The organism is Mycobacterium dioxanotrophicus (genome assembly GCF_002157835.1).
GTDB classification, from domain to species: Bacteria; Actinomycetota; Actinomycetes; order Mycobacteriales; family Mycobacteriaceae; genus Mycobacterium; species Mycobacterium dioxanotrophicus.
In genome coordinates this window covers 5,473,689-5,530,553 of record NZ_CP020809.1, presented here as the reverse complement: position 1 = coordinate 5,530,553, position 56,865 = coordinate 5,473,689, and the positions used below count along the sequence as shown (strand labels likewise).

Annotated in this window: 53 protein-coding genes (2 of these 53 running past the window's edge); 22 read left to right on the top strand and 31 right to left on the bottom strand. The window is 66.8% G+C overall.

Annotated elements, in window-relative coordinates:
* Positions 1-141, bottom strand: partial view of a phospho-sugar mutase gene (locus BTO20_RS26940; protein WP_087079047.1) — the 5' end (the start) only. The gene continues 1,506 nt to the left of window position 1, outside the view; 141 of the gene's 1,647 nt are visible here — the first part of the coding sequence; its start codon is at positions 139-141; the stop codon falls past the left edge of the window.
* A complete protein-coding gene (locus BTO20_RS26935; protein ID WP_087079046.1) occupies positions 138-593 on the bottom strand; it encodes a MarR family winged helix-turn-helix transcriptional regulator in 456 nt (151 codons plus the stop codon). Before BTO20_RS26935 ends, BTO20_RS26940 begins: the two co-directional genes overlap by 4 nt.
* Before the next feature lie 104 nt (positions 594-697).
* On the opposite strand from BTO20_RS26935, the gene BTO20_RS26930 reads away from it, so the two are divergent.
* Positions 698-1,798 (top strand): AbrB family transcriptional regulator, encoded by a 1,101-nt coding sequence (locus tag BTO20_RS26930; RefSeq protein WP_087079045.1) that lies wholly within the window; start codon positions 698-700, stop codon positions 1,796-1,798.
* On the opposite strand, the gene BTO20_RS26925 is transcribed toward BTO20_RS26930, so the two are convergent.
* The gene (locus BTO20_RS26925; protein ID WP_087082748.1) at positions 1,744-2,520 is read right to left on the bottom strand and encodes a purine-nucleoside phosphorylase; all 777 of its coding nucleotides are present in this window, start codon (positions 2,518-2,520) and stop codon (positions 1,744-1,746) included. The two genes, BTO20_RS26930 and BTO20_RS26925, sit on opposite strands and share 55 nt — an antisense overlap.
* Positions 2,521-2,603: 83 nt before the next feature.
* Between BTO20_RS26925 and BTO20_RS26920 the strand changes: the two genes are divergently transcribed.
* From BTO20_RS26920 to BTO20_RS26910, 3 genes are all read left to right on the top strand, one after another.
* Complete coding sequence (locus tag BTO20_RS26920; protein WP_087082746.1) at positions 2,604-3,788, top strand: M20 family metallopeptidase; 1,185 nt, start codon at positions 2,604-2,606, stop codon at positions 3,786-3,788.
* A gap of 5 nt (positions 3,789-3,793) precedes the next feature.
* A complete protein-coding gene (locus BTO20_RS26915; RefSeq protein ID WP_198344575.1) occupies positions 3,794-4,960 on the top strand; it encodes a M20 family metallopeptidase in 1,167 nt (388 codons plus the stop codon).
* Between the two features lie 98 nt (positions 4,961-5,058).
* Entirely contained in the window at positions 5,059-6,000 is a 942-nt protein-coding gene (locus BTO20_RS26910; RefSeq protein ID WP_087079043.1) for a hypothetical protein, read from the top strand.
* Between the two features lie 14 nt (positions 6,001-6,014).
* Here BTO20_RS26910 and BTO20_RS26905 read toward each other — a convergent pair whose 3' ends face one another.
* Entirely contained in the window at positions 6,015-7,475 is a 1,461-nt protein-coding gene (locus BTO20_RS26905) for a purine-cytosine permease family protein (protein ID WP_157680332.1), read from the bottom strand.
* Between the two features lie 260 nt (positions 7,476-7,735).
* On the opposite strand from BTO20_RS26905, the gene BTO20_RS26900 reads away from it, so the two are divergent.
* The 3 genes from BTO20_RS26900 (at position 7,736) to BTO20_RS26890 (ending at position 10,168) form a co-directional block, all read left to right on the top strand.
* On the top strand, positions 7,736-8,434 hold the full coding sequence (locus BTO20_RS26900) for a hypothetical protein (RefSeq protein WP_087079041.1): 699 nt from the start codon (positions 7,736-7,738) through the stop codon (positions 8,432-8,434).
* A gap of 73 nt (positions 8,435-8,507) precedes the next feature.
* Positions 8,508-9,422 (top strand): PDR/VanB family oxidoreductase, encoded by a 915-nt coding sequence (locus BTO20_RS26895; RefSeq protein WP_232490865.1) that lies wholly within the window; start codon positions 8,508-8,510, stop codon positions 9,420-9,422.
* 89 nt (positions 9,423-9,511) lie between these two features.
* A complete protein-coding gene (locus BTO20_RS26890) occupies positions 9,512-10,168 on the top strand; it encodes a GntR family transcriptional regulator (RefSeq protein WP_198344079.1) in 657 nt (218 codons plus the stop codon).
* 6 nt (positions 10,169-10,174) lie between these two features.
* On the opposite strand, the gene npdG is transcribed toward BTO20_RS26890, so the two are convergent.
* Entirely contained in the window at positions 10,175-10,861 is a 687-nt protein-coding gene (gene npdG / locus BTO20_RS26885) for an NADPH-dependent F420 reductase (protein ID WP_198344078.1), read from the bottom strand.
* Positions 10,862-11,051: 190 nt separating this feature from the next.
* Between npdG and BTO20_RS26880 the strand changes: the two genes are divergently transcribed.
* Entirely contained in the window at positions 11,052-12,710 is a 1,659-nt protein-coding gene (locus tag BTO20_RS26880; RefSeq protein ID WP_198344077.1) for a PucR family transcriptional regulator, read from the top strand.
* Here the strand turns inward: BTO20_RS26880 and BTO20_RS26875 are convergent.
* From BTO20_RS26875 to BTO20_RS26820, 12 genes are all read right to left on the bottom strand, one after another.
* Positions 12,670-13,851, bottom strand: a complete 1,182-nt coding sequence (locus BTO20_RS26875; protein WP_087079037.1) for an XdhC family protein — start codon at positions 13,849-13,851, stop codon at positions 12,670-12,672. The genes BTO20_RS26880 and BTO20_RS26875 overlap by 41 nt on opposite strands.
* A 15-nt stretch (positions 13,852-13,866) precedes the next feature.
* Complete coding sequence (locus BTO20_RS26870; RefSeq protein WP_087079036.1) at positions 13,867-14,493, bottom strand: SRPBCC family protein; 627 nt, start codon at positions 14,491-14,493, stop codon at positions 13,867-13,869.
* A complete protein-coding gene (locus BTO20_RS26865; protein WP_087079035.1) occupies positions 14,490-16,877 on the bottom strand; it encodes a xanthine dehydrogenase family protein molybdopterin-binding subunit in 2,388 nt (795 codons plus the stop codon). Before BTO20_RS26865 ends, BTO20_RS26870 begins: the two co-directional genes overlap by 4 nt.
* Positions 16,874-17,377 carry a (2Fe-2S)-binding protein gene (locus BTO20_RS26860; RefSeq protein WP_087079034.1) on the bottom strand — a complete coding sequence of 168 codons (504 nt, stop codon included), beginning with the start codon at positions 17,375-17,377 and terminating at the stop codon, positions 16,874-16,876. The genes BTO20_RS26865 and BTO20_RS26860 overlap by 4 nt, the downstream gene beginning before the upstream one ends.
* Positions 17,374-18,267, bottom strand: coding sequence for an FAD binding domain-containing protein (locus tag BTO20_RS26855; RefSeq protein WP_087079033.1), 894 nt, complete (start codon positions 18,265-18,267; stop codon positions 17,374-17,376). Before BTO20_RS26855 ends, BTO20_RS26860 begins: the two co-directional genes overlap by 4 nt.
* Positions 18,264-19,091, bottom strand: coding sequence for a CoA-transferase subunit beta (locus BTO20_RS26850; protein WP_198344076.1), 828 nt, complete (start codon positions 19,089-19,091; stop codon positions 18,264-18,266). The genes BTO20_RS26855 and BTO20_RS26850 overlap by 4 nt, the downstream gene beginning before the upstream one ends.
* Entirely contained in the window at positions 19,088-20,053 is a 966-nt protein-coding gene (locus tag BTO20_RS26845) for a CoA transferase subunit A (RefSeq protein WP_087079032.1), read from the bottom strand. Before BTO20_RS26845 ends, BTO20_RS26850 begins: the two co-directional genes overlap by 4 nt.
* Positions 20,050-21,003, bottom strand: coding sequence for an LLM class flavin-dependent oxidoreductase (locus tag BTO20_RS26840; RefSeq protein WP_087079031.1), 954 nt, complete (start codon positions 21,001-21,003; stop codon positions 20,050-20,052). Before BTO20_RS26840 ends, BTO20_RS26845 begins: the two co-directional genes overlap by 4 nt.
* 118 nt (positions 21,004-21,121) lie before the next feature.
* Complete coding sequence (locus BTO20_RS26835) at positions 21,122-22,003, bottom strand: 5-oxoprolinase subunit C family protein (protein ID WP_087079030.1); 882 nt, start codon at positions 22,001-22,003, stop codon at positions 21,122-21,124.
* Complete coding sequence (locus BTO20_RS26830) at positions 22,000-22,629, bottom strand: 5-oxoprolinase subunit B family protein (RefSeq protein ID WP_232490864.1); 630 nt, start codon at positions 22,627-22,629, stop codon at positions 22,000-22,002. The genes BTO20_RS26835 and BTO20_RS26830 overlap by 4 nt, the downstream gene beginning before the upstream one ends.
* Positions 22,626-23,387 carry a LamB/YcsF family protein gene (locus tag BTO20_RS26825; RefSeq protein WP_087079028.1) on the bottom strand — a complete coding sequence of 254 codons (762 nt, stop codon included), beginning with the start codon at positions 23,385-23,387 and terminating at the stop codon, positions 22,626-22,628. The genes BTO20_RS26830 and BTO20_RS26825 overlap by 4 nt, the downstream gene beginning before the upstream one ends.
* Positions 23,388-23,458: 71 nt before the next feature.
* A complete protein-coding gene (locus BTO20_RS26820; RefSeq protein WP_087079027.1) occupies positions 23,459-24,394 on the bottom strand; it encodes a LysR family transcriptional regulator in 936 nt (311 codons plus the stop codon).
* Positions 24,395-24,479: 85 nt separating this feature from the next.
* On the opposite strand from BTO20_RS26820, the gene BTO20_RS26815 reads away from it, so the two are divergent.
* Positions 24,480-25,535 carry a diaminopropionate ammonia-lyase gene (locus BTO20_RS26815; protein WP_232490863.1) on the top strand — a complete coding sequence of 352 codons (1,056 nt, stop codon included), beginning with the start codon at positions 24,480-24,482 and terminating at the stop codon, positions 25,533-25,535.
* A 34-nt stretch (positions 25,536-25,569) separates the two neighbouring features.
* Here the strand turns inward: BTO20_RS26815 and BTO20_RS26810 are convergent, their stop codons facing one another.
* Positions 25,570-26,625, bottom strand: coding sequence for an IS110 family RNA-guided transposase (locus tag BTO20_RS26810; protein ID WP_087079026.1), 1,056 nt, complete (start codon positions 26,623-26,625; stop codon positions 25,570-25,572).
* A gap of 322 nt (positions 26,626-26,947) precedes the next feature.
* Here BTO20_RS26810 and BTO20_RS26805 point away from each other — a divergent pair, with 322 nt between their 5' ends.
* Entirely contained in the window at positions 26,948-27,889 is a 942-nt protein-coding gene (locus BTO20_RS26805; RefSeq protein ID WP_087079025.1) for a hypothetical protein, read from the top strand.
* Positions 27,890-28,047: 158 nt separating this feature from the next.
* On the top strand, positions 28,048-28,935 hold the full coding sequence (locus tag BTO20_RS26800; RefSeq protein ID WP_087079024.1) for a hypothetical protein: 888 nt from the start codon (positions 28,048-28,050) through the stop codon (positions 28,933-28,935).
* A gap of 104 nt (positions 28,936-29,039) precedes the next feature.
* On the opposite strand, the gene BTO20_RS26795 is transcribed toward BTO20_RS26800, so the two are convergent.
* Positions 29,040-29,507: a gamma-glutamylcyclotransferase gene (locus tag BTO20_RS26795; RefSeq protein WP_029371029.1), complete on the bottom strand. Its 468-nt coding sequence runs from the start codon at positions 29,505-29,507 to the stop codon at positions 29,040-29,042.
* A gap of 41 nt (positions 29,508-29,548) precedes the next feature.
* Between BTO20_RS26795 and BTO20_RS26790 the strand changes: the two genes are divergently transcribed.
* From BTO20_RS26790 to BTO20_RS26780, 3 genes are all read left to right on the top strand, one after another.
* Positions 29,549-30,964, top strand: coding sequence for an NAD(P)H-quinone dehydrogenase (locus BTO20_RS26790; protein WP_087079023.1), 1,416 nt, complete (start codon positions 29,549-29,551; stop codon positions 30,962-30,964).
* Between the two features lie 75 nt (positions 30,965-31,039).
* Positions 31,040-32,785 carry a glycerol-3-phosphate dehydrogenase/oxidase gene (locus tag BTO20_RS26785; RefSeq protein WP_087079022.1) on the top strand — a complete coding sequence of 582 codons (1,746 nt, stop codon included), beginning with the start codon at positions 31,040-31,042 and terminating at the stop codon, positions 32,783-32,785.
* Positions 32,782-33,633, top strand: a complete 852-nt coding sequence (locus BTO20_RS26780) for a pseudouridine synthase (protein ID WP_087079021.1) — start codon at positions 32,782-32,784, stop codon at positions 33,631-33,633. Before BTO20_RS26785 ends, BTO20_RS26780 begins: the two co-directional genes overlap by 4 nt.
* A gap of 6 nt (positions 33,634-33,639) precedes the next feature.
* Here the strand turns inward: BTO20_RS26780 and BTO20_RS26775 are convergent, their stop codons facing one another.
* Positions 33,640-35,526, bottom strand: coding sequence for a glycoside hydrolase family 2 protein (locus tag BTO20_RS26775; RefSeq protein WP_087079020.1), 1,887 nt, complete (start codon positions 35,524-35,526; stop codon positions 33,640-33,642).
* A gap of 353 nt (positions 35,527-35,879) precedes the next feature.
* Here BTO20_RS26775 and BTO20_RS26770 point away from each other — a divergent pair, with 353 nt between their 5' ends.
* Both BTO20_RS26770 and BTO20_RS26765 read left to right on the top strand, forming a co-directional pair.
* Positions 35,880-36,650 (top strand): SDR family NAD(P)-dependent oxidoreductase, encoded by a 771-nt coding sequence (locus BTO20_RS26770; protein WP_087079019.1) that lies wholly within the window; start codon positions 35,880-35,882, stop codon positions 36,648-36,650.
* Positions 36,647-37,249, top strand: a complete 603-nt coding sequence (locus BTO20_RS26765) for a hypothetical protein (RefSeq protein WP_087079018.1) — start codon at positions 36,647-36,649, stop codon at positions 37,247-37,249. The genes BTO20_RS26770 and BTO20_RS26765 overlap by 4 nt, the downstream gene beginning before the upstream one ends.
* Positions 37,250-37,281: 32 nt before the next feature.
* Here BTO20_RS26765 and BTO20_RS26760 read toward each other — a convergent pair whose 3' ends face one another.
* Positions 37,282-37,971: a TetR family transcriptional regulator gene (locus tag BTO20_RS26760; protein WP_087082738.1), complete on the bottom strand. Its 690-nt coding sequence runs from the start codon at positions 37,969-37,971 to the stop codon at positions 37,282-37,284.
* A gap of 72 nt (positions 37,972-38,043) precedes the next feature.
* On the opposite strand from BTO20_RS26760, the gene BTO20_RS26755 reads away from it, so the two are divergent.
* Positions 38,044-39,114, top strand: coding sequence for a ferredoxin reductase (locus tag BTO20_RS26755; RefSeq protein ID WP_087079017.1), 1,071 nt, complete (start codon positions 38,044-38,046; stop codon positions 39,112-39,114).
* Between the two features lie 33 nt (positions 39,115-39,147).
* Complete coding sequence (locus tag BTO20_RS26750) at positions 39,148-40,350, top strand: fatty acid desaturase family protein (RefSeq protein ID WP_087079016.1); 1,203 nt, start codon at positions 39,148-39,150, stop codon at positions 40,348-40,350.
* 205 nt (positions 40,351-40,555) lie between these two features.
* Here the strand turns inward: BTO20_RS26750 and BTO20_RS26745 are convergent, their stop codons facing one another.
* Positions 40,556-42,304: an HNH endonuclease signature motif containing protein gene (locus BTO20_RS26745; protein ID WP_087079015.1), complete on the bottom strand. Its 1,749-nt coding sequence runs from the start codon at positions 42,302-42,304 to the stop codon at positions 40,556-40,558.
* 150 nt (positions 42,305-42,454) lie between these two features.
* Positions 42,455-43,210 (bottom strand): endonuclease VIII Nei2, encoded by a 756-nt coding sequence (gene nei2, locus BTO20_RS26740; RefSeq protein ID WP_087082736.1) that lies wholly within the window; start codon positions 43,208-43,210, stop codon positions 42,455-42,457.
* 64 nt (positions 43,211-43,274) lie between these two features.
* On the opposite strand from nei2, the gene BTO20_RS26735 reads away from it, so the two are divergent.
* On the top strand, positions 43,275-44,162 hold the full coding sequence (locus BTO20_RS26735; protein WP_232490862.1) for an alpha/beta fold hydrolase: 888 nt from the start codon (positions 43,275-43,277) through the stop codon (positions 44,160-44,162).
* Here BTO20_RS26735 and BTO20_RS26730 read toward each other — a convergent pair.
* From BTO20_RS26730 to BTO20_RS26720, 3 genes are all read right to left on the bottom strand, one after another.
* Positions 44,128-48,642, bottom strand: coding sequence for an ATP-dependent helicase (locus BTO20_RS26730; protein ID WP_087079014.1), 4,515 nt, complete (start codon positions 48,640-48,642; stop codon positions 44,128-44,130). The genes BTO20_RS26735 and BTO20_RS26730 overlap by 35 nt on opposite strands.
* 57 nt (positions 48,643-48,699) lie before the next feature.
* Positions 48,700-49,353, bottom strand: a complete 654-nt coding sequence (locus BTO20_RS26725) for a TetR/AcrR family transcriptional regulator (protein ID WP_087079013.1) — start codon at positions 49,351-49,353, stop codon at positions 48,700-48,702.
* Between the two features lie 798 nt (positions 49,354-50,151).
* Entirely contained in the window at positions 50,152-50,574 is a 423-nt protein-coding gene (locus tag BTO20_RS26720) for an Hsp20/alpha crystallin family protein (protein ID WP_269770300.1), read from the bottom strand.
* A gap of 275 nt (positions 50,575-50,849) precedes the next feature.
* On the opposite strand from BTO20_RS26720, the gene BTO20_RS26715 reads away from it, so the two are divergent.
* Positions 50,850-51,263 (top strand): heat shock protein transcriptional repressor HspR, encoded by a 414-nt coding sequence (locus BTO20_RS26715; RefSeq protein WP_087079012.1) that lies wholly within the window; start codon positions 50,850-50,852, stop codon positions 51,261-51,263.
* A gap of 146 nt (positions 51,264-51,409) precedes the next feature.
* Positions 51,410-52,846, top strand: a complete 1,437-nt coding sequence (locus tag BTO20_RS26710) for a lipase maturation factor family protein (RefSeq protein WP_087079011.1) — start codon at positions 51,410-51,412, stop codon at positions 52,844-52,846.
* Between the two features lie 20 nt (positions 52,847-52,866).
* Here the strand turns inward: BTO20_RS26710 and BTO20_RS26705 are convergent, their stop codons facing one another.
* From BTO20_RS26705 to BTO20_RS26685, 5 genes are all read right to left on the bottom strand, one after another.
* Positions 52,867-53,337, bottom strand: coding sequence for a DUF1942 domain-containing protein (locus BTO20_RS26705; RefSeq protein ID WP_087079010.1), 471 nt, complete (start codon positions 53,335-53,337; stop codon positions 52,867-52,869).
* Positions 53,338-53,418: 81 nt separating this feature from the next.
* Positions 53,419-54,243, bottom strand: a complete 825-nt coding sequence (locus tag BTO20_RS26700) for an SDR family oxidoreductase (RefSeq protein ID WP_087079009.1) — start codon at positions 54,241-54,243, stop codon at positions 53,419-53,421.
* A gap of 9 nt (positions 54,244-54,252) precedes the next feature.
* A complete protein-coding gene (locus BTO20_RS26695) occupies positions 54,253-54,672 on the bottom strand; it encodes a hypothetical protein (protein ID WP_087079008.1) in 420 nt (139 codons plus the stop codon).
* A complete protein-coding gene (locus BTO20_RS26690; RefSeq protein ID WP_087079007.1) occupies positions 54,669-55,610 on the bottom strand; it encodes a metallophosphoesterase family protein in 942 nt (313 codons plus the stop codon). The genes BTO20_RS26695 and BTO20_RS26690 overlap by 4 nt, the downstream gene beginning before the upstream one ends.
* Entirely contained in the window at positions 55,607-56,098 is a 492-nt protein-coding gene (locus BTO20_RS26685; protein WP_232490861.1) for a cupredoxin domain-containing protein, read from the bottom strand. The genes BTO20_RS26690 and BTO20_RS26685 overlap by 4 nt, the downstream gene beginning before the upstream one ends.
* Before the next feature lie 248 nt (positions 56,099-56,346).
* On the opposite strand from BTO20_RS26685, the gene BTO20_RS26680 reads away from it, so the two are divergent.
* Positions 56,347-56,865 carry the 5' portion of an RNA polymerase sigma factor gene (locus tag BTO20_RS26680; protein WP_087079006.1) on the top strand. Its footprint extends 18 nt past the window's final position, so 519 of the gene's 537 nt are visible here — the first part of the coding sequence; the start codon lies at positions 56,347-56,349; the stop codon falls past the right edge of the window.

Genomic DNA, 56,865 nt, shown 5'->3' with positions numbered 1-56,865 from the left:
GGCTGTGCCGAACGTCAACGGGTTGTTGAACCGCCGCGCGAGCTCATCTGGGTCACATGCGGACAGCTCTGCCGCGGTGTCCGGATCGGGGTCGTGGGTGATCCACGTCTGAGCCACCGCCGAAATCGCCGATTGGGTCATGGGTCAAGTGTGCCTGCTTTTGCATCGGCGTACGCCAGCTTGCGGAGCACCGGGGCGACGAGCGTCAGCAGGCCGAGTTCCAGATCGGTGAGGTGGTCGCGCATCGCGGTATGCAGCCAGGCATCGCGCTCGGCTCGGTCGCTCTGCAGTAGCTCGGCGCCTTGTGCGGTCAGCTCGATGAGTTGGCGCCGGCGGTCGTGTTCGTCGGGACGGCGGATGATCAGCTCACGGTTCACCAGCTCGTTGATGCCGTCGGTCAGGGACTGCACCCGCACGTGCAGCCTGGCGCCCAGCTCGGCGGGGGTGGTGGTCCCGGCGCGGCTGATCTCGCCCAGTAGTTCGAGTTGGCTGAGTGTCAGGCCGTGATCGGGACGGTGCCTGCGCATCTGCCGAGCGACCGCCATCATCGACTCCCGCAGTTCGGTGGCGGTGCTGACCTGTGTTCTGGCCATAACCAAGTTATACCTTGGAAGTTGTCACATGTCATCGGGAATTAGCCAGGTTGCGACCAAGTATTAACAAGTTAATACTTGGTATTATCGGAATCGGAGGTGGCATGCGACGGATGCTGAGCTGGGTCGTTCTCGTGACGCTGACCGTCGCCGTGACCGTTGCCCTCACCGCCATCGGTGTTCCGTCTGCCGGATTGTTCGCCGCGCTGGTGGTAGGGGTCGCGCTGGCGTTGGCCGCGCTGGCCCCGGCCCGATTGCCGCCGCACACCGGCCTGGCAGCGCAGGGTGTGCTCGGCGTCTACATCGGCACCATGGTTCGGCCGGAGGCCGTCGACGCGCTTCGGCCCGACTGGTTGATCGTGTTGGCCATCGCGGTGGCCACGTTGCTGCTCAGCGTCGTCGCAGGCGCGCTGCTGGGCCTGCATCGCGACGTCAGCCCGCTGACCGGTGCGCTGGCACTGGTTGCAGGCGGTGCCTCCGGGCTGGTGGCCATCGCCCGCGAACTCGGCGGCGACGACCGGGTGGTATCGGTGGTGCAGTATCTGCGGGTGGCCCTGGTCACCGCAACGATTCCGGTGATGGTCACCGTGGTCTATCACGCCGATCGGTCGCACCCCGGCTCATCGCCGACGCAAACCCATTCGGCTCCTTGGTATTTGAGCCTGGCCATGCTGGCAGCACTCGTCGTGGTCGGTGCCGCGGGCGGTCGGCTGATCCGCCTGCCTGGCGCGGGTCTGCTCGGGCCGCTGGCGCTGACGATCACGCTTCAGCTCACTGGCCTGTCGTTCGGCCTCACCGTCCCGATGGTGCTGGTGCAGGCCGCCTACATGCTCATCGGCTGGCAGGCCGGGTTGTCCTTCACCCTGGCTTCGGTGCGGGCGATCGGCCGCATCCTGCCGCTGGCGCTCGGGCTGATCGTGATGCTGGGAGCGGCGACCGCAGGCCTTGGCATCGTGCTCGCGAAAGTCACCGGCATCACCGAACTGGAGGGCTACCTCGCGACCAGCCCGGGCGGCGTCTACGCCGTGCTGGCGACCGCCGTGGAGACGGGTTCGAACGTCACCTTCATCATCGCGGTCCAGGTGGTCCGCATGCTGCTCATGCTGTTCGCGGCGCCGCTGATGGCCCGGGCATTGGCCCGGTTCAGCGCTCAGAGACGCGCGATCACAGCGGCCAGCAGGGAGCCCATCCGGGCCGCGGACTGACGGCCGGCCTCCAACACTTCCGCGTGGCTGAGCGGCTGGCCCGTCATACCCGCCGCCAGATTCGTCACCAGCGACACGCCCAGCACCTGAGCGCCTGCGGCCCGGGCGGCGATGGTCTCGTGCACCGTCGACATGCCGACCAGGTCGGCGCCCAGCGTGCGCAGCATCCGGATCTCGGCCGGGGTCTCGTAGTGCGGGCCGGGTAGCGCCGCGTAGACCCCCTCGGCCAGGGTCGGGTCGATCTCGCGGGCAATGTCGCGCAGCCGCGGCGAATAGGCATCGACCAGGTCGACGAACTGCGCCCCGACCAGAGGCGACCGCGCCGTCAAGTTGAGGTGATCGCTGATCAGCACCGGCTGGCCGACCTGGTAGTCCGCGCGCAGACCGCCTGCGGCGTTGGTCAGCACCACGGTGTGCGCCCCGGTCGCCGCAGCGGTGCGTACCGGGTGCACGACGTGCTGCAGGTCGTGCCCCTCATAGGCGTGGATCCGTCCGACGAGCACGAGGACCCGGTGTGCGCCGATGCGTACCGACAGCACCTGCCCGCCGTGCCCGGCCGCGCTGGGCGGAGTGAATCCGGGCAACTCGGCCATAGGCACCACCGCGACCGGGTCACCCAGCTCGGCGACGGCCGGAGCCCACCCGGAACCCAGCACCACCGCGACGTCGTGGCGGTCGACGCCGGTGCGCTCGGCGATGGCTTCTGCGGACGCGAGGAGCAGTTTGGCTTGTGCGGACGCGAGCTCTCCAACGGTCACGGTGGCCGAGCTTAACCGGCGCAAACAGGCAATGCGATACTGCGATGATGCCCACCGCCGCCGCCTCGCTGAGCGTCGAAGACGCCGTCAACCGGCGCCGTGGCGACCTCATCGAGCTGTCCCACTCCATCCACGCGGAGCCTGAGCTGGCGTTCGCCGAGCATCGCAGCTGCGCCAAAACCCAGGCACTGGTGGCCGAGTACGGCTTCGAGATGACCGCCGCGCCCGGTGGCCTCGACACCGCATTCCGGGCGTCTTACGGCAGTGGCCCGCTCGTGGTGGGGATCTGCGCCGAGTACGACGCCCTGCCCGAGATCGGGCATGCGTGTGGGCACAACATCATCGCGGCCTCCGCGGTCGGCACCGCGCTGGCGCTCGCCGAGGTGGCCGACCAGCTCGGCCTCACAGTGGTGCTGCTCGGCACGCCGGCCGAAGAGCTCGGCGGGGGAAAGGTGTTGATGCTGGGCGCCGGAACCTTCGACGACATCGCCGCCACGGTGATGCTGCACCCCGGTCCGGTGGACATCGCCGCGGCCCGCTCGCTGGCGCTCTCAGAGGTGACGGTCGACTACACCGGCCGGGAATCGCACGCCGCGGTGGCGCCGTACATGGGGGTCAACGCCGGTGACGCGGTCACGGTCGCACAGGTGGCGATCGGGCTGCTGCGGCAACAGCTGCTGCCGGGGCAGATGGTGCACGGCATCGTGACCAACGGCGGCCAGGCCACCAACATCATCCCGGGCCATGCCGAACTGCGCTACACCATGCGCGCGACCGACATGACCGCGCTGCACGAGTTGGAAGGCCGGATGGCCGGCTGTTTCTCGGCCGGGTCGATCGCGACCGGCTGCACGCATCAGGTCAGCGAGACCGCACCCGCCTACGCCGAGCTGTTGCCCGACCCGTGGCTTTCGGAGACCGTCCGCGCGGAGATGGTGAGTCTCGGACGTGAGCCGCTGCCGGCCAGCGTGGAAGCCAGTGTGCCGATGGGCAGTACCGACATGGGCAACGTCACCCACGTGATGCCGGGTATACATCCGGTCATCGGCATCGACTCCGGAGGGGCGGCCATCCACCAGCCCGCGTTCACCGCGGCGGCCGCCGGTCCGAGCGCTGACAAGGCCGTGGTGGAGGGGGCAATCATGTTGGCCCGCACCGTGGTTCGGCTGGCCGAGACTCCCGCCGAACGGGATCGGGTGTTGCAGGCCCAGGAAAGGCGGACGGCATCATGACTGCGGTGAACCTCGCCGAGATCGCCGAGGCCTGGCTGGCTGCCCACTATGACGATCTGGTGGCCTGGCGCAGGCATCTGCACGCCCATCCTGAATTGGGCCGCCAGGAGTTCGCCACCACCGAGTTCGTCGCCAAGCACCTCGCCGAGGCCGGGCTCAACCCGAAAGTTCTGCCTGGCGGGACCGGGCTGACCTGTGACTTCGGCCCCGACGACGGTTTGCGGGTCGCGTTGCGCGCCGACATGGACGCGCTGCCGATGGCTGATCGCACCGGGGCGCCGTACGCGTCGACCGTGCCGAACGTCGCGCACGCCTGCGGACACGACGCGCACACGTCGGTGTTGCTGGGCACCGCCCTGGCACTGGCCTCGGCCCCGGAGCTTCCGGTCGGGGTCCGGCTGATCTTCCAGGCCGCAGAGGAACTGATGCCCGGCGGAGCCATCGACGCCGTCTCCGCCGGGGTGCTCAACGGGGTGTCCCGGATCTACGCGTTGCACTGCGACCCGCGGCTGGCGGTGGGCCGCGTCGCCACCAAGCCCGGGCCGATCACCTCGGCGGCGGATTCCATCGAGATCACCCTGCACTCACCGGGTGGGCACACGTCGCGGCCGCACCTGACCGGCGACCTGGTGTACGGCCTGGGCACGCTCATCACCGGGCTGCCCGGAGTGTTGTCGCGCCGCATCGATCCGCGGCACAACACCGTGATGGTCTGGGGTGCGGTCAACGCAGGCGTCGCCGCCAACGCCATACCGCAGATCGGAACGCTGGCCGGCACCATCCGCACCGCGAGCCGCGATACCTGGCTGACGCTGGAATCGATTGTCGAGGAAGTCGTTTCGACCTTGCTCGCGCCGCTCAACATCGACCACAGCCTCAATTACCGGCGCGGCGTGCCGCCGGTGGTCAACGAGGAAATCTCGACGCGCATCCTCACCCACGCGATCGAGGCCGTCGGCCCCGACGTCCTTGCCGACACCCACCAGTCCGGCGGCGGCGAGGACTTCTCCTGGTATCTGGAGGAAGTGCCCGGCGCGATGGGACGGCTCGGCGTGTGGAGCGGGCAAGGACCCCAACTCGACCTGCACCAACCGACCTTCGATCTCGACGAGCGGGCGCTCGGGGTCGGCGTGCGCACCCTGGTCAACATCGTCGCTGCCTCATCCTGCTGACTTGCACCGCGAGCGTGCGTGTCTGTTGCCCGACACGCCGTATGGCGTCAGCACTTTTGCCGCGCTCGCGGTCGCGTCAGCGCTCCTAAGCTGCTGAGGTGACCGATACTCCCGACGAGCTGCTCACCGCGGCGACCGCAGCATTGCGTGAGGCCGCCTCCTTGCGGCAGCGGTTGGCGACGGCACACAGCAAGGCCGAAGCCTCTGCAACGGCAGCCGAAGTGGCCAGGCAACACATCGCCGAAGAGGCCCGCGACGTCCGGAAGCTGAAATCGCTGTCGCTGACCAAGATCCTGGCGCACCTGAATGGTTCGTACGACGACGCTCTCGCCCGAGAAACCGCTCAGCAGCAGGCCGCCGAGTACACATATGCTGCCCGGCAGGCCGCGGCCGACGCAGACCGGAGCGTCGTCGACGCCCTGCAGCGTCAGCTCGCCGCACTCGGTGACGTCGACGAGGCCTACCACCGGGCGCTGGCGGTCAAGGAGAACTGGTTGCAGCGCAACGGCGGCGCAACGTCATTCAAATTGCTCGAATTCGCCCAGCAGCGTGGCCGATTGATCGCCGAACTCAAGGAGATCAGCGAAGCCCAGGCCGCCGGTGAGGCGGCGCTGCGTGAATTGCACGGTGCCGCCGAGCTGCTGAACGACGCGCGATATCTGTCGTCCTACGACAAGGTGGCCAACGGAGAGTTCCTCGGCGCTGCGATCAAGTGGCAGATGCTCGACGATGCGGCGGACCAACTGCGAGCGGCGGACCTCGCACTCAAGACGTTCACCACGGAGCTGGCCGACATCAGGGCCGACGGTCTGCGGCTGGCTGAATTGGACGATTTCACCACGTATTTCGACACCTGGCTCGGCACCATCTTCTCCGATCGGGCTGTGCGTGAACGCATCAGCGAGGCGCATGCCACCGTCGTGTCGACCATCGATGCCACCAACGGTGTCTGGGTCAACCTCGAGGAACGCAGGCTGCGCCTCGCCAACGAGTTCGCACAGCTCAAGGCTCAGCGCGACGCTTTCGTGCTGCGCGCGTGACAAACGCCCGCAGCCTAATTCGTCTTCTCCAGCCGCGACGCCTCCGCGTGGCCGGGAAGCTGCGTTGCCCCGGCATGCGGCGCGAACCAGCGGCGGGCGACGAGGTACACAACGGCTGCCACGATCGCGGACACGAAGTAACTCAGGTCGGCGCCGCCGAGGCTGACACCGATCGGACCGGTGTAGAACTCGTTGGCCATGAACGGCACTGAGACGACGACACCGATGACCAGTGCGGCCAGGCCCGCGACGTTGAACCGCCCGAACGCCCCGGCAGGAGTGTAGAAGTTCGCGAACGGCAACACATTTCGCCCGCCGCGCTGCACCACGTAGTAGTCGACCAGAAGGATCGCAACCCACGGTGTGATGTAGTACGACAGAACATGCAGGAAGAGCAGGAAATTCGCCTGGAACTGGTCCCCACCGAACACCAACGCAATGACGAGACCGACAAGACCGGCGATTGTCACGGTCACCCACTGCGGCAGCTTCACATCACACGTCAGGGTGTTCATGGCGCCGCTGTAGAGGTTCACGGAGTTGTGCGGGATTGCAGACAGTCCGAGCGTGAGAAGCACGACATAGCGCAGCCAGCCCGGTAGCGCGACGCCGAACGCGTCTATCACGTCGCCTCCGGGCATCAGGGTGATGAGCCCCGCCCCGAGGCACATCATCCAGGTGGTGGAGGCGAACAGGCCGGTGGAGGCTGCGGCGAAAATTGATGAGGGCTTGCTGTTTTCGGGCAGATAGCGGGAGTAGTCCGACGCATACGGGGCCCAACTCGCGGTGTAGCCGAACACCGCGGTGAACAGAACCGACCATGCCAGCCAGTAGTCGACACCGGTGACCGTGGCGGTGGTGCCCGGACCACCGCCGTGGACGATGAGGACTATCGAGACCACGGTGAGTACCACGATGCTCACGTTGGTGATGATCTTGCCCAGCGCATGCAGGATCTTGTAACCGAAAATGCCGATCAGAATGCTCACCGCCGCAACGACAACAACGGTCGGGGCATACGGCGCATTCAGGAGGCTGGCCAGGGATTTGGCACCGAGCACCGTACCGACGCTGTAGTAGCCAATGCACATCAGAAGCGTCAGGAACGCGGGAAGAAAGTTTCCGAAGTAGCCGAACGGAGCCCGACCCATCGGTAGCTGGGGCATGCCGAGCCGGGGCCCCATGACCGCGCACAAACCCGTGACGATCGAACCCAGGATGTTGGCGAGAACGATCGCGGAGATGCTGCCGGTCAGGCCGAGGCCCAGTGGGCCGCCGCTGGCGCCCAGATAGATGCCGGCAAGGTAGATCACCGGCGCGAACCGCACTGTGAACTGGTTTCGTGGGTGGCCATAACGCTGGCTTGTCGGGATATGGGCGATGCCGCGCCGTTCGAGCGTCAACGCGCTGTCAGACGTTTCCGTGCGAGGCGGTTGTCCAACGGGTGGAACCGCTTGCGCGTCGCTGTCTTTCATGCAAGTCCTCATTTCGTGGACAGGAAGACTGTGAGGTCCATCACGCTAGGGACGGGGGCGTCCGAAGCACACATGACCAGGAGCCAATCTTCACAGGAGTTGTTTGGCGGAAGGTGCCAACCCCCGCGGGGCGGGTGGTGACGTCGTCGTTTGCGCGCCTGAAGTCGACGAGGGGAGGCGCCGAGCGACCTTGACTGTGACGCGGCTCTCACCATATTATCGATTATCGATAATGAACCCGCGTTGGGAAGGTGTGGCACATGGTCAATGTCAGGAACGTACGGGGTGGGGCGGGCTTGGAACCCATCAAAGAGGAGGTCGACGAGATCCTCGATTCGATCTTTGCCAATGCGAAGCGCACCAGCGAAGAGTTCTTCGAGTCCTTCGCGTTGGACCCTCAGCCGATCATTCTTGCCGAGTGGCTGGCCACCCGGGCATGGCGCGAGATCGACTACGTCTTCCTGCTCAACGAGGAGATCCGTCGGTACGGGTTGGGTTTCGAACGAAAGCACATCACCCTGTTGGCGAAGCAGGCCTTCCAGGAAGCCGAACACTACGAGGCAGTGAGTGGTGCTGTCGAATCACTCGGTGGCACAGCGCCTACGACTGTTCCCGCGGATTCTCAGGCCTGGAGCGAATTCCTTTGGGAGTGCCTCGACCGCCATCCGCTGGCGGCTGTCGCAGCATGGAATGCCTCGGAGACCTCGGCAACCGGAAGCCTTGAACCGACTTTCCTTGCCGGAGAACGCCATGGCTTCGACGAAGTGGTCCGAGTGCACCGCAAGATCGAGATCGACGAGAAATTCCATGTCGGACTCGGACGGCAGATTCTCTCGCGGTACGCGGAAACCGACGACGATCGGAACGAGATTCTGCGTGCGATGCGCGGCATGCGTGACATCGCCGCAAACATGTTCTCGCCAGACTCGGCGACGCGACTGCTCACAAGCCGGCGATAGGTCATCCGCGGCAGCGAGGTTGGTAATGCCATCACAGTCATCGAATATGGCGGCACGCTTAAAGGTTTCGTCGGTGCGACGAGAAGCAGAAGGCGTTCTGGTCCTCGAACTACGAGCAATGGACGGGTCGTCACTTCCGACGTGGACTCCCGGAGCGCACATCGACGTTGAGTTGGCAGCAGGAATCGTCCGCCAGTACTCGTTGTGCGGCGCCGCTGACGACACTGACACCTGGCGGATCGCCGTCCTACGGGAGCCCGCGAGTCGCGGTGGATCGAAGTTCGTCCACGACAGAATCGAACCCGGAGACCTCGTGTCCGTCCGAGGGCCCCGCAACAACTTCACGCTGGTCGATGCGGATCGATACCTGTTCGTGGCGGGGGGAATCGGCATCACGCCCATCCTGCCGATGGTTCGACAGGTCGCGCGCAGTGACAAGCCGTGGACGCTTGTCTACGGCGGCCGAACAGTCAGGTCCATGGCATTCATCGACGAGCTGAGGGACATACCTGCCGGCGATGTGCGCGTGATCCCTGAAGATGAATATGGCCTACTCGATCTCGACTATTTCCTGGGCACGCCTCGATCGGACACTGCCGTCTATTGTTGTGGTCCGGGCTCCCTGATCGACGCAGTCGAAACCCGCTGCGCCACATGGCAGCCTGGCGCGCTACATCTGGAACGCTTCTCGCCGAAGGCGCCGCCGGACGTAACCGACGATGACGGGTTCGATGTGCAACTCGCCCGGTCGGGGAAGCGTCTGCGGGTGCCCGGAGGTCAGACGCTTCTGGAGGTACTCGAAGCAGCCGGCTACGAGATCGACAACTCCTGCCGCGCAGGCATATGTGGCACGTGCGAGTTGGCCGTTGCCGACGGCGTCCCAGAACACCACGACGACGTTCTCAGCGACGCCGAGCGGGAATCGAATCGAGTCATACTGCCGTGTGTTTCCCGGTCGAAGAGTGCCGTGCTGGTCATCGACCTCTGACCGGAACGCCGTCGGTTCGCCGCGCAGGGTTGTCGGCTGACTATCGTCAGGTGCGTGTCTACTCGGCAATGAGTCCGTATCTTCAGATCATGCCCGCGCACGACCAGACGGATGTTCGCCAGACGCTCAGTCACCGGATCCGCGACACCCTGGTACGCCAAATCGTGTCAGGTGAACTGGAGCCCGGTGAGCGGCTGGTGGAGACCAGGGTTGCGGCGACGTTCGGTACCAGCCAGGCCCCGGTCCGGGAAGCGTTGCGCGAGCTGGAGACGTTCGGGCTTGTCGAGATCAAACCGAGGCGTGGAACCTTCGTGCGCTCGTTCATTCGCGAGACTTTGCGCGAAAGCTACGTTCTTCGTGCCGCGCTTGAGGAGACCGCCACTCGGCTTGTGCTCATGGCGGGCAACGTTCCTTTCGATCAGCTGAAGGATGACGTCAAGAGAATGCATGATGCCGCACGGGAGAACGACACCGAAGCGGTCGGCATGGAAAGCGTGACATTCCATCGACATATTCTCGAAGCCGCAGGCAACGACCTCATCAAACGCTCGTGGGAGAACCTGCACATCGAGGCCCGGACTTCAGTGACCATCATGGCCCGCACGCCGGATCTCGCCGGGATAGCCCGTGACCACGAGGCACTCCTGGATTCCCTGTCTGCCGGTGACGTGGAGGCTGCTTGCGCGCTCGCGCGGCAGCATCAGTGGGATTACGCCGAACTCCCGGACAGCACGCCTTCCGATTGATCAGATTCACGCCAGGGCCGCCCGCTGTTCTGCCCGCGCCTGCAGGTGCGTGACCTGAATACCGGCATGAGTCTTGTGCCGGATGTTGATCCCGATCAGTACCGGGGTGAGCCCTTCGAGAAGTCGGCTCATCTCAAGTGATCCCGCGTCGACGACCCGCAGACCCCGGACGCGTTCCAGCGCCGCGGTCACCGCGACCTTGGCGCGGGAGTCGCCGCAGATCAGAGTGTCCTGATCGAGCGGATGCGTGAGGTCGCGCAGGGCCGCCGCACTGATGGTGTGCAGCCCGGAGGCGAGGCCGATCTCGTCGCCGATCGCCGAACGTGCTTGCTGCGCAGCCGATCCGTGCCACGGCTCGACCAGATGTGTGGGGCGCCCACCGATCGCGGTGGCTAGCGGAACGGTGGTGTCGAGCAGTACCTGACCTGCTCGCCAGTGTGGGGCGACACTCTTCAATGTCGCGACGTGACTCGCGAAGGGGACGGCGATGATCACCAGTTGATCTGCCCGGGTGACGGCTTCGCCGTTGAGGCAGCCGACGAAGGTGCCGTCGTCGACGAGTTCACGAGCCTGCGCCGCGGCGTGGTCGGCCCGGTGCGCGTCGCGCGAGCCGACGCAGACGGCGTATCCCGCTTCGCCGAGTCGTAGGGCAAGGCCGAAGCCCAAACTGCCCGTACCTCCCAGGATGGACACCGTCTCCTTCGCGTCGCATTCAGCAACACGGGATTTCCCACGTCGTGTCACGGTGTTCCTCCTCATCGGGTCGACCGGGCGCTGATGTCCGGGGTGTAGCAACCATACGAAGATGGCCATCGCGCAACCCATGGCTATTTCTGCCAAAGAACCCGGCGGTCGTTGTCGATCAACGCTAAGCTTGCCGCCGATGAACACGCCAGATCCGGCGGGTGCCAGTTCGAGCCAAACTCTCACTCTCCGAGAGTTACTCGACGATGAGGTGCTGGCCGGCGCTGAGTTGATCGCGGGCGGTGCCGGGTTGGACCGGGCCATCAGCGCCGTGAACGTGATGACGGTTCCCGATATCGGCAAATGGGTTCGGCAGGACGAGTTTCTGCTCGCCACCGGGTACCCGTTGCCCCGTGCCGACGCCGATCAAGGGCAGTTGCTGACGGACCTGCACCGGCTGGGCCTGGCGGGGATCGGCATCAAACTCGACCGGTACATGCCCGAGCTCGGGCAGGAGATGATCGACGTCGCCGAACGTCTCGGGCTGCCGCTGGTCGTCATACCCGAACGTATCCGCTTCGACGACATCCTCAGCAGGGCGTTCGCCATCATCGTCAATCGCCAGGCGTCGGCGTTGGCCAAGGCCCAGGAGATTCATCACTCGTTTCTCGCGATCACGTTGTCCGGTGGCGGGCTCAACGAACTGGCGGGCAGCCTCTCGGGTCTGCTCGGAGACGCCAGCGTCGTGATCACCGATCCGCAGGGCACCGTGCTCGGGCTTGCCGGCGACGAAGCTCCGCTGATCGACCTGAATTTCATGAAGGCGGAGTCCGCGGACTTGTTGCGGCTGGGCATCACGGGCCTGCACACCGACAAACGCACCGGCAGGCGGTGGGCGTCCCGGGAGATCCGGGCGGGTCGCCTGCACCACGGTTTCGTCGTCGCGGTCGAAGCCGAAAGGCCCTTCGGCGAATTCAGTCTTGTCGCCGTCGGCCAAGCGGCAATCGTTGCGGCACTGGAGGTTACCCGGGACCTCGCAGTGGGTGCCGTGGAACGCCGGTTCTCCTCCAATGCTCTGTTCGAGCTGATTTCGGGTAGTGAGTTCGAAGCCGCCGAATACGCATCGTTGGGTTCGGGATTCGGGTGGGACCTGGAGCGCGACATCGTCGTGCTGGTCGGCCGCCGGGAGGGCACCGCCGACGACACCCACGACACCCGGCGGCGGTCTCGACTGGCCGATGACCGCGCCATCGAATTCTGGGCGTCCGCGGTCCGCAGCAGGGACCGATTGGCAGCCGCAGCCGGCCTGGGTTCCGAACTGGTCGCGGTCGTCGGAGCCGACCAGGATGTTCTCGCCGTCGCCCGCGCGGTGCAGGACGAGGTGGCGCACTTCACGCACGCTCAATACGCCATCGGAGTAAGCCGCAATTACCCTGGGCCGGCGGGAGTTTCAACGGCCTATCAGGAGGCCCGCACCGCGCTGCGACTCGGGCCGCGGGTGTCCGGCAGCGGCGCGGTAACCGCCTATGGCGACTTGGGTCTGTTTCGGTTGCTCGCGCAGGTCAGTGACGAGGACCTGCGGGCCTTCGCCGAGGAGAAACTCGGGCCGGTGCTGCGTATGAGCGAGCCCGAACGGTCGGAGATGTTCCAGACGTTGGAGACACTGATCGAACACAACATGAACATGGCCGAGGCGGCACGGCATCTGCACTACCACTACAACACGCTGCGGTACCGCCTCGCCAAACTGGAGCGCCTCCTCGGGCCGTTCAGCACCAGCACGCCCGTGGCCATCCAGATCGGGGTGGCGTTGCAGATCAACGAGATGCAGAAGATTCTTGCGACCCGGCCGACATGACCTGGGGGACAAGCGTTCCCTCGTGAATCGACCCGAAGGTGTCCGTCAGACGCCGGCCGCTGCCGCCCCAGCGTTTCGCGATGATCTCGGCGGCAATCGAGACCGCGGTCTCTTCAGGCGTGCGGGCACCGAGGTCAAGGCCGATCGGGCTGCACAGCCGTCCCAGTTCGGCCTCGGTCAATCCGTTGTCGCGCAACTGTTCCAGCCGCTGTCGATGTGTGCGGCGTGAACCCATGGCGCCGACATAGGCGATCTCGGGGATGCGCAGCGCGGTCTGCAGCAGTGGAACGTCGAACTTCGGGTCGTGCGTCAACACCGTGACGACTGTTCGGGAATCGATGCGGCCCGCGCGGTATTCACCGTCCAGGTAGCGGTGCGGCCAGTCGACCACCACGTCGTCGGCGTCGGGAAACCTGCTGCGGGTTGCGAACACCGGCCGCGCGTCGCACACGGTCACGTGATAGCCCAGAAACGTACCCATCCGAGCCACCGCTGCGGCGAAGTCGATGGCCCCGAAGACCAGAAGCCGTGGTTTGGGCGCGAATGCCCATACGAAGACCCGCATGCCCTCGCCACGCCGTTGGCCGTCGGCGCCGTAGGTCAATGTGGCGCTCGTGCCCGTGGCCAGCAGGCCGAGCGCATCGTCGCGGACGGCGTCGTCGGCCCGGGTAGATCCGAGAGTGCCCTGTACAGCGCGGTCTTCGTCGGGACGGATCACCAGGCGCCGACCGACCCAAGCTCGATTGGGATGTTCGACGACGGTGGCCACCGCGACAGGCCGGCCCGCATCGACATCATCGGCGATCTGACCCAACTCGGGAAACGTTGTCCGGTCGACCTTCTCGACATAGACATCCAGAATGCCGCCGCAGGTCAGCCCGACAGCGAACGCGTCGTCGTCGGACACCCCGTAACGCTGCAGCACCGGTCGGCCCGATGCGGTCACCGACTGCGCCAGTTCGTAGACCGCGCCCTCGACGCAACCGCCCGAGACCGATCCGACGGCGCACCCGTCGGGACCGACCATCATCGCCGCCCCAGGGGCACGCGGCGCGGAGCGGAACGTCGCGACGACCGTACCGAGACCGACGCTGTCGCCGCCCTGCCAGCACTTGACCAGCTCGCCCAGCACGTCACGCACGACCGACCTCCAGGCTCAGTTCGGGCGGATCTTGGTGCTCAGGCGCTCCAGGAAGTTGGCGAGACGCTCCCGCGTCACGGCCCAGATCAGTGGCAGCACTTTGATTTCCCCGCCGGTGCTCTTCGTGGGCGGCTCGAGCAATGTCACTGGTGCAGCGGGCGCCGCGGTTTGCGCGGTTGGCGCGGCGGCGGGCCGACCGGGATGTTCGATGCGGTTGCCGAGTTCGCCGGCGAACGAGACGAACATCTGGTTGGATACGTCGCGGATCCCGCGGCCCAGTGACGCGATGCGGCCCGTGAGGTCGATGTCGGAGACCACGTCGATACGACTGCCCGACTCGATGGGCTCGACGCGCAACGCGACATGGGCGACGACTGAACCGGATCCGCGCTTGTCACGGCCGGTGGCGTCCAACACGATCCGCCGCGATGCCGCATCACGCTCGACGACCGACGCCCTTCCCGCGTAGTTCATCTTCAGCGGTCCGATCGCGACGCGCAGCACGCCCTCGTAGCGGTCGTCACCGAGGTCATCGACGAGTTCAGCACCGGGCATGCATTCCACCACGCCTGCGGTGTCCTGCAGGAACTCCCATACGTCGTCGGGGCGGGCCTCGACGACGGTCTGATGCTGAAGCTTCATGCACTCTTTCCCTTCTCGGACTCGCGTTGATCGAGCAGTGCCAGCACCCGTTCGGCGGTGATGGGCAGTTGGGTGGGCCTGACGCCGATGGCGGCCTCCACGGCGCTCGCGAGCGTCGCCGCGGGCGGCCCGATCGGCGGTTCACCGATGCCGCGCGCGTTGAGCGGGCCACGGCCCTCGCCACTTTCGACGACCGAAACCTGAATGTCGGGCAGGTCCATCGCCGTTGGGATGAGGTAGTCGGCGAACAAGGATGACAACGGATGGCCTGCGTCGGTGACGCAGTCTTCGGTCAGCGCATAACCGATTCCCTGGGCGGCGCCGCCGATGATCTGCCCGCGCACGCGGGTCGGGTTGATCGCCCGGCCGACGTCATGGCACGCGGCGTACTTGAGCAGCCGCACCTCGCCGGTTTCGACATCGACCTCGACCTCGGCGGCGTGGGTGCCGAACGTGTAGTCCGGGTAGGTGTGGCCCTGGCCCTTCTGCGGGTCGAACCCGCCCGAGCGGGCGCGCCAGGTGTTGAGCACGGAGGTGTCCACGCGGGCTTCGTTGGCCGCGCGGACCAGCTCGGGCAAACTCAGTCCGGTGCCACCTGATTCGGTGCGCACCATCCCGTCGACCCACACCAGAGCGTCTTCGGGGACCCCGAGTTCTTTCGCGGCGACGGGCGTCAGCTGGTCGCGCAGCTTGCGCGCCGCGCGCAGGATCGCATTGCCGGACATGTAGAGCTGACGGGTGGCGTAGGTGCCGCCGGCAGGGGGAGTGAGCGCGGTGTCGCCGATGTAGACGCTGATGTCCGACAGGGCGACACCCAGGATCTCAGAGGCGATCTGGCACAGGCTCGCCGCCTGTCCGGCTCCCAGATCGGTGACGCCGCTGCGGATGAGCAATGTCCCGTCGGCCTGCAGCGTGACCCACGCGGCGGCGTGGTCGCGGAACCAGATGGAGCGGCCGTACGGCTGCATGCCACACGCGAAGCCCTGGCCGACGACTTTGCCCGGGCCGCTGGGTTGGCTTGGCGCACCGAGCATGTCGAGCGCGGCGCGCCGGGTTTCCCGAACCGCGACGGCTGTCGTGAGCGGCTCGCCGCCGGCCAGCAGATCGCCCTTCTCGATGTAGTTGCGGTCCCTGACCTCTTCGCGGGTGAGGCCCAGTTCCGCTGCGAGCGCGTCCATCTGGGACTCGTATCCCAGGGTCACCTGCATGGCGCCGAACCCGCGGAACGCGCTCGTGGGCACGTTGTTGGTGAACACGGCTCGAGAACGGATCCGCACGACGGGCACCTTGTACGGGCCCGGCGACAGTGCCGCACCCGCGAACAGGACTCGCGCGCTCAGGCACGGGTAGGCGCCCGCATCGCCGATGATGTCGGCGTCGAGGGCGAGGATCTTGCCGTCCCTGGTGGCCGCGGTGCGGTAGTGCATGGTGAACGGGTGGCGTTTGGTGCTCGCCAGGATCGACTCCTGCCGCGACCAGATCATCCGCACGGGCCGTCGGGTCCGCCAGACCAGCAGCGCGATGTAGGGCTCGACGGTCATGTCTTCCTTACCGCCGAAGCCGCCGCCCATATAGGACGCGATCACGCGGACCTGACTCTGCGGCAACCCGAGGATGGCGGCGATCTCGACGGCGTGTTCGATCACCTGGGTCGAGATGCGCAGGGTGACAACGTCGTTCTCGATCCACCCGACTCCGGCCTCGGTTTCGAGGTAGGCGTGCTCGGCATGCTGGCTGCGGTAGGTCCGGTCGATGACAACGTCGGCCTGCTCGAATGCGGCGTCTATGTCACCGCGGTCGAGGTGCCAGTTGACCAGCACGTTGCCCTCGTCGTGCACGAGTGGCGCGCCGTCGGCCAGGGCGTCTTCCGGGCGGTACACACCCGGCAGTGGCTCGTATTCGACCTCGACGAGATCGGCTGCCTCCGCGGCGGTTTCGGGATCGACGGCGGCCACCACCGCGACCGGCTCACCGACATAGCGCACCCGGTCGCGCGCGAGCACCGGTTGCTCGACGGTCAGTTCACCCAGCCCACCACTGGCGTGCTCGATGATCGCGTTGTGCGGCACGTCGGCCGCGGTGAGCACGGCCACCACACCTTCGAGCCGCTCGGCGGCCGAGGTGTCGATCCGGACGATCTTCGCCGGGGCCATGTCCGACCGGACGACTTTCCCGTGGATCATGCCAGGCAGGTTCCAGTCGGCGGCGTACAGCAGGGTGCCGCGGACCTTGTTGACGAAGTCGTGGTGGGCGGGCGACTGCCCGACCACCCGGAAATTGCGTTCGCGCTCCTCGGGGCCCGAATCCGCGTCCGGATCGAATTCTGCTGGGGCGCTGGGTGGTTCCGTGGTGTCCGGAGTGGTCCCCGGTTCGACGGTCGTCATCGGGCACCTCCCATCTCGACGTGCGGGGTGGCCGGCGCGTGCAGGTAGTCCTCGACCGCGTCGACGATGGCCTGGTATCCCGTGCAGCGACACAGGTTTCCGACCAGTTCATGGCGGATCTCTTCGCGCGAGGCGGCCGGGTTGCGTTCGGCCAGTGTCGCCGCGGTGAGCAACATCCCGGGTGTGCAGAAGCCGCACTGGGATGCGCCGCGTTCCAGAAAGCACTTCTGCAGCGGATGCGCGTCCTCCTGCGGATCCGACCACCCGCGCAGCGTGACGATCTCATGCCCCTCGGCCTGAACCGCGTAGATGCAGCAGGCGCTCACCGGGTCGCCGTCCAGCAGAACCGTGCAGGTGCCGCAGACACCTTCGGCGCAGCCGTACCGAACGTCGGGCATCCCGAGGTCGTCGTGCAGGACATCGAGCAGCGTGCGGTCGTTGCGTACCCACACTTCGTGGTCACGGTCGTTGACGCGAAGCAGCACCTGAGTCCGAATCATGCTGTGCCTTCCTCGGTGAGAACCTGCTGCAGTAGCCGGCGGGTGTGCACGGCGACGAGTCGCCGTCGGTAGTCAGCGGTCCCGTGCAGATCGCTGTCCGGGTCGAGCGACGCCGCGATCGCCTGCGCGCTCTCGCGGACCCGGTCCGGGTTACCCGGGTCGGACAGTGCGGGTGCCAGCAGATCCTGATCGACCAGCAGCGGGCGCACGGCCACCCCGCCGAGCACGACGCGAACATCGTGGGCTGCCCGCGCCATGACGGCCACGCTGACCGTCGCGAAATCCGAATAGCGGCGCACGACTTCGTGGAAAGCCCAACGACCACCGCCCCCGACCGGGATGCGGCCACCGATGATCACCTCGTTGGGTTCCATGGCCGTCGTGAGGTAGGTGATGAAGAAGTCCTCGGCGGGGATGGTACGGATGCCGGTCGGGCCCTGCACGATGATCTCGCCGCCCATCGCCATGGTCACGGCAGCGATCTCGCCGGTCGGGTCGGCGTGGGCGAGGGTCCCTCCGAACGTGCCGCGGTTACGCACCCGCACGTTGCCGACGAACTGCACGGCGTGCGCCAACAACGGTGCGTGGGTGCGTATCACCTCGGACGTGGTCAGCGTCCGGTGGCGCGTGTTGGCGTCGACGACGATGTGCCCGCTCTCGATACGTGGCGCAGCGGCGGGGATGGGGTTGATGTCGATCAGGGCGGCCGGCGCGGCCAGGCGCAGGTTCAGCATGGGAATCAGGCTTTGCCCGCCGGCGAGTATCTTGGCTTCGCCGTCCCACAATTCGAGGAGTTCGACTGCGTCGGACCAGGTTTCGGCGCGCTGGTATTCGAAGGACGTCGCCGGCGTGCGTCCCGCGGGCGTCGGCACGGTCTCCTGCACTGTCATGCCATCTCCTCCTCGCCGCGGCCGACGAGACGGCGCAGCAGCGCGAGCTCTGCGGCGTCCACCGGCGGCAGCACGTCGATCTCATCGTGCACAAGCAACTCGAATGCGGTTGCGGCCCTTACCTGGTCGAGGGTAACGCCGGCCTGCAGTGCGCGCACCCGCATCCGGTGGGATTCCGGATGAAAGTCGAGCAAGGCCAGATCGGTGACGACCCACCGCGGTCCGCCGAACAGCAACCCGCTGTCGCGCCGGCTCGTGCCTCCGGTCAAAAACCCTGGGCTCGTGACGAAGTCGACGCGCTCGACGAACCGGCGCGGCTCGTGTTGCGTCACGACCACCACCTGATTGCACATCGAGGCGATGTCGTTGGCGCCGCCCGGGCCGGGCAGCCGCACCGACGGTTTCGCGGGGTCACCGACGACGCTGGTGTTGACGTTGCCATACTGGTCCACCTGGGCGACGCCGATGAACCCGTAATCGAAGAACCCGCGCTGGGCCATCAGAAAGATATCGGTTGCCGTGGTGAGCATTTGGGCACCGACGGCGGCGCGCACCTCATTGGTCGACGCAGGCAGTTCACCGGGTAGCAGCTCGATGCCGATCATGCCGCCTTCCAAGAGCACGGTCAGCGAAGGGGCTTGGCGACGCTTGGCGATCGCCGCGGCCACCAGGGGCTGGCCGATCCCGGCGAACAGCACCTTGCCGTCTTCGAGCAGCCGGCTGGCGGCGATGGTCATGATCTCGTCGGGCTTGGCGGCGCGTACGTGAGGAGCAGAATTGCCAGGGTGCTGGATGCCACGCTCTCGTGTCATGGACTCTGTCATCGGGGAAGCATCTCCTGTGCGGTGCGTCGTACGGCTGCCAGCCGGGTCGGATCGATCGAGGCGAGGTACGCGTCGTGGTCGGGGTGTGCGGTCAGCGCAGCGACGTATGACCGGGCGCCGTCGATGCCATCGCTCTTCACGGCCTGCATGTACGCGGTGAACTCATCGAGGTCGGCTTCGTAGTGCCCGTAGCACTCGTGCGGGTAGGCGCCCATCGGCTGGTGCACGACCGCGTCGACCGCGAATCCCGGGATCGCCGTACGTCCGGGGTCCAGACGGAGTTGGTCGGTGGCGACGATCTCCTCGGCGGTGACGATGACGCGGCGGGCGGCCAGCGCCAGATCGGCGTCCATCAGTTGGTAGCCGTCGATCTGGGCGTTGCCGAGCGCATCGGCACGTTGCACGTGAAGCAGTGCCACGTCGGGGTTGAGGCTGGGGACGGCGTTGAGGAGTTGACCCGTGTAGGGGCAGGTCACCTTCGCCAGTCCCAACTGTGCGTCGATGTCGGAGCCGAGCATGCTCAGCGTGGGCAGGTAGGGCACGCCCATGGCTCCGGCCTTGTAGCGCAAGCCGATTCCGAGATGGCTCCACTCTTCGAAGACCGGACGGCCCTCCTCGACCAGCTTGCGCACCACCGGGGCGAGACCCCAGCCGTGCCCGATGCCGATCCAGCTGGTCATGATGCGTTCAGCGGTACCGGTGGCCAGCATGAGTTCGGCCTCGAAACATGACAGCGGCCGCGTCATCGTCAGCCCGGTGCGGCCCTGGCGCAGAATCTCGATCAGCAGAGCCATGGGGGTGCGGGCGTGGTTGGTGCCACCGACTCCGATCACGGCGTCGTTGCCCACCAGCCGCCGCACCGCTTCGGCTGCAGTGGTGACCTTGTCGCCGCTGTTGCGGTCGTGTCCTTCGAGTTCCCGGCGCGCCGTGGTGACGTCAGCGGTCGTCAACCGGCCGCTCATGCCACCGCCACCAAGCTGCCCAGCAACGGGCGGACCTCCGCGGCGAACCGTTCCACCTGCTCGGGGTCGTAGGCGTGGGGGACCAGGCAGATCTCCTGGACACCGGCGTCGAGGTGTGCGGCGATCTGCTCGGCGCAGTCCTCGGGGGTCCCGCAGATCGCGCTCTCGGGGGTGGCGTTGCTCCATTCCGGCGTATCGAAGTACGACGCCAGCCATGGACCTGTCAGCGCCTGTGCCTGCTCCCGCGACGAGCCGATGCAGATCGGCAGTTGGTTGAGGGAGTGCAGCTGATCGGGGTCGCGGCCGGCCTCCTCGGCGTATCTTCTGATCTTCGACCAGGATTCGGTGAAGGCATCCGCGGTGTAGAAGTACGTCAGCCAGCCGTCGCCCAGGGTCGCAACGCGTTTGAGCACCCGGTCGACGTATCCGCCGATGAGAACCTGCGGCCGTGGCTGCGGCAGGGGGAGCATCCTGACGCGCCGAAACGACAGATCGTCCCAGGTGCCGGTCACGTCGTCCTGAGTCCAGAGGTTCATGCAGATGTCGAGGTTACGCTCGAAGATGCGTCCGCGCCCCTTGAATGGTGTTCCGGTGGCGTCGAATTCGCGTTCATACCAGCCTGCGGCCACGCCGAGGCGCAGGCGCCCGTTCGAGATCGACTGAATGGTCGCGGCGGTCTTGGCGAGCAGCGCGGGGTCGCGGATCGGCAGAACCAGTACCCCGGTCCCGAGTTCGATGGTGGAGGTGTGGCTGGCCAGCACCGCCAACGTGGTGAGCACTTCCAGTTGTGGGAAGGGCTGACGACTGCCGAGGAACAGGTGATCCCACGCCCACAACGAGGAGAACCCGAGCTCTTCGGCTCGACGCGCGGTGCTGAGCAACTCGTCGATCCGCGGTGTCTTCTGAGCTGAGGTGAAATTCTCCACGGCTAACCCGAAAGTTGCGGGCATGGCGGCCGTCCTCTCTGTTACGTGCAGCAGTTACGTCTGAGGGGTGGTCTGCGTCACGTTATGCCACGCAGCCGAGCCCTTCCATGTCAGCACCAGCCAACTCAGAGGCTGCTGTTTGTCACTGATTGACATTCAGCTGCGGGCGCCGCAACGCGAAGCGGATGCGGGTGCCTGGGACAGCCTGGGCCGCCGCGTTCACACCGGGCCCGGGTACGACGCCGACGACGGGATAGCCGCCGGTCACCGGCCGGTCAGCGAGAAACAGCGTCGGTCGTCCCTTGGTCGGCACTTGCAGCGCGCCCAGCACCACGCCTTCGCTGGGGAGCTCACCGTTGCGCCGGCGGGGAAGCTCCGGTCCGTCGAGTCGGATACCGACGCGGTCGGCGTCGGAGGTGACTGTGAACTCGTGGCGGCTCAGCCGGGCCAGTGCCTCGTCGGTGAACCAGTCGTCGCGCGGGCCGAGCGTCAGCGGCAGGGTCATGGAGTTGCGTGGCGGTTCGGCCATCGGTGCGAAATCTGTTGCGGGCCAGTTGGTCACCAGCTCGCCGATCTGCAGCACGTGCCCAGCGCGCAGGGGTGGTGTGCCCAACTGGGCCATGGTGTCCCATGACATCGACCCGAGTACGCACTCGCCGAGCACGCCGCCGCGCACCGCGACGTAGGTCCGGAGTCCGTGAGCGGGCACGCCCAGGGTGATGCGATCTCCGGCGTCCACCGCAAACGCGGCATTGAGGCCCGGCGAGCGCCCACGACAGGACACGGTGACCGACGCGCCGGTGACGGCGATCAGCGCGGGCGCGTCGACGCTGAATGTCATGCGGCCCAACGTCACTTCGATGCACGGCGCCCCGGGCCGATTGCCGACGAGACGGTTGGCCAGGTCGTAGGACGCGCGATCGGCCGCGCCGGACTGCCCTACCCCGAGGTGACCGAGCCCGCGCCTGCCCCGATCCTGCAGCAGCGCAAGCACTCCGACCGACTCGACGGTGAGGTGTTTCATCGGCCCACGTCACGGAACTGAACGACCGCACCCGGGCGCAACACCGCAGGCGGATCGGCCGAGGAATCCCACAGCGGCGCATCGGTATGACCCAACAGTTGCCAACCGCCGGGGGAGACGCGCGGGTAGATCGACGAGAACTGGCCTGCGATGGCGACCGCCCCGGCAGGCACCCGGATGCGGGATTCGTCGCGCCGCGGTACCTGTAACCGAGGGTCGCCGCCGGTCAGGTAGGAGAACCCGGGAGCGAATCCGCAGAACGCGACCCGCCACGGCGTGCCGGTATGGGCGGTGACCACCTCGTCGACGGTCAGTCCGGTCAGCTGTGCCACGTCGGCGAGATCCGCACCGTCGTAACGCACGTCGACGACGTGGTGTTCGTGGTCAAGGACGTCATCAGCGTCCGGAGCGAGTCTTTCCAGGGCGCTGCGCAGCCGGCCTGCGCTCGTCACCTCCGGATCCACGGTGACCAGCAGTGTCGTCAGGCCCGGGACCACCTCCTGCACGCCGGGCAGATCGGCGTCCCGCACGGCCGCCGCCCAACGGTGCACCGATCGGTTGTCGCCGACGTCCAGCAGCCACGCGTTCTCGCCGCACGCCCGCACCGACACAGGGTCGACCGTCACCGAATGGGAAAGAGCTCGACCCCCGCAGCCTCGAGTGCGGCACGGGTCTTGCGTGCGATGTCGACGGCGCCGGGCGTATCGCAGTGCACGAGAAGTGCTTCGGCGGTGACATCGACCTCGCTGCCGTCGTTGGCGGTCAAGTGTCCTTCGGTGACCATCTGCACGGCCCGCGCCGCGGCCGCATCCGCATCGGTCAGCAGCGCGTTGGGCTCGCTGCGCGACTGCAAAAGCCCTTCGGGGGTGTAGGCCCTGTCCACGAACGCCTCGGCGACCATGCGCAGCCCGGCCTCCTTGCCGAGCCGCCACACCTCCGTACCCACGGCCGCGAGAAGCGGGATGTCCCCGCCGAATTCGACCGCCGCGTCGACGAGGGCCTGGGCGTGTTCGGTGTCCTTCGTCGCGACGTTCCAGAGCGCACCGTGGGCACGCACGAAATCGACCTTGCCACCGGCCAACCGCGCGAAGACCTCAAGCGCGCCCATCTGGTAGAGCAGATCGTCCCGCAACTCGGAACCAGGGATCGCGATGTAGCGCCGACCGAAGCCGTGCAAGTCGCGGTAGCTGACCTGAGCGCCGATCGCCACATTGTTCTTCACCGAGATCGCGCATGTACGGCGCATGATGCCCGGGTCCCCGCCGTGGAAGCCGCAGGCGATGTTGGCGCTGGTGACGATCTCGAGCAGGGCGTCGTCATCGCCCAGGCTCCAGCGGCCCAATCCTTCGCCGATGTCGGTGGTCAAAGCTACGCGTGGCGCCATGGTCCTCCTGCCCTCCTTCGGGTCGTCGTGCTCCGAGTATCCCCGGCGGAATGACGTGCGAACAGCGCCGGTCACTGACGTTCATCAGTCAGTGAGACTGCCGATTCGCGAAACTTGCCATGCAGCGACCGCCGCACGGCCCGCACCGATGGATCGCCCGTGCGGGCCCGGCGGCTCAGCGCCACCAACGTCCGCGACCACCCGGTTTCCACTCGCACCAGCGGCGCGGTCTCCCGCTGCGGCGGCAGCACGAGACGCGGCAGCACGCTGGCCGCCGCGCCCTGGCGGACGATGAGCAGGAGCAGTTCGAGGTCATAGGACTCGTATTGCACGGTCGGGGCGAAGCCGAGGCCCAGGCAGTGCTGCACCGCCCAGGTACGCGAGGCGGCGCCGACAGGTTCGAGCGCCCATGGCAGTGCGCCGCCCGTCTGCATGAAGTCGCGCCCCTTCAACACCGATGCCGCGACCACCGCCTCCAGCGGGTCGTCGGCCAGCACTTCGCGGTGCACGTGCCCCGGCAATGTCGGGGCGGCACCGGGATACTCCTCGCTGACCACCAGATCGAATTCGCCGCTGAGCAGCGCGGGAACCGCGACCTCCGGCTCGGATTCGACGAGCTCGACCCGCAGTCCCGGATGTCGGTGCTGGCAGTCCAGCAGTGCCGGGACCAGCGCGCGCGCGGCGCTTCCGAAGGCCGCGACCCGGCAGGTTCCCGTCGGCGGCTCCTCGCCGGAACGCAGTTCGGCCTGCGCGAGTTCGAGTGCCGCGAGAATCTCGGCGCCCCGATCGGCCAGGCGCTGCCCGGCCTCGGTGAGCCGCACGCCGCGGCCGACACGTTCGAGTAGCGGGGCGCCGGCCTCACGTTCGAGCAGCGCCAACTGCTGGGAGATGCCCGACGGGCTCATGTGCAGCGCCTCGGCCACCGCCGCGATCGTGCCGCGATGGTTGAGTTCCACCAGAAACCGCAGACGACGGACATCCAACATCACCCGAGTGTAGGAAATCATCAGTAATGCTGCCGGGTTGACGGCAGCAATCGGTGATGTTGTCCGGCCGTCACAGTGCTTACTGTTCCGAGTCAGGAGGTGTGCCGTGCTGACGACCGAACCGTTTGTGCTCAATCCCGAGTGGGCCCCGGGAGGTGCTGCCGCACCGCGGCAGACCGACGAGATCCGGCGGTTTCACGAAACCCTGCCCGACTATGCCGTGACGCCGTTGGTCGCGTTGCCGACGGTTGCGGACACGCTCGGCGTGGGGGCAGTACTCGTCAAGGACGAATCACTACGACTCGGCCTGCCCGCGTTCAAGATGCTGGGCGCGTCGTGGGCCGTGCACCGCGCACTGCGCTCCACCGCGCACGCCCGACCCCGGCTCGTCACCGCCACCGACGGCAACCACGGCCGCGCGGTGGCCCGCATGGCCGCGCTGATGACACTGCCGGCGACCATCGTCGTCCCCGAGGGCGTATCCGCACGGGCCGTCGACTTGATCCGCGCCGAGGGCGCCGACGTTCGGGTACTCGACATGCCCTATGACCGGGCGGTCGAGCACGCCGCCACGCTCGCCGACACCGACCCGGATTCGCTTCTCATACAAGACACTTCGTGGCCCGGGTACGAAGAAGTGCCGCAGTGGATCGTCGACGGATACGCCACGCTGTTCGACGAGGCTGCCGAACAGGCCGCAGCACTTTCTCGCGGCTTCGACCTCATCGTCGTTCCGGCCGGCGTCGGCTCACTGGCCCACGCCGCTGTGATCTTCGGTCAGTCTCACCCCGACTGCCGCATCGTCGCGGTCGAACCCGATGTCGCCGACTGCGTGCGGTCCAGCCTGTCCGCAGGCACTCTCACCACCGTGCCCACCGGGCAGACCAGCATGGCGGGGCTCAACTGCGGCACGCCGTCCTATCTCGCATGGCCGGACCTGCACAAAGGCTTGGCGGGAGCCGTGGTGGTCGACGACCGGGCGGCTGCCGAAGCCATCGCCGACCTGGCTCCTCTCGGCGTCGACGCCGGTCCCTGCGGGGCGGCGAGCCTGGCCGGGCTCCGCATCCTGGCAGCCGATCCCGTCCGCACACATCTCGGCCTCGGCCCCGATTCCACAGTCCTGCTGCTCAACACCGAGGGTTCCAGCGCTTCCGGCGGGTAGCTGTGCCCCTTGCACCGCGAGCATTTCTCCTATGTCAAGCCGCGGTGGGTTGGGGGTCGTTGAGGCGGGCTTGTTCGTCGAGGTGCAGGCGGCGGTAGACGATGCGGGCGAGGCGGCGTTTGAGGCAGCGCAGGGCTTCGGTGGACGAGTCGCCGTGGGCGAGACGTTTGCGGTAGTAGGTCTGTCCGGGGCTGTCGGCGATGCGGATTTGGGTGATGGCGATGCGGTGCAGGGCGGCGTTGAGTTGGCGGTTGCCTGAGCGGGTCAAGCGGACGCGTCCGGCGGTGTTTCCTGACCACACCGGTATGGGGGCGGTGCCGCTGTGACGGGCGAACGCGGCGTCGCTGGTGAAGCGTTTGACGCCGGCGGTTTCGCCGACGAGTTTGGCTGCGGTCAACGCGCCGCAGCCTTGAAGGGCCAGCAGGTGTGGCGCGACGTCGTGGACGTGCTGGTCGATGCGGGTGGCCAGGGCGTTGATGGTGTCGGTCAGGCGGGTGATGTCATCGAGCTCGTCGCGGGCCAGCTCAGCGAGTAGTCCGTGCAGGGTGTCGAGCCAGTGGGCAAGCTCCGAACGGGTTTTCGCCCGGTCCAGGGCGCCTTTTTTGGGGGTGCGGGCGGGGTCGAGTTCGTGGACACGCCCCAGCAGTCGGTTGATCGTCGAGGTGCGTTGAGCGACAAGGTCTTCGCGTCGATCTACCAGGAGCTTGAGCTCTCGTGACACCTCGTCGTGGGCGGCGACGGGCAGATCGGGATACCGCAACACTGCGTGCGCGGCAGCAAGAGCGTCGATGGGATCGGACTTGCCGCGGGTGCGGGCGCAGGCTCGGGTCTGGGCCATCAACTTGGGGGCCACCCGCACCACACGTTGCCCTGCTGAGAGCAAGTCGCGCTCGAGGCGGGCCGACAGATTGCGGCAGTCCTCGATCCCCCAGATCAGATCGTCGCCGAACTGCGCACGGGCCCAGTGCAACGCCTTCTGATGGCCCGCGCTGGTCGCGGGAACGAGTTTTTCGCCGAGCTTGGCGCCGGCCTCGTTCACCGCAACGAAGGTATGGGTGCGCTTGTGCACATCGGTACCAACAATCACCATGGACAGTGCCTTCTTTCATCAAGAGGTGGATGAGTGAAGGTTGGGCCGGCCGGCGGACACATCTCAGTGGGGGCGGTGCCACGCTCCTATCAAGTCACGCCGGTCGGTCCTTCCCACCTGATATCGGCAGAATGCTCGAAGGCCAACCCCCGCGAGGACGGCAGTGCGTGTCTGAGCCAGACACCAGGTGAAAAGAACCCAACCACCGCAACAGCGGCAATCACCACATTGACACTGAGTGCGTGTCTGTTGCCCGACACGCCCTATAGCGTCAGCATTTTTGCCGCGTTCGCGGTGCCGTGAGCGCTCTTAAGCTGCTGATGTGACCGATACCCCCGACGATGAACTGGCCGCGGCGACCGCAGCATTGCGGGAAGCCGCCTCGCTGCAGCAGCGGCTGTCGACAGCACGCAGCAAGGCCGAAGGTTCTGCAGCTGCCGCCGCGGCGGCCCAGGAACACATTGCGCACGAGGCCGAGGACATCCACAAGCTGGAATCCCTGTCCCTCACGGGCATCCTCTCGCGGCTCAAGGGTTCCCACGCAGACGATCTGGCCCGTGAGACAGCCGAACACGAAGCCGCCCAATACGAATACCGGACACGGGAAGCCCGTGCGGTCGCCGATCAGCGCAACGTCGACCATCTCCAGAACCGGCTCGATCAATTGGGCGACGTGGCGGCGCGTCATACCAAGGCGTTGGCAGCCAAAGAGCAGTGGTTGCGGCAGACCGGCGCTCCGGCCGCGGCGAAGTTGTCTCAAATCGCCGAGCGGCGAGGGCATTTGACGGCGGAGCTCGCCGAGATCGCCGAGGCTAGTGGCGCCGGCAAACGAGCCCTGGCCGATCTGCGCACGGCGGCCGAGCGGATTGGCAGTGCACGGTCGTGGTCTGCCTACGACACGTGGTTCGACGGCGGGATCATCGCGAGCATGATCAAGAACAACAGGCTCGACGACGTGGTGAACTGTCTGCGTTCAGCCGACCGGGAGCTGCGGACTTTCACCACCGAACTGGCCGACGTTCACATGCAAGGCGTGCAAAGCCTCCAAATAAGCTCATTCACACGGACATTGGATGTCTGGTTCGACAACTTCTTCACCGATCTGATGGTGCGGGACCAGATCATCGAGGCTCAGCAGAAGGTCGATCAGGCGATTGAAGGAGTCAAGGCCGTGCTGGCCCGGCTCGATGGACGTAAGCAGAAGCGCGAGGACGAGTTGGCCCAATTGCAGGCCGAGCGGACGGTGCTGCTGACCTCGAGTTGACCCGGCCGCGCGAGCGTGCGTGTCTGTTGCCCGACACGCCGTCCGGCGTCGGCAGTTTGCGCACACTCGCGCTCGGCGAGTTATCCACAACCCGTCGTTCATCCACAATCTGTCCTGACGGTCTCCCGAAGACGCTGCGCTGCAATGACCATCGCTGCATGGACCCACAACTCACCGAGCTTTTCGCGACCCAACGCGGCGTTGCCACAAGCGGACAGATTCTCGGCGTGATGACCCGTCATGCGTTCGACAAAGCCGTCGATACCGGTGTGCTGGAACGGATGTGGCAGGGCATCTACTGCCTGGGCGAGCCGACCGACGATCTCAGGCTGCGCGGGCTGGATCTGTCCTGCGGCCGAAAAGTCGCCGTCTGTCTCGGCACAGCGGCGGCGATGCACGGATTCGACACAGAAGACCCTCCCGACCTGCACATCCTCAATCCGCCAGGTGGTCAGATGCGGTCGACGGATGGATTGGTCGTACACCGACGCGACAACGCGCCATTGGCCTTCATCGACGGCCGATACGCCACCGCCCCGGCATGGACGGCCATCGAGGTGGCGCGGGCGTTGCGACGTCCGCGGGCCCTGGCAACTTTGGACGCCGCGTTGCGCAGCGGCACGTGTAACCGCGCCGACCTGTGGCGCGCGGCCATCGCACAGGCCGGGCGGCGGGGCATCGTCAACGTCCGGAATCTGATCGCATTGGCCGACGCGCGTGCTGAATCACCGATGGAGAGCGAGGCGCGGCTGGTGATGCTCGACGGTGGCCTGCCGACTCCCGAGCTGCAATATGAGGTGGTCGACGGCAATGGTCAGCCGAGAAGGCTCGATTTCGCGTGGCCCGGCCGGCGCGTCGCGGTCGAGTACGACAGCATGGACTGGCACGGCAATCCCGACGCGCTGCGTGACGACCGGAGGCGAACCGCTGCGTTGATGGCAATCGACTGGGTCGTCATCTCGATCGTGTTCGAGGACGTACGTCAGCGGCAAGGGGAGATGGTTGCGCGGATCAATGGGCAGCTGTGTCGCGCTCGCGCGGCGTGAGGGTACGCAGAGTGCTGACGACGCGCGGCGTGTCGGGCAGCAGACACGCACGTTCGCGGGGCCAACGGGCCAACGGGCCCAGAGTGCACGAAGGTGCGCGAAAGCTACGGCCCGATGTTACGAGCAGGGCGGGTCCGCAGGTCGTGCACATACTCCGGCGGAGCCCCGGCGATCTCGGCGGCGTCGGCCATCACCCCGAGGTAGCGAGCGGAGGGCAGGCCGCCTTCCCATGCGTCGACCACGTACAGCCAGGCGAGCACCGGGTCGGTGGTGGTGTCGGAGGACAGCCGGTCGACCCGGCACCGGATCTTCTTGTGGAAGCCGAGCTCGGAGCCCTCCCAGCGGTCCAGCGAGTGCTCGTCGGCCGGGGTCATGTCGTAGAGCACCACGAAGACCTTCGACAGCGGATCTTCGACGACGGTCGCCAGCGCTCCCTCCCAGCCGATGTCCTCCCCGCCGAAGGTCAGCCGCCAGCCGTGCAACCAGCCAGTTCCCGCCATCGGGGAGTGTGGAGCCCGCTCGAGCATCTGCTCTGGATGCATGTTCGACCCGTAGGCGGCGTAAAGCGGCACGGTAAGACAGCTTAATGCGCGAAGTTCGTTAGGTTAGTGCGGTGGCAACGCGCATCGTGATCATCGGCGGTGGCCCCGCCGGCTATGAGGCGGCTCTGGTCGCCGCTGCCCGCGGCCCCAAGGTCGCCCATGTCACCGTCGTCGACAGCGACGGCATCGGTGGCGCCTGCGTGCTGTGGGACTGTGTGCCGTCGAAGACGTTCATCGCGTCGACCGGCGTGCGGACCGAACTGCGTCGGGCACCCAACCTGGGCTATTCGCTGGATCTGGACGACGCCAAGATTTCGTTGACCCAGATCAACGAGCGGGTCAAGACGCTGGCGACGGCCCAGTCCGTCGATATCGCAGAGCGGCTGCGCAGCGAGGGCATCGACCTGATCGAGGGTCGCGGCGAGTTGATCGACGACCGCCCGGGTATGGCCCAGCACCGGGTCAAGGTCACGGGGTCTGACGGACGCGTGAGCCAGTTGACCGCCGACGTGGTGCTGATTGCCACGGGTGCGAGCCCACGTGTGCTGCCTAATGCCGCGCCGGACGGTGAACGCATCCTGAACTGGCGGCAGCTCTACGACCTGGACACCCTGCCCGAGCACCTCATCGTCGTCGGGTCCGGTGTGACCGGTGCCGAGTTCGTGAACGCCTACACCGAGCTCGGTGTCACGGTGACCGTGGTGGCCAGCCGCGATCAGATCCTGCCGCATGAGGACTCCGATGCCGCGGCCGTGCTGGAAGACGTGTTCTCCGAGCGCGGCGTCACGTTGATCAAGAACGCACGGGCCGATTCGGTCACCCGCACCGATACGGGCGTACGGGTCGCGATGGCCGACGGGCGTGCCGTCGAGGGCAGCCACGCGCTGATGACCGTCGGCTCGGTGCCGAACACGGGCGGCCTGGGGCTGGACCGGGTCGGCATCGAACTCGGGCCGGGCAACTACCTCACCGTCGACCGGGTGTCGCGCACATCGGTGCCCGGCATCTACGCGGCGGGGGACTGCACCGGCCTGCTGCCGCTGGCTTCGGTGGCGGCCATGCAGGGCCGTATCGCGATGTACCACGCGCTGGGCGAGGCCGTCGCGCCGATCCGGCTGCGCACGGTGGCCGCCGCGGTGTTCACCCGGCCGGAGATCGCCGCGGTGGGGGTGCCGCAGGGCAAGATCGACGACGGTTCGGTGCCGGCCCGCACCCTGACCCTGCCGTTGAACACCAACGCGCGGGCCAAGATGTCGAGCCTGCAACACGGCTTCGTCAAGATCTTCTGCCGCCCCGCGACCGGTGTGGTGATCGGCGGCGTGGTGGTCGCGCCCATCGCGTCGGAGCTGATCCTGCCGATCGCGCTGGCCGTGCAGAACGGCATCCCGGTCGCGGAACTCGCCCAGACCTTCTCGGTGTATCCGTCGCTGTCCGGCTCGATCACCGAGGCGGCCCGTCAGCTGATGCAACACGACGATCTGGATTAGCCAGGGAGGCGACGCGCGTCACCCTGGTGCCGCGGAACCGCGCAGATCGTTTCGAGCCCACGTAGCCTGGGGACCGTGACTGACCCGATCTCTGCACCGGGCGACGGGCAAACCCTCCTCGGACCTGAACAACGCGCGCAAGCCTGGCAGCAACTGACCGACGAGCAGTTCGACGTCGTCGTCATCGGCGGCGGCGTTGTGGGCGCCGGTGCGGCCTTGGATGCGGCCACCCGAGGGCTGAAGGTTGCTCTGGTCGAGGCCCGGGATTTCGCATCGGGCACGTCCAGCCGCAGCTCCAAGATGTTCCACGGCGGCCTGCGCTACCTCGAACAGCTGGAATTCGGGCTGGTGCGCGAAGCCCTGCACGAGCGCGAGCTGAGCCTGACCACGCTGGCGCCGCATCTGGTCAAGCCGTTGCCGTTTCTGTTCCCGCTGACCAACCGGTGGTGGGAGCGTCCGTACGTGGCAGCCGGGATCTTTCTGTACGACCAGCTCGGTGGCGCGAAATCCGTTCCGGCACAAAAACATCTGACCAAGGCGGGGGCTCTGCGGCTGGCGCCCGGCCTCAAACGCAGCTCACTGATCGGCGGGATCCGGTACTACGACACCGTCGTCGACGACGCCCGGCACACCATGACCGTGGCCCGTACCGCGGCGCATTACGGCGCGGTGGTGCGTACCTCGACCCAGGTCGTCGCCCTGCTCCGCGAGGGCGACCGGGTCACCGGTGTGGTGGTGCGCGATTCGGAGAACGGAGCCGTCACCGAGGTCCGCGGCCACGTGGTGGTCAACGCAACCGGTGTGTGGACCGATGAGATCCAGGCCCTCTCCAAGCAGCGCGGCCGCTTTCGGGTGCGCGCGTCCAAGGGCGTGCACGTCGTGGTGCCCCGCGACCGCATCGTCAGCGAGGTGGCGATCATCCTGCGCACCGAGAAGTCGGTGCTGTTCGTCATCCCGTGGGGCACGCACTGGATCATCGGGACCACCGATACCGATTGGAACCTCGACCTGGCCCATCCGGCGGCCACCAAGGCCGACATCGACTACCTCCTCGGCCACGTCAACACCGTGCTGGCCACTCCGCTCACCCACGACGACATCGACGGTGTGTACGCCGGGCTGCGTCCGCTGCTGGCCGGTGAGAGCGAGGAGACCTCCAAGTTGTCGCGCGAGCATGCGGTCGCGGTGCCCGCCCCCGGGCTGGTGGCGATCGCCGGCGGCAAGTACACCACCTACCGGGTGATGGGGGAGGACGCCATCGATGCGGCGGCCGAGTTCGTCCCGACCCGGGTGGCGACGTCGATCACCGAGAAGGTCCCGCTGATGGGCGCCGACGGATATTTCGCGCTCATCAACCAGACCGAGCATGTCGGCGCGCATTATGGCCTGCATCCCTACCGGGTGCGGCATCTTCTCGACCGGTACGGCTCGCTGATCGGTGAGGTGCTCAAGATGGCCGAGGGCCGGCCCCAGCTCCTCGAGCCGATCTCCGCGGCGCCCGTGTATCTGAAGGTGGAAGCCTGGTACGCCGCGGCCGCCGAGGGTGCTCTGCACCTGGAGGACATCCTGGCCCGGCGCATGCGGATCTCGATCGAATACCCGCACCGCGGCGTGGAGTGTGCGCGCGAGGTCGCCGAAGTCGTTGCGCCGGTGCTGGGTTGGAGCACCGAGGACGTCGACCGCGAGGTCGCCACCTATCTGGCGCGGGTGGAGGCCGAGGTGTTGTCGCAGACGCAGCCCGACGACGAGTCCGCCGATGCGCTGCGCCAGGCCGCGCCCGAGGCGCGCGCCGAGATTCTCGAGCCCGTGCCGCTCAATTGAGGAGGCCCGCCCCGCTGCCGGTGCGCAACGGGCTGGGCCCGGCCCGGTTGCGGTTGTGGGGCGGCAACGTGTTCGACGAGCTGCAGACGCGGTTCGGGCTCGGCGCGAAAGTGCTTGCCGGAGAGGTGGTATGCGCCGACGGTGCGATAGTCGACGCGACGACGACGCTGCCGGCGGGTGCGCACGTGTATTTTTACCGCGACCTGCCCGACGAGATTCCTGTGCCGTTCGACATCCCGGTCCTGCATCGCGACGACGACATCGTCGTGGTCGACAAACCGCACTTCCTGGCCACCATGCCTCGGGGTGGACACGTCGCGCAGACCGCGCTCGTGCGGCTGCGCCGGGAGTTGGATCTGCCGGAGCTGAGCCCCGCGCACCGGCTCGACCGACTCACTGCCGGGGTGCTGCTGCTCACGACACGCCGTGAGTTGCGCGGCCCGTATCAGACGCTGTTTGCCCGCGGCGCGGTACGCAAGACGTACGTGGCCCGCGCGCTCGGGGAACCCAACATCGCGCTGCCCGCCGTGCTGCGCAGTCGGATCATCAAGGAGCGCGGGCGGTTACAGGCTTTCGAGGAACCCGGCGAGCCCAACGCCGAGACCCTCGTCGAGGCGCTCGGTGACGGCCTCTACCGACTGACCCCGCACACCGGGCGCACTCACCAGTTGCGCGTGCACATGACCTCCCTGGGCGTGCCGATCCTCGGTGATCCGTTGTACCCCAACGTACTCGACGTGGCACCGGACAACTTCAGCGTGCCGCTGCAGCTGCTGGCGCAGCGTCTGGAATTCGATGACCCGGTGACCGGCCGGACGCGCGAGTTCATCAGTGGCCGCACCCTGTGAGGTAGGTCAGCTGCGGCCGGGCGCCGGCTCGGTGCCACCCGCAGCGATCACCGCACGATTCTGAGCGGCGACGGCGGCAGCGTCGACCTTCACCAGCCTGCGGTCGTAGCTGAGATAGCCGTTCACCTCGTTCTCGACATCGGTTGTCTGCGTGTAGATCGCGCCCGACAGACCACCGACACGGACCTGCCGTTCCAGGTCGCGGCCGATGTCGAGATATCGCTTGGTCAATTGTGCTTGGTCGCCGGTCATCTCGTAGGCCTCCGGTGGGCCCGGCCACCGATTGTCGGGGAGCACCAGGCCGATACCGCCGTACTCGCCGATCATTGCCGCCCGGCCGTCGTGCACCGCGGTAGCGCCCGGCCCGACGTAGGTGTGGTCGTCGTAGATGTCACCGGCACCGCTGTCCGGGCGTGACTTGCAGCAGTTGACCCCGCTCTCGGCGTCCACCAGCCGCGTCGGGTCTTGGGCCTTGACCTGGTTGGCGATACGCGCGGTGTCGTATTCGCCCCAACCCTCGTTGAACGGTACCCAGCCGACGATCGAGGTGACGTTGTGCAGCTGATCGACGATCTGCGACAGCTCCTTCTCGAACTGCCCTTTCGCGTCGGGCGGCGGGTCGGGGTCAGGGCCCCATGGGCCCCCGATCGGCACACCCAGAGAGGGCATGTCCTGCAACACCATCAAGCCCAGCTTGTCAGCCCAGTAGTACCACCGGGCCGGCTCCACCTTGGCGTGTTTGCGAACGGTGTTGAGCCCCAGCTTCTTTATCTGCTCGAGGTCCGATTTCAGTGCGTCGTCGGTGGGCGCGGTATAGATGCCGTCGGGCCAGTAGCCCTGATCCAGAACGCCTTGCAGGAACATGATCTGGTTGTTCAGTGCGATGCGCGGCCGGCCCTGCGCATCCCTGACGATGCCGATGGTGCGCAGCCCGCCGTAGCTGGAAATCTCGTCGACCATCTTGCCGGACCGGTTGATCAGCCAGACCTTGATGTCGTACAGGTAGGGATCGTCGGGCGTCCAGAGATGTGGCGCCGGTACCGGGACCCGAATTGTGTCGCCGGGCTTGCCGGATGCGCGGGACACCTCCCGGCCGTCGCGCGTGGCGACGGACACCACGACATGCCCGGGATCCGGACCGGCGATCGTGGGTGTGACGGCGAAACTGGTCAGGTCCGGCGTGACGTCCAGCTTGCTGACGTGCGTCGCACGCACCGGCTCCATCCACACGGTCTGCCAGATACCCGACGCACCGGTGTAGGTGAGCCCGTGCGGCTGGTTCCGTTGCTTGCCGACGGCGTACGGGCTGTTCTCGTTGTGGTCCTCGACCCGCACGGCCAGGCTCTGCGGGCCGGGCCATTGCAGGGCATCGGTGATGTCCACGGTGAAACTGGTGTAGCCGCCCTCGTGGTAGCCGACCTGATGGTTGTTGACCCACACGGTGGCAACCTGGTCGACCGCGCCGAAGTGCAACAACACCCGCTGGCCCCACCAGGTGCGCGGGATTTTCAGCGTCTTGTGGTACCACATCTGATCGTCGTGACGCTGGATGCCGGACAGTGCCGACTCCGTGGGGTAGGGCACCAGGATGCGCTCGTGATAGTCGTTGGGGCCCGGAGGATTTGGCGCCGACCATCCGGTGTAGTCCCAACCGCCGTTGAGGTTGCGCCAGTGGGTGCGGGCCATCTGGGGGCGCGGGTATTCGGGCAGCGCGTGGGCCAGGTCGACCAGTTGCGTCCATGGAGTGGACAGCGGTGACTGCCGGTGCTGCCAGCTGTCGACCGCGTGCGCGGGCACCGGGAAGACGACGCCGGCGCCCAGCATGAGTACCGCCACGAGTAGCCGCAGCGCCCATGCCCCGCGCAGATGCCACGCCCGTGCGCCGGCGTCCATGATCGTTCCCCCACAGATCGACGTTCAGTGTCCCCATCAGCAACGCTGCTGTTGTCATGCCGGCCAGATCCCCGCCGCACATACCGAACGAATCGAGCGACCCAATGGTGAGACCGGGACAACACCCGCGGCTCGACCGCCGATAGGTGAATCGACGGCACAGCACCGTTCGTTACAACCTCCACCGTACCGAATGTCACACCGAAGGTTGCCGTCCGACTACAGCCAATCATCAAGGCTGCTAAGCGGTTTCCCGTGGTGAGCGGCGTGAGCACGCGTACCTGGGCTGCGGCCGCCCGACCAGCGGCAGCAGACGCGTCCGACGTCGAACTGGCACGTGTTCTACTGACGGGGTGGACCGTCAGAAATTTGATCAGCTGTTCGACATGACCGACCGCAGCGTCATCGTGACCGGCGGCACCCGCGGCATCGGATTGGCGTTGGCCGAGGGATTCGTGCTGGCGGGCGCGAAAGTCGCGGTGGCCAGTCGGAAAGCCGACGCGTGCGAGGCCGCCGCGGCTCATTTGCGCGAGCTGGGCGGTGATGCCATCGGCGTGCCCACCCACAGCGGCAATATCGACGATCTCGGCTCCCTTGTGGAGCGGACCGTGTCCGAGTTCGGCGGGGTCGACGTAGTGGTCAACAACGCTGCCAACGCATTGGCGCAACCGCTCGGGTCGATGACGCCCGATGCGTGGGCCAAGTCCTATGAGGTCAATCTGCGCGGCCCGGTGTTCCTGGTGCAGCACGCACTGCCGTACCTGAAAGAGAGTTCGCATGCCGCGGTGCTCAACATGGTTTCGGTCGGGGCGTTCAACTTCGCGCCGGCACTGTCCATCTACGCATCCGGCAAGGCGGCGCTGATGTCGGTGACCCGGTCGATGGCTGCGGAGTTCACCCCGTTCAATATCCGGGTCAATGCCATCGCGCCCGGGCCGGTCGATACCGACATGATGCGCAACAACCCGCAGGAAGCCATCGACCACATGGTCGGCGGGACGCTGATGAACCGGCTGGCCACACCCGACGAGATGGTCGGGGCAGCCCTGCTGCTGTGTTCCGACGCCGGTAGCTACATGACCGGCCAGGTGATCATCGTGGACGGCGGCGGAACGCCGCGATGACAGAAGATTTCACGACACCGGTCCAACTGAGCGGGGTTGACAGCACCCGGGTGCGCAGCGGCCGAGCCCAGGAGGTGCTGACACTGGGGCCTGACGGCATCACGTTGGTGCGCGACGGCACCACGGTCACCGTCGCGTGGCGCGACATCACCGGTATTGACCTGGTCCAGGTGATGACGGGGCGCCTGTCGGCCCTCACCAAGGCTTGGACCATCAGTGGAGCAGCCGACCCGATCTACCCGTACGAATTCGACGAACACTGGACGACTGGACCGATCGGACGATGGCTGACGCATTACCGGCCCGACCTGGACCTGCCTGCCGATGGTGCGACGCTGCCGCTCGGCATCCCGCAGCGGATGTATCCGTGGGTGTTTGGGCCGGGGGCGCTGATCGGCATCGTCGTTCTGATGGTCGGGGGCATGTCGCTCTTGTCGGCAGCGCTGTGGACCGCGGCCTGTGTCGGCGGCGTCCTGTTGCTGGTCAGTTCGCCCCGCAAAACCAAGGTCTTCGGTAATGTCGCGGCGACAATCGGGTTCGGCTGCATGCTGCTGGCCGGTATCGCGTGGCTGATCGGCAAGTTCGGACCGCCGTTTTGATGCTCACCCGCGCTTGGTGGCAGCAGCGGGCCCTAACGCTCGCTGTGCCAGCCCTGCACCCCGACTGCGATCATGCGCAATTGTTTGATCGCGGTGCGGTGGATCGCATCCACACTGTGGGCGTCTGCTGCGTCTTCTAGGGCCTCGGCGATCGAGATCATCGCATTGACGAACAGGTTGGCGAGGATGTTGAGATCCTCGCTGCTCCAGTCGGTCAGGCCGGGGAAGCGGGCCAGGTCGATCGCGAGTTCCGAGGTGATGAGCCGGATCTCGGTGCGGATGGCGTAGCGCAGTACTGAGACGCCGCTGTTGCGTTCGCGGGAGATGAACCGCCAGTGCTCGCGGCGCTCGTTGACGCTGCCGATGAGGATTTCGGCCGAAGACTCGATGACGTGGCGCGGGTCGAGCTTGCCTGCGCGGGCGCCGCGCAGCATGTCGCGTAAGGACCGGAAGGACTCGTCGATGAGCACGAGGCCCAGGGCGTCCATCGAATCGAAGTGGCGGTAGAACGCGGCAGGCACGATGCCCGCCTCGCGAGTGACCTCGCGCAGGCTCAGCGAGCTGAAGCTCTGTTCCTCCAGCAGCTTGAGCGCGGCCGCGATGATCGCGCGCCGGGTGGCTTCTTTGCGTTCTTCACGAGACAGGGTGTCGCGCGAGCGCGATGACTCTGAGCTTCGCGCTCGTGACCTTGGTGTTCGTGAAATGGGCGTACGGTTGTTCACTGATGTGAAGCGTACCACAACCTGCATTTTTTCCGTTGACAGCACCCGTGTTACCGGCGGTACTGTGTACACATGTTCACTCAAACTTTGACAGCGGGAGTTCGCCGGCGGGTATCCAGCTCGTCGCTGGTGAACCTGCTGACGGGACCCCACGGGGTCGACCGATACACCGAGCTGGTGGAGCCGACCTGGACGCGCGGCGACGCTCGCGCCAAGGTCATCGCGGTGCGGCGCCAGACGCCGCGCAGCGTCACGCTGACCCTCGAACCGAACGACGCGTTCGCCGGATTCCGGGCCGGCCAGCACATCAACCTCTCCGTCGAGATCAACGGGCGGCGCCGCACGCGCTGCTATTCGCCGGCCAGCGCCGAAGGCGCGGGCTCGATCGAGTTGACCATCGGTCGCCACGACGGAGGGCTGGTGTCGAACTACCTGTGCGACCACGCCTACCCGGGCATGGTGCTGGGCCTGGACTCCGTCGGCGGCGACTTCGTGATGCCCGCCGTGCGGCCCCGCCGCATCCTGTTCGTCTCCGGCGGCAGCGGCATCACCCCGGTGCTGTCGATGCTGAGGACCCTGCGCGCCGAGGGCTTCACCGGTGAGGTGGCTTTCATCCACTACGCACGCACCGCCGATGAGGCCTGCTACCGGTCGGAGCTCGCGGCGATGCGCGGTGTGCGGGTGCTGCGCGGCTACACCCGGGGCGGCGAGGGCAACGTGACCGGTCACTTCGACGCCGGACACCTGGCCACGGCGTTCCCGGGGGCCGCTCCCGATGCGGTCTACGTCTGCGGACCCGCGGCGCTCGTCGACGCCGTGCGCGAGCTGTGCCCCGACGCGCAGTCCGAGAGCTTCGTGCCACCGACGTTCACCGTGCCGGCCGAAGCGACCGGTGGTGCCGTCACCTTCACCAACAGCAACATCACGGTGACCGATGACGGTCAACCGTTGCTCGCACAGGCCGAGGCCGCAGGCCTGACCCCGGAAAGCGGCTGCCGCATGGGCATCTGCCACAGCTGCACGCGGTTCAAAACCCGTGGTGCCGTGCGCAACCTGATCACCGGCGCGGTATCCAGCGCCGACTGCGAAGACATCCAGATCTGCGTCACCGCCCCTGTCGGCGACGTCGACATCGACCTCTGACCCCAGATCTCTCCAACCCGAAAGGACCATCACATGTCCGAGAAGAAGATCTACACCCTGACCCCCGAACAAGCCGACGCGTTCGGCGCCGAACTCGACGCCATCCGCGAGCGCGTGATCGCCGACCTCGGTGAGCGCGACGCCACCTACATCCGCAACATCATCAAGACCCAGCGCAAGCTCGAGGTCGGTGGCCGCGCGCTGCTGTTCGCCTCGATCTTCCCGCCGTTCTGGCTGGCCGGAACCGCCATGCTCGGGATCGCCAAGATCCTCGACAACATGGAGATCGGCCACAACGTCATGCACGGCCAGTACGACTGGATGGGGGATCCGGCCATCTCCAGCAAGGCCTTTGAGTGGGATACCGCGTGCCCGGCCGATCAGTGGAGGCACTCGCACAACTACATGCACCACACCTACACCAACATCGTCGACATGGACCGCGACATCGGCTACGGCATCCTGCGAATGAGCGAGGATCAGAAGTGGTCGCCGTACTACCTCGGCAACCCCGTCTACGCCTTCCTGTTGATGGTGTTCTTCCAGTACGGCGTGGCATTGCACGAACTGGAGACCGAACGCATCCGGTCCGGCGAGATCAGCATCGCCGACAAGAAGGACGTGCTGCGCGGCATCTGGGCGAAGACCAAGCGCCAGACGCTCAAGGACTACGTGGCCTTCCCGCTGCTGGCCGGGCCGTTCGCGCCGTTCGTGTTCGCCGGCAACATGACCGCCAACCTCATGCGCAATGTGTGGTCGTACATGATCATCTTCTGCGGGCACTTCCCCGAGGGCACCCAGGAGTTTTCCATCGAAGAGACCGAGAACGAGTCCCGCGGCATGTGGTACTTCCGGCAGTTGCTCGGCTCGGCGAACCTGACCGGCGGCAGGTGGTTCCACATCCTGAGCGGCAACCTGTCGTTCCAGATCGAGCATCACCTGTTCCCTGACATCCCGGCCCACCGGCACGCGGAGATCGCCGTCGAGGTCCGCGAGATCTGCGAACGTTACGGTCTGCCCTACAACACCGGCCCGCTGCACAAGCAGTTCGCCAGCGTGGTGCGCAAGATCGTCCGGTTGGCGTTCCCCTGGGGCGGCCGCGGCAAGGATTCCGAACCCGCCGACAAGCCGGTCGAGGTGATTGACTCGGTGGCCGAATCGGTGGTCGACGTGACCGAGCCTGCGGGCAACGATGAATCGGCTACGGCAGAGCGCGAACTGGTGCTCGTGCCCTGACGTCATAACCACTTAGCTCTCCTGAAAGGCGGGGCCGGGAAACCGGCCCCGCCTCTCCTGTTTGTGCGGGCTGCACGGCCGCATCGTCTGGAATCGAGCAGTCGATCATCGTGAGCCGCCGCGGCCCAGCACTCACCGTCACCGGTGCTGCCGGTGAGCTGTTGATGGTCGCGGCGGGCGGGTTGCGCTCCGCCCGCCGCGGCCTCTAGGGGTCGTGGGGCCCGTCGCGGTTGCCGGGCCCCTGTGTGGTGTCGGAGCGGCTGCCGGTGTCTTCGGCCTCTTCACTTGATGGATCGGGATTTTCGGGCCGTTCATCGGTCTCTAGTGCGTCGTCATCGGTGTCCTGGTTGCCCGCGATCTGGGTTGCCTGGTCGTCTGGTTGGGCGTGATCGTCCGGCGTTTCATGCCGATTGGAGTCCGTGCCGGTATCGCTGGTCTCGTCTGCGTGCGAGGGCCGCGACACCTCGGCCTGCGGGCCAGGTTCGATGGGCTCCGAGGGCAGTTCGGCAGGCGTCTCATCGGCATCGTGACCGCCGTCGTCCACACCAATGTCCTCACCGCAGTCGTTGCTGAGTGTCGGTTGGTCGGGGTGGAAGAGGTCTTCGGGGTGCCAGTAGTGGTTGAGGCGGTCTTGGCCGGTGTCGAGTAACGGTGGGGGGATCCATTCCACGCGGCCGTCGTCGCGGACGCGGGTGCTCCAGCCCTGTTCGCTGACCAGGCGGTTGTCTTTGGGGCAGGCCAGGGTCAGGTCGGTGATGTCGGTCTGCCCGCCTTGGGCGTAGTCCCTCTCGGCGTGGTGGCCTTGGCAGCGATCCGGCGGGTGCGAGCATCCGGGTTTGGTGCAGCCGCCGTCGCGGGCGTGCAGGGCCAGGCGTTGCCCGACCGAGGCCAGCCGCTTGGCGCGCCCCAGATACAACGGCACTTCCTTGTGGTTGGCGAACACCGCCAGGTACTGCCGGGCGCGTGCCGCCATGTGAATCACCTGCGGGATCGACAAGCGGATCCCGCTGCCGGTGGTGGCCACCCCGGATAACGATTCCAATTCTCGAACCGTGGTCGAGATCACGACGGATACCGGTAATCCGTTGTGTTGGCCCAATTTTCCCGAGGCCAGCAGCGCGCGCCCCATGGCCAGGAACGCGTCGTGGGTGCGTTGCGCGGCGGTACGCGTATCCGCGGCGATGGCCTCGGCGCTGGGCGTGCCATCGACACATGGATGTTCATCGGCGCGGTTGCACATGCCCGGGGCGGAGAGTTTGGCCAGCATCGGCGCCAAGGTGGCCGCGGTTTCGGCGTCGAGGTAGCCGAAGATCTTGCTCGTCCCGTCGAGGCGTTGCGGGGAGATGACGATCCCGCGACGCCGCTCCTGGACAGACTCCTGAGGTTCGGGGCCGTCCTGGTTGAGCAGATAGGCGATGCGTTCGGCGCAGCGCCGCAGGATGTCCGGGGAGTTGCCGGCGCCGATGCGGGCCAAATCCGTGTCGATCTCGGTGTGGGTCGACGCGTCCAGTGGTACCGGGCATTTGTCGAAGAACTTCTTGATGACCGCGACATGCTCGGTGTTGATCTGGCCGGCGGCTTGGGCGGTGGCGGTGGCCGGCAGCACCGGGGGCAGGGGTTCGCCCGACACCGCGGTGCGCGGGCCGAGCAGGGCTGCCTCGGTGACGCGGCGTTTAGCTTCCGTCGGGCTGATCCGCAGCCGGATCGCCAACGCGTCGGCCCAGCTTTTCGCGCCGATCTCACGCGCGGTGACCCGTGTTTGTGCTTCGGCGAGCAACCGGTGATCGACCGTGGGGGCGCGGCGGGCCTGGGTTTCACGGCGGGACGCCAGCTCCAAGAGCTCGGGCAGGCTCAGCGCGTCGAAGTTCAACCCCGCCAGCTTGTCGCACACCGCGTCGTACTCGTCGAACACCGCCAGGACCGCGTCCCGGTCCACCACGGTGTTCGCAAGCATGTTCGAATTCTACCGCCGCCGCACCCACCCCAAACCAGTTATCCACAACCTGCACTTCATCCACAGGCCCTATGACGCAACACAATTGGCTCGTGCGTTGTCCGTATAATGGCAACCTACTTCAAGCGACGCCTGACGTCCGGCGGGCCTTTACGTCTGGCAGCTGGGACACCAGTACGTCACACGATCGCCGCCGCTGTCCGTCTCGATGAGCGTGCCGCAGCGTCGGCACGGTGAACCGGCCCGGCCGTAGACCCACAGTTGGCGGCCGTTCCTGGTGTCGCCGGTCGTGGTTCGATTCCAGCGGGACCGGTTGAGCCACAGCATGTCTCGTGCTCGCTGCACCACCCGAAGTGGATCGTTCAGGGCGCTGACGGGGGTGGTGGGGCGACGACCGAACACGAAGCAGAGCTCGTTGCAATAGACATTGCCGACGCCAGCCATCACCCGCTGATCGAGCAAGGTCTGAGCGAGCGCCCGGTCCGGGTCGGCCGTGAGGTTGGTGGCCGCGGTACGCGGATCCCAGTCGGTGCCCAGCAGGTCGGGACCGAGGTGCGCGACGGCCTCCATGTCCCGGTCGCGGTCCAGCACTTCGAGGAGGCCGAGGTCGATTCCGGTGGCCCGGTTGTCGTTTGTTTCCAGCACAATTCGTATCCGATGCGGTGCGCCGCCGCCGGTCCAGCCGATCCGCCAGCTGCCTTCCATCTTCAGATGCGAGTGGATGCTGGCCGTGCCGACCCGGATGAACAGATGCTTGCCTCGGCTGACGACTTCGTCGACGACGTCGCCGCTCAGATCGACCGCGGCATACTGCGGCACACGGATATCGCAGCGGGTCAACGTCTTTCCGGCCAGAGCGCTGCGCAGTATGGCGGCGGTGTGAAAAACGGTGTCGCCTTCGGGCATCTCCTTATTGAACAGCTTCTCTGCCCGCGGCTTCAACATTCCCGTCGATGGGTATGTGATGGAGATGATCCGACCTGTGCACCATCGGCGGATCGCCGTCGATGGTATTGATGTGTTCTATCGGGAAGCGGGGCCGCCCGAAGCGCCGGTGGTGTTGTTGCCGCACGGCTACCCGTGCTCGTCCTATGCGTACCGCAACCTCATGCCGGCCCTGGCTCATCGATGGCGATTGGTGGCTCCCGATATGCCTGGATTCGGTTACAGCGCAACTCCTTCGCCTGACGAGTTCGCCTACACCTTCGACTCGTACGCAGGCTTCCTGCAGTCGTTCGTCGACGCCGTGGGCTTGTCGCGCTACGTGGTGTGGCTGCATGACTACGGTTCGCAGTTCGGCTTCCGGTTGGCCCTGAGCCGTCCGGATCAGATTGCCGGCCTCATCATCCAGAACGGTGATATCTACGCCGATGCATTCGGGCCCAAATACGATTTCCTCAAGAAGTTGTGGGACGAGCCGGGTGCGACGTCGAGGCGGCGGATCGCCGAACACGTCACCCTCGACGGGTTCAAAAGCGAGTTCGTAGGAGAGTTACCGCCCGACATCGCCGATCAGATCAGCCCTGACCTGTGGGTCCTGCACTGGTCGTTGATGTCGACGCCGGAGCGCCTGGCCAACGCCGTCCGGCTTCTTGAGGATCAGCCGTCGACGCTCGAATGGTTTCCGCGTGAGCAGGCCTACCTACGCGAGCAGCGACCGCCCACGCTCATCGTTTGGGGTCCGTACGACGGCTACATGCCGGAGAAGTCCGCCAGGGCCTATCTGCGTGACCTCCCGGATGCGGCACTGCATGTGCTCGGCGGTGGCCACTGGTTGTTGGAAACGCACCTCGGCGAGGTGATCCCACTCGTCGATGATTTCCTCACCGCAGTCGAAGGCCTCGTGGTGTCCGGCTGAAGCCGGCGGTCGTCAGCGCGTCTTGCACGACGCTCCGTTCGTCGTCGGCGCCCGGGTCGAGCACGGCAGTGCCGTTGACGCGCTCCACCAACAGTGATGGCACGCGACCGGAGCCGACCAGATCGGCCAGCGCTGCCGCGGCGGCCCGCTGTGCATCAGCGTCGGAGCCGAAGCTGAGCAGCGACTTGCCGCCACGCTCGAGGAACCACACGAGCTGCCCGTCCACCAGCGCCACCAACGCACCGGCCTTACGGCCGGGACGGTGGCCAGATTCGCCGTCATCGGGCCAGCCCAGCGCGGCACCGTACGGATTCGCAGGATCTGTGGCGGCGAGTACCACGGCGTGGTACTCGGGCCGCTGCGGGTCGACACTGTCCAGATAGGACCGCAACCGATCGACGGTCGACGCCGCGGCGAACTGCGCGCCACCAAGTGATTCGACGAAATATCCGCGTTGACACTGCCCGGCGTCCTCAAATGCGCTGAGCACCTTGTAGAGAGTGGCGAAGCCGCCAGGCACCCCTTCGGCGTTGACCGCGCCCTTGGTGAGCACACCGTGCCGGCCGAGCAGCAGTTCGGCATGGAAATGTGCGCGCACTGTCGAATCGGGTTCGGGGCCGGGCAGCGCCGACCACCGTCCGGACACGGTCGGATCGGCGGCGCGAGCCTGCGGGCGGGCCACGCTGTAGCGGCTCAGCCGTGGCGGTCGTTGCCGCTGTCGGTGCGCGGGGGTGCCGGTGCGGCGCGGGCCCGCCAGCACGGCCCGCACCGGAGCGAAGGTGTCGCCGGTGACCCATCCGGCCCAGATGAGTTCCCACAACGCGGCTTTGAGCTCATCTGGGGCGAGTCCTTCGGCGAGCTGACGGAAGAAATACGCTCCGCCGGCGCCCAGGGTTTCCATGATCGTGCGGTGGGTGTCGGTGAACTCGATCTCGGTGGGTGCGGCCAACGTCAACGGCACGGTGTCGGCCTGGTGGAATGCGATCCAGCCGTCGCTGCCACCGATCTGCCCGATGCCCGACCAGATGACCTCACCGGAGGCCAGCAGTTCGTCGAGCATGGCGGGCTGGTAGTCGCGCACGCGCTGGCCGAAGACGAGCGATTCCACGGCCGAGGCCGGTATGGGTACACCGGCGAGTTGATCGATCACCGCAGCGAGCCCGTCGATACCGGTACTGTGCGACGACCCGACATGCTGCCAGGACGGTAGGAACCTTGCGTACGCCGTGGTGGACACCGGTTCCACCTGAGCCCGCAGCGCCGCCAGCGACCGCCGGCGCAGGATCTTGAGCACTTCGGCGTCGCACCACTGATCGCCGGCCAGGTCCGCGACGAACTCGCCCCGCACCATGCGATGGTCGACCGCCATGCGGCCCAGCACGTCAGCGGTCACGCGGAGTCCCAATCCGAACCGCGCCGCCGCGTCGGCCGTGGTGAACGGACCACGCGTGCGGGCGTAGCGACCGAGCAGATCGCCGAGCGGATCGGCGACCGATTCGGTGAAAGCGACGGGCACGCCGATCGGCACCGGCACCCCCACGCCATCACGGAGCAGACCGATGTCTTCGACGGCCACCCACCACGTCTGCCCTGCGAAGCTGACCGGAAGCGCCCGTTTGGCGGCGTGCAGACCGTCGAGCCAACCCCCGACGGCCTCGGCCGTGCAGCGCTCGGCGATCTCTGCCTCGGTGAGCGGGCCGAGCAGCCGCAGCAGATCGGCCACGCCCTCGGCATCGCGTGCCGCCCGCTCCGCGGTGAGGTGCTGCAGTTGCGCGGCGGTCGACGCGATCACCGCCGGGTCGAGCAGCTCCCGCAGTTCCACGCGGCCCAACAGCTCCGAGAGCAGGACCGTGTCCAGCGCCAGCGCCGCGGCCCGTCGTTCGGCCAGCGGGCTGTCGCCTTCGTACATGAAGGCGCCGACGTACCCGAACAACAGCGACGCCGCGAATGGCGACGGGGTGGCGGTCTCGACATCGACCACCCGCAGCCGACGCTGGGCGACCTTGCGCATGAGCTCGGTCAGCGCCGGCACGTCGTAGACGTCCTGCAGGCATTCCCGGACCGCCTCCAGCACGATCGGGAAGTCGGGGTACTTGCGTGCGATGTCGAGCAGTTGCGCGGCGCGCTGGCGCTGATGCCACAGCGGTGAGCGTTTCCCGGGGTGGCGCCGCGGCAGCAACAGGGCTCGGGCGGCGCATTCCCGGAACCGGGAGGCGAACAGCGCCGAACCGCCCACCTCGGCGGTGACGATCGATTCGATCTCGTCGGCATCGAAGACGAAAAGGTCGGCTCCTGGCGGGTTTTCACCGCCATCGGGCAATCGCACGATGATGCCGTCGTCCGATGCGGTGGGCTTCTCGTCGATGCCGTACCGCTCCCGCAGCCGCCGCCCGACCGCCAGTGCGAGCGGGCCGTGCACCCGCAGCCCGTACGGCGAATGCAGGATCACGCGCCAGTCGCCGAGTTCGTCGCGGAATCGCTCGACCAGCAGGGAGGTGTCGCTGGGGACGATACCGGTGGCCTCCCGCTGCTCACGCAACAGCTGATGCAGATTGTCGGTCGCATATCCTGCGAAACCCATTGCCCGGCAACGAACATCGAACGTCGCACGGTCCAGTGCGGCGAGTTCACCGGTGAAGGCGCCGACCGCCGCCCCCAGTTCAGCCGGGCGGCCCACACTGTCACCGCGCCAGAACGGCAGCCGCGCGGGTTGTCCGGGCGCCGGGATCACCAGCACCCGGTCGTGGGTGATCTCGGTGATCCGCCAACTCGTGGCGCCCAGCGAGATGACGTCGCCGGGCCGCGACTCGTAGACCATCTCCTCGTCGAGTTCGCCGACCCTGGAGGGCTTTTCGGAGTCGGTGGCCAGGTACACGGTGAACAGCCCGCGGTCGGGGATGGCGCCGCCGGAAGTCACCGCCAGCCGTTGCGCACCGGGGCGCGCGGTCAGCGTGCCGGAGTCGCGGTCGTAGACCAGTCGCGGCCGCAGCTCGGCGAACTCGGTGGACGGGTACTTGCCGGACAGCAGGTCCAGCGTTGCCTCGAAGGCGCTACGAGGCAGGGTGGCGAACGGTGCACTGCGTCGTACCGCGTCGAACCAGCCCTCGACATCGAGCGGTTCGAGCGCGGCCGCCGCAACGGTGTGCTGGGCCAGCACGTCGAGCGGGTTAGCCGGCACCTTCATGGTCTCGATCTCGCCCGCCCGCATACGCTGCACCGTCACCGCACAGCCGATCAGATCGGTGCGGTGTTTGGGGAACAGCACGCCCTGGGAGATTTCGCCGACCTGATGCCCGGCGCGGCCGATGCGCTGCAGTCCGCTGGCCACCGACGGCGGTGCCTCGACCTGGATGACCAGGTCCACCGCACCCATGTCGATGCCGAGTTCCAGGCTCGAGGTGGCGACGACGGCACGCAGCCGGCCGCTCTTCAGATCGTCTTCGACCTGGGCGCGCTGCTCCTTGCTGACCGACCCGTGGTGAGCCTTGGCGAGCAGAGCCGGTGCGCCGTTGGCCTGGCCGCTGGCCATCAGCTGCGCCGGGGCGCCACCACCCACTTGCGGGTTTCGGTCGAGCGTGAGTTCGATGCCGGCGCGCTCGGCGTGAATTTCGTTGAGCCGCGAGGTGAGTCGCTCGGCGAGGCGGCGGGAATTGGCGAACACGATCGAGGAGCGGTGCGCCTCGATGAGGTCGACGATGCGTTCCTCGACGTCGGGCCAGATGCTGTTGTTGTCGAGATTGGCCATGTCGGGCACAGGCACCTGCACCGTCAGGTCAAACGTCTTGCTGGCAGGGGGAGCAACGATGGTGGTCGGCGCGGGCCCCGACAGGAACCGGGCCACTTCCTCGGGCGGCCGAACCGTCGCCGACAGCCCGATCCGCTGCGCAGGCGTGTCCAGCAGCTGATCCAGACGTTCCAGGGACAGCGCCAGGTGCGCCCCGCGTTTGGTGGCCGCAACGGCATGCACTTCGTCGACGATGACGGTCTGCACGGTGGCCAGCGTTTCCCGGGCCGCCGAGGTGAGCATCAAGAAGAGCGACTCGGGGGTGGTGATCAGGATGTCGGGTGGTTTGGCGATCAGGGCGCGCCGCTGGTTGGGCGGGGTGTCCCCGGAGCGCAGGCCGACGCTGATGGACGGTGCGGGCAGACCCTGGCGTTCGGCGACGCGGGTGATGCCGGTCAGCGGTGTCCGCAGGTTGCGTTCGACGTCGACGGCCAACGCTTTCAGCGGCGACACATAGAGCACCCGGGTGCCTGTGCCTGCGGAGCCCGCCTGCTGTTCGAAGGCCAGCCGGTCGATCGCCCACAGGAATGCCGCCAGGGTCTTGCCCGACCCCGTCGGTGCGATGACCAGGGTGTTATCGCCCTTGGCGATGGCAGCCCAGGCCTGCGCCTGCGCGGGCGTCGGCTCCGGGAACGCGGTCGCGAACCACTCCCGGGTCAGCGCGCTGAACCGGGCCAGTGGATCGGGTGGAGCCATCCGTCCATACTGCCGCGTGGCACCGACAAGTAGCCGGCGTGAGAGGCCGACCGACTGCTAGCGGTTCTCCTGAGAGGCGGCGCAGACCAGTTCGGTGGGCAGTCCGGGAACCCGGCCGACGGCGTCGAGCAGGGCGTGCGCGCACGAATCGGCGACGAAACCGGCATCGATCGAGGGGTCGACGAGGCGTTGGCGGCACATCTCGAAGGTGAACGCCAGCCAGCCGTAGATCGTGGCCCGCAGGTCGCGCTCCAGTTTCGCGTCCAATGGCTGCGACGCCGCCTCGGCGATGCGGCCCATGATCCGATTGGCCTGCCGGTCGTTGTCGATGTCGTCGATGCCCCGCAACACGGGGTCGGCCCGCCCCATGCCCATGTAAGCGGCCCATGCACCGTGCGGATGTTCCTCGTCGTAACGCAGGTAGGCCATGACACCGGCGCGTAATTGGCCGAAGAGGCTCTGGCCGGGTTCGGGGGCGGTGTCGGTGGCGGCGAACAGGCGCTCGCCCTCGGCGCGGACAACGGCGGCGAAGAACGCCCGCTTGTCGGGGAAATAGTGGTACATCAGGGCGCGAGACACCCCGGCGCGCTCGGCGATCTCGTCGATGCGGACCTCGTCGTAGGGGCGCTGGCCGAACACCTCGGCTCCCAACGCCAACAGCTCACTGCGCCGATCGGCGGGGGAGAGACGTCGTCTCGCCTCGGCACCCACCCGGCCAGCTTAACTTCGGCGGCCGGTCTGCCGTCGTAAGGTCGGCCAGTTGACGCAAGGAAGGGGCCGGCGACATCGCACAGCGACTGTCCGTGCCGGGCCCGGGTTGCGTGGGCGAAGGACGCCCCCACGGCAGTCGGGGGCGAGCGTTGGGTAGCCCAGACGTTCATGGAGCGCCGTCGCGTCGGTTGAGCATGTCTGCGGGGGAATGCCATGTCCGACAGGTCCTTTCGACGTTGCGCGGTGAGCGCACCGAGACGAGTCGGCACGGTCCGTGCGGCGGGCAGCTCCAGGTACGACGCTGCAGCCCGGCCCGACTGTTCGTCGGCCATGAGGCGCATCCACTCGGCCTGCACAATCGCCGCCGCCTCATCGATCACGGCAGAAGGCTCGAGCCCGACGGCTGTGGTCTCATACATCTCGCACCCCCTCTCGCTTCAGAACCTCGGTGTCGCACAACGTGTCATGCCCTGACGGCGCGCAATCTGACAGTGGTGCCAGGGTGGGCACGGGTGCGCATCTCCCGCGCCCACCCTGGCTCGATAACTGCCGCGCGGTCCACGTGGAGCGGGCCACGATCAGTGGCGGTGCGTGCGCGTTGGGCGCGTCAGCCGCTGGCTTGTCGTCGCAATCGGTGTGGACGGCACGGCGTTACCGAAGGTCTGTACTACTGCGGAATTCTCGATGTTTGATATCCGGGTATTGAGGCATCACCTCCTCGCGCTGACGCTTGGGCATCGGGTGGCAGGGCCGCGGCCGGGGTCGGTGCCGGGCGACAATGCCGCGGCCCTGACGATCTCAGGCGTTGATCGCCGTCTGTTGACCGTCGCGGCTGATCGCGATGCGCCGTGGCTTCGCCTTCTCGGCGACCGGGATGGTCAACCGCAGGACCCCGTCGTGGTAGCCGGCCTCGATCTTGTCCGTGTCGAGATTCTCGCCGAGGAACACTTGGCGGGTGAAGACGCCTCGTGGTCTCTCGGCACTGAGCATCTCCCGGTTTTCATCCACGTCGGGGCGCTCGGCGCGCACGGTCAGCACATTGCGTTCGACGTCGAGGTGCAGCGAGTTCGCCTGTACCCCTGGTAGATCGAACTCGATGATGAACTGTTCGCCATCGCGCCAGGCGTCCATCGGCATGATCGCAGGCCGAGCGGCGGTACCGAGTGCCTGCTGGGTCAGTCGATCCAGTTCACGGAACGGATCTGTGCGCATCAACATCATGGTTCACCTCCCAAGTTGCGGAAGATAATCTATGTAAGTCGATATAGCTTTGTGATACCACTAGATGCATGTGTGCGCAAGGTTCACGACGGAGATTTTTGGCCGTGTCCGGTCGGCGCCCCGTGTGGATCTGCTGAAGCGCCCATCATATTTTGCGTGTCCACAGGCTTGGAAAACCTGTAGGCGAACGCATAGCCTTGTCATATCGGCGGTTTCGCCTTTGCTGGGATGGACATGGGTGCAGGAGGTTTGGTGATCGGGAACGGAGACACGGCGTGACCGGGGAGCAAAAAGCGTCGCGGTCCGCGCGCGGCGTCTACGGCATCTCGGTCGCCGCCGAGCTGTCCGGGATCGGACCGCAGACGCTCCGCCTGTACGAACGCTCCGGGCTGCTCAGCCCGGCACGCACGGCCGGGGGCACGCGCCGTTACAGCGACGACGACATCGAGCAACTGCGGCGGATCACCGAGCTGGTCGAGCAGGGCGTCAACCTGGCCGGCATCATGCAGATCCTTGATCTACAGGACAAGAACAGTCAGCTGGAGTCCGACAACAACAAGTTGGAAGAGCGCAACGCGGCGCTCGAAGCAGAACAACCCTCCGAGCCGCAGCAGGACGCGGCAGCACGCCAGCGCCGCAGCCGTGGCCCTGGACGCCATCCCGGCACGTCGAAGCACCCTGCTCAGTAGGCCGACTTCCACCATCGAATTCCGGTTGGCCGCATGATGTTTGCGGAAAGAACCATCGGGCGCCCGCCGCGGCGGCAGGCGGGCAGACATTGCCGCCGCGACGGCTGGGTGCTTAGCATGGAAAGAGCCCCTCGACAGGCCCACACATGCAATGGTTTACCGCACCCGAATACTGGTTGGCCAGACAGGTGTTGCAGCGGGGGATCGCGGCGATCTACCTGATCGCGTTCGTCGCGGCCGCTCGGCAGTTCCGCGCGCTCATCGGTGAGCGGGGCATGCTGCCGGTTCCCCGCTATCTGGCCCGAACCCCATTCCGCGCCGCGCCCAGCATCTTCCAACTCCATTACTCCGACCGATTTTTCGCGCTGACATGCTGGGTGGGGGCGCTGTTGTCGGCAGTGCTTCTCGCCGGTGGCGGAGATGTGGTGCCGCTGTGGGCGGCCCTGCCGGTGTGGTTGCTGATCTGGGTGCTCTATCTGTCGATCGTCAACGTCGGGCAGACGTGGTACTCGTTCGGCTGGGAATCGCTGCTGCTCGAAGCCGGGTTTCTGGTGATGTTCCTGGGCAACGACGACATCGCACCTCCGGTACTGGTGCTGTGGCTGGCACGGTGGTTGGTGTTCCGGGTCGAGTTCGGTGCCGGCCTGATCAAGATTCGCGGTGACAGCTGCTGGCGCAATCTGACGTGCCTGTACTACCACCATGAGACGCAGCCGATTCCGGGCCCGCTCAGCTGGTACTTCCACCACCTGCCCAAACCGCTGCACCGCGTCGAAGTCGCGGGTAATCACGTCTCTCAGCTGGTGGTGCCGTTCCTGTTGTTCGCGCCGCAGCCGGTGGCCGGTGCCGCAGGCGTCGTGGTGGTGGTGACGCAGCTGTGGCTCGTGCTGTCCGGGAACTTCGCCTGGCTCAACTGGGTGACGATCGTGCTGGCGTGCAGTGCCATCCCGGATCGCTTCGTGGGGATCGCATGTCCGTCGCTGCCCGATCCGCCGGTCTGGTTCGTGGTCGTGGTCGTGGTATTCGCCGTAGCGGTGATCGTCCTCAGCTACCGCCCGGTGCACAACCTGCTGTCGCGCAGGCAGCGAATGAACGCCTCCTTCAATCGATATCACCTTGTGAACACCTACGGGGCGTTCGGCGTCGTCGGCCGCGCTCGTGACGAGGTGGTGATCGAAGGCACCGCGGACACCCGGCTGACCGAACACACGGTGTGGCTGGAATACGAATTCAAGGGCAAACCAGGCGATGTGCACCGTCGGCCCCCGCAGATCGCGCCCTACCATCTGCGCCTCGACTGGTTGATGTGGTTTGTCGCAATATCCCCGGCGTATGCCAAAGACTGGCTGCCCGCCTTCCTGCGGCTGCTGCTGGACAACGACGCCGACACCGTTCGGCTGTTGCGGCGCAACCCGTTTCCCGAGTCACCCCCGCATTATGTGCGCGCTCGGCTCTACCGGTACCGCTTCAGCAGTTGGCACGAGCTCAGACGCGAGCACGTCTGGTGGCACCGCACGCTGCTCGGTGAATACATCCCGCCTGTCGCGCGCCGGGCCGCGCACGACCAGACGACGGGCGGATGACTGCGTGGTGCCGAAGAGGGTCACGACCAGATGAGCAGATCCTGCACGCCGTTGTTGTAGACGACGCTGGTGGGCGGCGGGCCGACGACATCGAAATACACGGCACCCGTTGCCGAGCCGCCCTGGCGCAGCGGGGACGGGTTCAGCGCCGGCGGGCTGGGCGCCTTGTCCAGTGCGGGATAGTTCTGCCCGTCCGCGGCGCGCGCGGAGAAGTCCGACACGATCGGCGTGGTCACACCGTGAACCGCGGTCACCGTCGCGACCACCTTCCACAGCCAGCCGGTCACAGGGAACGGCATCGCGTCGTCGCTGGGCTGAGGGTCGCTGACGCTCCATTCGGTGCCCACCGTCCCGTCAGCGCTGCACAGGGGTTGCTCACTGCCGAATGTGCTCATGGTCGGGTAGGCGGACGCAGGAGCCGGGGTGAACACACCCGCGACCGTCGTGGCCAGCGATTCCGCAGCGCTCACGGCCGCCTTGCGTAGATCCATGAGGTGTCTCCTCCTGCCGCGGTGACGGCCACCGCTGTGGGGTGCGTGCTGCCCACTTGCGCTACCCACTATCGGCGCACGCTAATCTTCGGACGCCTGGGTACTGCGGAGTGTCCGCTGGTAGCGGCGCATACCCGAGATCCACCGGTCGTAGTCACTGCCCTTGTGGCGGTACATGTCGAGCACTTCCGGGTGCGGGAGCACCAGGAACCGGTCGGCGCGAATGGCGTCCACCGTGGCCGTCGCCACCTCGTCGGCTGTGATCACCGCACCGGACCGCACCACGGCTTCGGCGCTGGCGTGGGTGTCGGAGTCGGCTGCCGCACGGACTGCGTTGAGAAGCGGGGTGTCAACTCCCAGCGGGCAGACGCAGCTCACTCCGATGCCGTCGTCGCCGTAGGTGATGGCGAGCCATTCGGCGAACCCCACGGCGGCGTGCTTGGTGACGGTGTAGCCGGCGGCGCCGATCTGCGACAAGAGCCCGGCCGCCGAGGCGACCGAGACGAAGTAGCCGGTGCCGCGGGATACCCACTGGGGCACAACGATGTTCGCTGCCCGGATGTGCGCGCGCAGATTGACGTCGAGGATGACGTCCCAGTCCGCGTCGGCGCCCAGCCCCGGTGCCCCCATGATCCCGGCGTTGGCGACGTAGATGTCGACCGGCCCGAAGTCACTCTCGGCCAGACCGACCAGATTCTCGATGTCGGCGGCCGCCGCGGCGTCGGCACGGGCCGCCAGCGCCGCACCACCGGACCCGGTGATGAGCTCCACGGTCTCGACGGCTCCCGGATGGTCGATGTCAGCGACCACCACGCGGGCTCCCGCCGCGCTCAGTGCCTGTGCCAATGCCCGCCCGATGCCCGAGCCTGCGCCGGTGACTATCGCTACCCGGTCTTCGATGTGCATCCCATCTGCTTACCGGACTTTCTGCCGGAATGGGTTATCTGCCGGGATCTCGACGAGTTCACGCAATGACCATCCGGCCAACACCACGACGACCACCTCGGAGACCAGGCTGATCAGCGCGTGCGGCGCCGGTTCCAGGCCGTACTCGACGAAACCGAACAGGCCCGTCGAGCGGGACAGCCCGAACGCGCCGATCGCGCCGACCGCCCCGACCAGGGCGGCCAGCCGCAGCCAGGCCGGTCCGCCGACCGCGATGAGGATCGCGAACGCACCGAAAACCGATGACAGGACGAGAAACCCGGGGCCGATCGCTGGGATGTGTTGGTAGCCGTGCAGGTACAGGTAGGCGTGGCTGGCCGCGCTGGCCAGCAGCGCGGTGGCGATACCGAGGTTGATTGCAACTTTGGCGACGACATTATCCAATTTCATTGCAGCTTCTCCTCTTTGAGTGCCAGCGCGGTGTTGCCTTTGGTGTAGGTGACTTCCCGGATGCCCAGGGCATCCTGTAGCCGGCCGGCGGGCAGCGTCACCGGTTTGGGTGCCGGGCCGTCGCCGGGATGCGGTAGCGGATACGCCGTGGTGGTCCCGCTGTAGAACGTCACATTGCCCTCGGTCTTCGAGAACAGTTGGTGGACATGCCCGTTGAGGCAGGTCACCGAGGAGAACCGGCGCAGGTAGCTCAGCGCCTGGGTGGCATCGTCGGTGCCCCAGCCCCAGTCCGGGTACATCGCGAACAACGGGATGTGGCTGAATACCACGATCGGGGTGTCTGCCGACAACGATGCGACGTCCTTCTCGACGAACTCGAGCTGGTCGGGCCCTAGGTGGCCGAGCTTCTTCAGGTTGAGCGTGTTGACCAGGCCGATGACATGCACGCCCGCGATGTCGAAGCTGTACCAGCCGTCGCCGCGGGTGCCCGCTCCGAACACCGACCGGTACTTCTGGCCGGCGTCGTCGACGGAATCGTGTTCGCCTGGCACGGTGAACACGTGCGGTGTCTTGAGGCCCTGCATCATCTGCTTGACCTGGTCGAATTGAGCCGGGGTGGCCAGGTGCGTCAGGTCGCCGGTGTGGATGACGAAATCCGGTGTGTAGCCGAGCCCGTTGATCTGGTCGACGGCCCGGCCGAAGGAGCCGACGACGTCGGTGTTGGCACTGCCGGTGAATCCGATGTGGCTGTCGCTGACCTGGGCGAAGCGCAGTGTCGGCCGGGCGACATTGGCGGTGGGCGTAGCGGCGGCATGGGAGATCACCTCACCGCCGACGACGGCGAGCCCGACCGCAGCGCCGAACCAGGCGCCGTGCCGGATCAGTTGCCGACGGGTCATGCCCTGCGGGTCAGAGTTGGTGTCCTGCTGGTTGTTCATGGCGTCACCACCACGGTTCCGTGCATGAACGGATGGATGCCGCAGATGTAGTCATAATTGCCTGCGTTCGTGAAGGTGTAGGTGTAAGTGGCATTGGCGTCCATGCCCGGGGAGTGGAACGAGCCGTCGTTGGCGGCGATGGTGTGCGGTTCCTCGTCGTGATTGGTCCACGTGACGGTGTCACCGCGGTGCACCGTCAGGGTGGCCGGTACGAAGGCGAAGTTGTTGATGCTCACCGCCGTACCCGACACCGGTGCCGACGGCGTGTCTGCCGGTGTCCCCGCGGTGGCCGCGGGTGCCGCCGGGCTCATCGGTGCCATGCCCTGCATCGGGGCCATACCGACCGAGGTACCTCCGTTGGGTCCGAAGTTCACCGTCGGCGGCGCCGCCGACGGTGTCGCCGACGGCGTAATCGAGCACGCCGCCAGTGCGGCCGCCGTCATCACCGCGGCGGCGACGACGGCGCTTGTTCGGAATCGTCGGAACATGACGGAACCTCCGGTTGGAAAGCGGTGCAGAACGGTCACCACGAGATAGCGAGCCGGGTTACACGGGGCCGGCGGCGGCGCGGTGGTTTTCCGCTCTTTGAGACGGCACCAGGTGGATGCTTGAGGCGTGTGGTGCGCGGCCGGATGTAACCCGCCCTCCTACCTAGGTGTGCGGAGCTCCCGCACGACGAAAGGTGGCAGGCCGGTGACGGCGCAGAAATCGATACAGGGACATCCGGAGAAACTCGATGTCGGCCCAACGTGACCGACCCGAGCTGCGGTTGGTACCGGAAGCCTGTTACCCGAGCTGGGAATCGGTGTATGACGACAACGTGACGTGGGTGTACCGGATGCTCTATGCCCGGCTGGGCAGCCGGGCCGACGCTGAGGATCTCACCTCGGAAGTGTTCCTGGCCGCGTTGCGGCCGCTGCGGCTCACGGCCAGCGTGGCCGAGGTCCGGTCATATCTGCGCGCGACCGCCCGGACGGTGCTGGCCGCGCACTGGCGGGCCACCATGGGCCGGGAGATCACCGCAATCGATGACATCGCCGCCTTGGAAGCGGCCACCGGCGATGAAGCGGTCAGCACCGCGCCGCAACGCGTGGCCGGCGTGCTGGCCCAACTACCGCCGCAGTACCGGCGGGTGCTGGAATTGCGGTTCCTGCAAGGGCGCTCGGTCCGAGAGTCGGCGAACGACATGGGGGTCAGTGTCGCCAACGCAAAGGTCCTGCAACACCGCGCGCTGCGACTGGCAGCTCAGATCAAC

Excerpts from the sequence above, each read along its gene's own strand:
- BTO20_RS26930 (WP_087079045.1), top strand. The coding sequence starts at position 698 with ATGCGACGGATGCTGAGCTGGGTCGTTCTCGTGACGCTGACCGTCGCC.
- BTO20_RS26870 (WP_087079036.1), bottom strand. The coding sequence starts at position 14,493 with ATGAAGCTTCAGCATCAGACCGTCGTCGAGGCCCGCCCCGACGACGTA.
- BTO20_RS26695 (WP_087079008.1), bottom strand. The coding sequence starts at position 54,672 with ATGAAATTGGATAATGTCGTCGCCAAAGTTGCAATCAACCTCGGTATC.
- BTO20_RS26765 (WP_087079018.1), top strand. The coding sequence starts at position 36,647 with ATGACAGAAGATTTCACGACACCGGTCCAACTGAGCGGGGTTGACAGC.
- nei2 (WP_087082736.1), bottom strand. The coding sequence starts at position 43,210 with ATGCCCGAAGGCGACACCGTTTTTCACACCGCCGCCATACTGCGCAGC.
- BTO20_RS26710 (WP_087079011.1), top strand. The coding sequence starts at position 51,410 with ATGCAATGGTTTACCGCACCCGAATACTGGTTGGCCAGACAGGTGTTG.
- BTO20_RS26865 (WP_087079035.1), bottom strand. The coding sequence starts at position 16,877 with ATGACGACCGTCGAACCGGGGACCACTCCGGACACCACGGAACCACCC.
- BTO20_RS26730 (WP_087079014.1), bottom strand. The coding sequence starts at position 48,642 with ATGGCTCCACCCGATCCACTGGCCCGGTTCAGCGCGCTGACCCGGGAG.
- BTO20_RS26835 (WP_087079030.1), bottom strand. The coding sequence starts at position 22,003 with ATGAAACACCTCACCGTCGAGTCGGTCGGAGTGCTTGCGCTGCTGCAG.
- BTO20_RS26755 (WP_087079017.1), top strand. The coding sequence starts at position 38,044 with ATGTTCACTCAAACTTTGACAGCGGGAGTTCGCCGGCGGGTATCCAGC.
- BTO20_RS26700 (WP_087079009.1), bottom strand. The coding sequence starts at position 54,243 with ATGCACATCGAAGACCGGGTAGCGATAGTCACCGGCGCAGGCTCGGGC.
- BTO20_RS26890 (WP_198344079.1), top strand. The coding sequence starts at position 9,512 with ATGCCCGCGCACGACCAGACGGATGTTCGCCAGACGCTCAGTCACCGG.
- BTO20_RS26690 (WP_087079007.1), bottom strand. The coding sequence starts at position 55,610 with ATGAACAACCAGCAGGACACCAACTCTGACCCGCAGGGCATGACCCGT.
- BTO20_RS26775 (WP_087079020.1), bottom strand. The coding sequence starts at position 35,526 with ATGGACGCCGGCGCACGGGCGTGGCATCTGCGCGGGGCATGGGCGCTG.
- BTO20_RS26705 (WP_087079010.1), bottom strand. The coding sequence starts at position 53,337 with ATGGATCTACGCAAGGCGGCCGTGAGCGCTGCGGAATCGCTGGCCACG.
- BTO20_RS26800 (WP_087079024.1), top strand. The coding sequence starts at position 28,048 with ATGGACCCACAACTCACCGAGCTTTTCGCGACCCAACGCGGCGTTGCC.
- BTO20_RS26735 (WP_232490862.1), top strand. The coding sequence starts at position 43,275 with ATGATCCGACCTGTGCACCATCGGCGGATCGCCGTCGATGGTATTGAT.
- BTO20_RS26850 (WP_198344076.1), bottom strand. The coding sequence starts at position 19,091 with ATGACAGAGTCCATGACACGAGAGCGTGGCATCCAGCACCCTGGCAAT.
- BTO20_RS26880 (WP_198344077.1), top strand. The coding sequence starts at position 11,052 with ATGAACACGCCAGATCCGGCGGGTGCCAGTTCGAGCCAAACTCTCACT.
- BTO20_RS26905 (WP_157680332.1), bottom strand. The coding sequence starts at position 7,475 with ATGAAAGACAGCGACGCGCAAGCGGTTCCACCCGTTGGACAACCGCCT.
- BTO20_RS26745 (WP_087079015.1), bottom strand. The coding sequence starts at position 42,304 with ATGCTTGCGAACACCGTGGTGGACCGGGACGCGGTCCTGGCGGTGTTC.
- BTO20_RS26935 (WP_087079046.1), bottom strand. The coding sequence starts at position 593 with ATGGCCAGAACACAGGTCAGCACCGCCACCGAACTGCGGGAGTCGATG.
- BTO20_RS26840 (WP_087079031.1), bottom strand. The coding sequence starts at position 21,003 with ATGCCCGCAACTTTCGGGTTAGCCGTGGAGAATTTCACCTCAGCTCAG.
- BTO20_RS26720 (WP_269770300.1), bottom strand. The coding sequence starts at position 50,574 with ATGATGTTGATGCGCACAGATCCGTTCCGTGAACTGGATCGACTGACC.
- BTO20_RS26685 (WP_232490861.1), bottom strand. The coding sequence starts at position 56,098 with ATGTTCCGACGATTCCGAACAAGCGCCGTCGTCGCCGCCGCGGTGATG.
- BTO20_RS26820 (WP_087079027.1), bottom strand. The coding sequence starts at position 24,394 with ATGATTTCCTACACTCGGGTGATGTTGGATGTCCGTCGTCTGCGGTTT.
- BTO20_RS26845 (WP_087079032.1), bottom strand. The coding sequence starts at position 20,053 with ATGAGCGGCCGGTTGACGACCGCTGACGTCACCACGGCGCGCCGGGAA.
- BTO20_RS26860 (WP_087079034.1), bottom strand. The coding sequence starts at position 17,377 with ATGATTCGGACTCAGGTGCTGCTTCGCGTCAACGACCGTGACCACGAA.
- BTO20_RS26750 (WP_087079016.1), top strand. The coding sequence starts at position 39,148 with ATGTCCGAGAAGAAGATCTACACCCTGACCCCCGAACAAGCCGACGCG.
- BTO20_RS26825 (WP_087079028.1), bottom strand. The coding sequence starts at position 23,387 with ATGGCGCCACGCGTAGCTTTGACCACCGACATCGGCGAAGGATTGGGC.
- BTO20_RS26900 (WP_087079041.1), top strand. The coding sequence starts at position 7,736 with ATGGTCAATGTCAGGAACGTACGGGGTGGGGCGGGCTTGGAACCCATC.
- BTO20_RS26855 (WP_087079033.1), bottom strand. The coding sequence starts at position 18,267 with ATGACAGTGCAGGAGACCGTGCCGACGCCCGCGGGACGCACGCCGGCG.
- BTO20_RS26810 (WP_087079026.1), bottom strand. The coding sequence starts at position 26,625 with ATGGTGATTGTTGGTACCGATGTGCACAAGCGCACCCATACCTTCGTT.
- BTO20_RS26920 (WP_087082746.1), top strand. The coding sequence starts at position 2,604 with ATGCCCACCGCCGCCGCCTCGCTGAGCGTCGAAGACGCCGTCAACCGG.